Here is a 55632-nt window from a genome sequence, read left to right as displayed (position 1 = left end):
GGCCAAGGCTTCGAAAGCCTGGAACAATTCGCGGTTCTGGCCCATCTCGGTGGAGTAAGCACTCAACGCCGGCAGGCAGCCTTCGTAGGCTTCGCGCAGTTCGGCGCTGTTGCACACGGCATTGAGGTGGCTGACCGGGCTCCAGGCGGCACCCAGGCGGTCATTCAGTTCATCCATCGCCAGGACCAGCCCGGCCCACGTCGGATGTTTACCCTGGCTTTGCAGGATGCCTTCGATGGCGACACGGTTGTCGGCGAGGATCTGTTCGATGGCCGGCTGGACGTGCTCGGCACGGATCGCCGAGAACGGCGGCAGGTCGTAGGACTGCAGAAGCGGGTTGTTCGCGCTCACGGTTGGCACCTTGGCTGAAGAAATAGGTAAGAACAAAGATGGGGCCATCTTAATTACAATCAACGCCCACCGCAGCTATCAGCAGAAGAGAGAGAGGCTATCGTGACCCTTCGCACCTACCAAAACCATACGCCAACCCTGGGCGCCGGGGCTTTTGTCGATATTTCGGCGGTGGTGATCGGCGATGTCGAAATCGGCGTCGACAGCTCGGTCTGGCCGCTGACCGTGATTCGCGGCGACATGCACCGCATCCGCATCGGTGCACGCACCAGCGTGCAGGATGGCTGCGTGCTGCACATCACCCACGCGGGTCCCTTCAATCCGGATGGCTTCCCACTGCTGATCGGCGACGATGTGACCATCGCCCACAAGGTCATGCTGCATGGCTGCACTGTGGGCAATCGCATCCTGATCGGCATGGGCAGCACCGTGATGGACGGGGCGGTGGTGGAAGACGACGTGATCATCGGCGCCGGCAGCCTGGTGCCGCCCGGCAAGAAACTCGAAAGCGGCTTCTTGTATGTAGGCAGCCCGGTTAAACAAATCCGCCCGCTGACTGACAAGGAACGCGCCTTTTTCACCTACAGCGCCGCGAACTACGTGAAGCTCAAAGACCTGCACCTGGCTGAAGGATTCGACCGATGACTCTGCATTACCAAACCGTGCTGTTCGACCTGGACGGTACCCTCACTGACCCGCGCGAGGGCATTACCCGTTCGATCCAATATGCCCTCGGCAAACTGGGGATCGACGAGCCGGACTTGACCCAGCTGGAACATTTCATCGGCCCGCCGTTGCTGCAAGCGTTCATGCAGTTCTACGGTTTTGATGAAGCCAAGGCGTGGGAGGCGGTGAATTTCTACCGCGAGCGTTTCAAAGTGACCGGCCTGTATGAGAACCGCGTGTTCGAGGGCGTGATGCCGTTGCTGGAGGACTTGAGCGGCCAGGGACGCCAGCTCTACGTCGCGACGTCCAAGCCTTGGGTGTTCGCTCGCGAGATCGCCCGGCACTTCGATTTCGCCAAGCACTTCAAGGTCATCTACGGCAGCGAACTGGACGGCACGCGCACCAACAAAGTCGAACTGATCGCCCACCTGATGAGCGAGGAAGGCCTGGACCCGGCCACCACCCTGATGATTGGTGACCGCAAGCATGACCTGATCGGTGCGCACAGCAATGGGCTGGATTCGGCAGCGGTGGGGTACGGTTTTGGCAGTTTTGAAGAGTTGAATGCCGAGGCGCCAACCTGGCATTTTGAGACATTGGCCGAGATGCACCAGGCGTTTATGCAGCGTTCTTGAGATAGCTTTCGCAGGCACGCCAGCCCCTACATTTTGACCGGTGTACCCAGGACCAATGTGGGAGCTGGCTTGTCTGCGATGAGGCCCTAAAGCCCGGCACCTTCCAACTGTTTCAACGCCGCCTTGCGCTGCTCCACCGGCAACCCGCCCAGCTTCTCCACCGCCGCATAAAACCGCACCCAATCCCCACCTTCCTGCGCAAACAACGCCGCAAACGCCGGTACCCACTGGTCATACAACCCAAACGGTAACAACCGCGCATTGTTCATGGGCTGGTTTATCCAGGCGTCATAACGCTTATCCCCGCCCCATTGGTTATCACGCAGGTGTCGATAATCGGCGCGCAAACGCTCGAACTGAGCCGCCTTGGCCTGACGCATCGCATCCTTAGCCAACGGCTGGGCGTAGAGCGTTTCCAAGCGTCGACGGGTATCGAGGACCAGTTGGATAAACTGATCACGTTGCTTGGACGTCGACAGGCTATCTGGCGCCAGCCCCCGCGCAGCGCGCCATTGGCGTGCACCTTCCTGCTCAACGAAATTGGCAAACGACTCGTTGAATTCGGTGTCGTCCTTCACATAGAAACGCTGGTGCGCCAGCTCATGGAAGATCAGCGTGGCCAGGCGCTCATCGCCCCAGTTCATCATCGAATTCATGATCGGGTCATTGAACCAGCCCAAGGTGGAGTAAGCCTCAACGCCACCTATCGACACGTCCATACCCCGCTGCTTCAACAACGCTGCCTCGCCACGCGCCGCGCCCTGGTTGTAGTAGCCGCGATAGGCCACACAACCGGCAATGGGGAAGCAATGGGTTTCGGGGGACAGGGAAAATTCCTGCGTGGCGAAGACATTCCAGACCACATAGGGCCGGCCGATATCGGCGTACAACTTGTAACTCTGGTTGTCGGGCAGGTGCAGATGTTCACTGGCGAACGTGCGCGCCCGCTGAGATTGCACCAGGTGCTCGCGCAATAACGCAGGGCGTGTGGGGTCGGCAATCACCTGCGCCACCGGCTCACGAGCCCGCAGCAATTGCCACTGACCGCTGGCCAACTGACCGTAATAACTGACACTGGAGCAGCCGCTGAGCAGCACAACCAACAACCCTGGAAGAAAACGCCTGACCATGCCCCGACCGCTCCTGGGTAATTTGCTCGCCAGACTATCGCGCCTGTGTGGAATTTTTCCATGGCATGACGTGTTTATACTCATAGGGAGTCTGTTGCCGTCGGCGCCAGGCTCAATACTTCCTTCCCATTGAGTGCCTGCCATGCGCCAGCTCTTGCTTCCCGTCGCCGCCCTGTTTCTCGGTGCCTGCACCACAACGCCCGTACCACCGGTGGACCCGCAGCAAGCCTGGGTCGATTTCACCACGCCGACACCGGGCTCCAAGCTGGTCATGGCGCAGCGTCTGGACGGCAAGAACCTGGCTGACGGACGTTTCTTCCAATTCCCGCCCGGCCATCACGAACTGATGGTGCGTTTCGACTTTGAAGTCCCGGCAGGCGGCGGGCTGGGTGGGCTGAGCCAGATGATGTACCGCACTTGCTTCATGACCCTGGAATACGATCACTTCCAGGCCGGCCAGCGCTATGTGCTGGAAGGCCGCTCGCTGGCCTTCACGCCGAATATCCGGCTGTACGACTCGGCGCGTCAGTTGCTCGCGGAAGAACGCAGCGTCAACTGCATCTGATCAGTCGTTGTTCTTCTGGTAGACGATGGCCTTGGTGCCGTTCTCACAGCTGCCGACGACCATGGCGCTGTCGTGTTTGTCGGCTTCTTCCTTGCTGACGATTTCCAGGGTGTACGAAGGAACCGCATTCGCCTGGATCTTGACCTCGATCTCTTTCCTGAGCTCTTCACAATCTTTTGGAGCGGCCACGGCCGAAGTGGCCAATACACCGCAGATGATCGCCAAGGCAAAACGTTTCATGTGTGAAGCTCCCTGAATGCACTGCGCACGGATGTGCGCCTAGACTGCATAGGCTATAGGACCACATCGGTGAAATACGAGTTCTGATTTAACGCATAACTAAATGTCTGAACACACCTCTGTGGGAGCAGGACTTGCCCGCGGTGCGTCGCCTCGGTTTCGCAATGACGTCGAGGTGATGCGTTCGCAGGCAAGCCAGCTCCGACAAAAGCCGGCGCCTATCGCTACAGGGGCGTCAGTTTACGAGCGTGGCATCCAGGCTGATTTTCGCATTCAGTACCTTGGACACCGGGCACCCTTCCTTGGCTTTCTTGCTCAACTCGTCGAACTGCGCCTGGCTCGCGCCAGGGATCTTGGCCTTGAGGATCAGGTGCACGGCGGTGATCGCGAAGCCACCGTCGACCTGGTCGAGGGTTACTTCGGCCTGGGTGTCGATGCTGTCAGCCTTGAGCCCGGCATCGCCAAGAATCATGGAAAAGGCCATGGAGAAACAGCCCGCGTGGGCTGCACCGATCAGTTCTTCCGGGTTGGTGCCTTTGCCACCCTCGAAACGCGCCTTGAAGCCGTAAGGCGCTTCACGTAGCACACCGGTTTCCGTGGAAATAGAACCCAAGCCCGTCTTCAGGTCACCTTCCCAATGCGCGGATGCTTTTTTAACGATACTCATAGCGGTCTCCTCGAACGGTGGTTTTGCGTCAGTAAGGGTTCTGAGGATAGACGGCGTGGCAAAGTTCATCTTGTCGGAGAAACCGAGTGATTCAGTAGGAAATTTCCAGTCCCACTATTGAATCTCGGGTATATGCCCTCATTGCATGGGTATGCACATGAAGCGGCAGGTTTTGGTTCGTCTAAAAAGCCTGCGGCCCCCTTGGAGAAGCAGGCTTATGAAATCGCTGTCCGACGTAAAGTTCTCGACCCTCGACCTGGTGCCCGTGCGGGCCAACGGCAGTCCGGCGCAGTCGCTGCGCAATTCCCTGGACCTGGCCCAGCATGTGGAAAAGTTTGGCTACAACCGTTTCTGGGTGGCTGAACACCACAATATGGATGGCATCGCCAGTTCAGCCACCTCGGTGTTGCTCGGTTACCTGGCCGGCGGCACCTCGACGATTCGTGTCGGTTCCGGCGGCGTGATGCTGCCCAACCACGCGCCTCTGGTGATCGCCGAACAGTTCGGCACCCTGGAAAGTCTCTACCCCGGCCGCATCGACCTGGGCCTGGGCCGCGCGCCCGGCTCCGATCAGATGACCGCCCGCGCCCTGCGCCGTGAGCGCTCCGGCAGTGCCGACGATTTTCCGGAAGACGTGGCGGAGCTGATGGCCTACCTGGGCCCGCGCACGCCCGACCAACGGGTGATCGCCGTTCCCGGCACCGGCACCAACGTGCCGGTGTGGCTACTGGGCTCCAGTCTATTCAGCGCACAGTTGGCGGGCGAACGCGGTTTGCCCTACGCCTTTGCCTCGCATTTCGCACCGCGCCTGATGCATGAAGCGATTCGCGTGTACCGCAATCACTTCAAGCCTTCTGCCGTGCTGGACAAACCCTACGTGATGCTCGGTATTCCGTTGGTGGCGGCGGACACCGATGAACAGGCCGACTACCTGGCAACCTCGGTCTACCAGCGCATCCTCGCCCTCATGCGTGGACAAAGCCTGGTGCAGCGCCCGCCCGTGAAAACCATGGACGGCCTGTGGCTGCCCCACGAAAAAGACGCCGTCGGCAGCTTCCTCGGCCTGGCAATGGTGGGCAGCCCTGCGAAGATCCGCGCCAAACTGGAGGTGCTGATCGAGCAAACCGGTGCTGATGAGCTGATTTTTACCTGCGACCTGTACGAGCACGCCGACCGGATTCATTCCTACGAGTTGCTGGCGCAGTTAATGAAGGGCTAAAACCCTCAGGCAAAAAAAACCGACGCATCGCGTCGGTTTTTTATGTCCGCAACACAGGGTTAACCGCGCTTGTAGGCGATTTCCTTGGTGCCAGCTTCGCAGGTGCCGACCACTGTGTGGTCGCTCGGCGCAGCACCTTTATCCACCACTTCCAACGAATAACCCGAAGCGCCCTTGGCGTCGATTTTCGCCGCAATCTCGCTTTTGAGCTCTTCACAAGGCTTGCCCGCCGCCAGGGCCGTGCCTGCAATGCTCAACAAACCTACCGCTAACAGGAACTTCTTCATCCGTTACTTTCCTTGCGCTGATCTAAAAGAGCGTGCCGACGCTTGTGGCATCGGCACCCATTGGTTGTAGCGCAGGTTATGGCAATCGGCCAGTCAGCAAGTTCAACCGGTGCGATCAACTACTGGCAATTCGGAACCCCACCTTGAGGGTGACCTGAAAGTGCGCGGCCTTGCCGTCTTTGATGTGCCCGCGGGTTTCGGTCACCTCGAACCATTCCAAATGCTTGATGCTCTTGTTGGCCTCGGCCAGCGCATTATTGATGGCGTCTTCGATGCTGGAGGTGGACGAGCCCACCAGTTCGACTTTCTTGTAGGTGTGATGATCACTCATGGCAACTCTCCTAGGGGTCGTAAAGCAAGCGTAGCAGTCAATGTGCGTACTGCTTCTGGCGGCCGTTTCTACCTGAAAGTTCATATTTACTGCACTTTCTGAAACGGCCGCAGTCGGTATCTACACACGCCACTCAATCACTTCAGGAGAGTCCACATGGCCAACACTTCTTTACGCAAAGCGTCGCTGGAAAGCATGGAAGCCGAGATTTCGAGCCTGCTCAAGTCTCTGGAAAGTCTCAAGGACGATGCATCCGACGAGTCGCGCAAAACCTTGAAGGCGCTGAAGAGCAATGCGGAGAATGCCCTCAAGCACTCCCGCCACCTGATCAGCGACGCCTACGAAGAAAGCAAAGTCAAAATCCGCGAAACCGGTGTTGCAACCCGGGACTACGCACAAGAGCACCCATGGACAACGGCCGGCGTTGCCGTCGGTGCACTGGGTCTGCTCGCGGCTTATCTGCTGTGCAAACGCGGCGATTAAATAGGTTCGCGCTGTAGCTCAGCCTTGAGCCACTGCGCCAGTTGCCCGGCGCGCCCATCTGCGGCGCGTTTGGGCAGCCACAGCGCCAGGTGCGCCGGGGTTTCGCTGAAACCCCACGGCGCCACAAGGCGACCCGCCCGCACGTCCTCGGCCACCAGCGGCTGCGGGGCAATCGCCACGCCCAACCCTGCCACGGCCGCCTCCAGCAAGTAATACAAATGCTCAAACCCCTGGCCGTGCTTCAGCGCGCCGGGCTCAATGCCGTGCTGCGCTGCCCAACTGGGCCAGGCTTGCGGCCGTGACGTGGTGTGCAACAGCTTTTCGCCACACAAAGCCTCAGCAGGTGCATCGCGCAAGTGTGCATAGCCGGCAAAGCGCGGGCTCATCACCGGGCCGATGCGTTCACTCGCCAGCTCATACACCTGCATGTCCGCCGGCCAAGGCGGTTCAGCGAATACCAGCAGCGCGTCCAGGCCCGGGCGGCGAGGGTCCAGATCACCATCCCCCGCCGACAAATGCAGGCGCAGATCCGGCAGGTCAGCGTTCAAGCGGCCCAGGCGCGGGATCAACCAGCGCGCCAGCAGGCTGCCCGAACACCCGAGCACGAAAGGCGCATCGGCGCTGGCCTGGGTCAACTCGGCGCACACATCGCGCAGCCGCTCAAAGGCTTCGGCGCTGGCATCCCGCAGGCGAACGCCCGCATCTGTGAGTTTAAGGCCGCGCCCATCCTTGACGAACAAGCTGATCCCCAGATGCTCTTCCAGCACCTTCAACTGCCGACTGACAGCGCCGTGGGTAACATGCAATTGCTCGGCGGCCTGGCTGACGCTGTTCAAGCGCGCAGTCGCCTCAAAGGCACGCAAGGCATTGAGGGGCGGAAGGTCTCGGCTCATCTGTGAGTTTTCCTGACAGGTTACGGCGATCTTATCGGTTTTCAGCGCAGAGCGTCAGGGGTAGAGTGGCCCTCATTGCTTCCTACATCCTTTCTTTCCTGGAGCCTCCTATGACTCAGTCCCAGACCGATCTACGCCACGGCCCAGACGCCAACGGCCTCTTTGGCGCGTTCGGCGGCCGTTACGTCGCTGAAACCCTGATGCCGTTGATCCTCGACCTGGCCCGCGAATACGAAGCGGCCAAGGAAGATCCTGCATTCAAGGAAGAATTGGCCTACTTTCAGCGCGACTACGTCGGCCGCCCAAGCCCGCTGTATTTCGCCGAACGCCTGACCGAATTCTGCGGCGGCGCCAAGATCTACCTCAAGCGTGAAGAGCTGAACCATACCGGCGCGCACAAGATTAACAACTGCATCGGCCAGATCCTGCTGGCACGGCGCATGGGCAAGAAACGCATCATCGCCGAAACCGGCGCCGGCATGCACGGCGTGGCCACTGCCACCGTGGCGGCGCGCTTCGGCCTGCAATGCGTGATCTACATGGGCACCACTGACATTGAGCGTCAACAGGCCAACGTGTTCCGCATGAAGCTGCTGGGCGCTGAAGTGATCCCGGTGGTCGCCGGCACCGGCACGCTCAAAGATGCCATGAACGAAGCCCTGCGTGACTGGGTGACCAATGTCGACAGCACCTTCTATCTGATCGGCACTGTGGCCGGTCCGCACCCATACCCGGCGATGGTGCGCGACTTCCAGGCCGTGATCGGCAAGGAAACCCGCGACCAGCTGCAAGCTCAGGAAGGCCGCCTGCCAGACAGCCTGGTAGCGTGCATCGGCGGCGGTTCCAACGCCATGGGCCTGTTCCACCCGTTCCTCGATGACCAGAGCGTGGAAATCATCGGTGTTGAAGCCGCCGGCCACGGTATCGAAACCGGCAAGCACGCCGCCAGCCTCAACGGCGGCGTACCCGGCGTACTGCACGGCAATCGCACCTTCCTGTTGCAGGACGACGACGGCCAGATCATCGACGCCCACTCGATCTCCGCAGGCCTGGATTATCCCGGCATCGGCCCGGAACATGCGTGGTTGCATGATATCGGCCGCGTTCAGTACACCTCGGTGACGGACGACGAAGCCCTCGACGCCTTCCACAAATGCTGCCGCCTGGAAGGGATCATTCCTGCCCTGGAAAGCGCCCACGCCCTGGCCGAAGTGTTCAAACGCGCCCCCACCCTGCCGAAGGATCATCTGATGGTGGTCAACCTGTCGGGCCGTGGCGATAAAGACATGCAAACCGTGATGCACCACATGGAACTCTCTCTACAAGAGAAAACGCAGCAGGAGAAACACTGATGAGCCGCCTGCAAACCCGCTTCGCACAGCTTAAAGAACAAAACCGCGCCGCCCTGGTGACCTTCGTCACCGCTGGCGACCCTGGCTATGACACCTCGCTGGCCATCCTCAAGGGCTTGCCAGCCGCCGGCGCCGATGTGATCGAGTTGGGCATGCCCTTCACCGACCCAATGGCGGACGGCCCGGCGATCCAGCTGGCCAACATCCGCGCGCTGGAAGCCAAGCAGAACCTGGCAAAAACCCTGCAGATGGTCCGCGAGTTCCGCAAAGACAACAACGACACGCCGCTGGTGTTGATGGGCTACTTCAACCCGATCCACAAATACGGCGTGCCGCAGTTCATCGCCGACGCCAAGGAAGCCGGCGTGGACGGCCTGATCGTGGTCGACATGCCGCCCGAACATAACGGCGAACTGTGCGACCCGGCCCAGGCCGCTGGCATTGATTTCATCCGCCTGACCACGCCGACCACCGACGATGTGCGTCTGCCGACCGTGCTCAACGGCAGCTCCGGCTTTGTGTACTACGTGTCGGTGGCTGGCGTGACCGGTGCCGGCGCCGCGACCCTGGAGCACGTCGAAGAAGCCGTGACCCGCCTGCGTCGCCATACCGACCTGCCGATCAGCATCGGTTTTGGTATCCGCACCCCGGAACAAGCGGCGGCCATCGCGCGCTTGGCTGACGGTGTGGTGGTAGGTTCGGCACTGATTGATCACATCGCCAATGCCAAGAATGACCAGCAAGCCATCGATGGCGTGTTGACCCTGTGCGCGGCGCTGTCGGAAGGCGTGCGTAACGCTCGTAAGTAAAGGCCCCGTAAGCAGTGGGTAAAGTTCCTGATACAGAGGAATCAACCCGCCAAGGCACGGCCTAAACAGCAAGACCAAGGGATTTCGAACCTCGTTCGAGATCCCTTTTTTGTTTGCGTGCCCTGAGGAATACCCAATGAAAATGCCCTACTCCGTGATTGCCGGCCTTGGCGTGCTGGTGCTTGGCGCCAGCGCCCTGGTGCAGGCCGCGCCTTTTGACCAAGGCGGTCCTGACCGTGGCGGCCCACAGGGCCAGCACGAACAACATCGCGACGACCCACGCGGCCCGCAGGACAACCGTCGCGGCGGCCCGCCCCAGGACTTCGGCCCGGTACGGCAGATCATCCACGACAACCACGGCCAGTTCGCCCGTGGCGCACCGCCACCACCGAATGTGCGCCTGGTGCGTGGCCAGCCGCTGCCCCGTGGCTACTACGGCGAACGCCTCGACAATCGCGCCCTGGCGCGCCTGCCGGTGTATCCCGGTTATGAATGGCGCCGTTCGGGGCCGGATGTGGTGTTGATCGCCGTGGGTACGGGCATCGTCTACGAGATCCTCGACGGCGTCCTCAACTGAAACCCACCCACTGTAGGAGCCGGCTTGCCGGCGATGGCGGTAAGCCGGCTCCTAAAGGGCTGTGGTTATTTGAGTTCGATGCGTTCGACTTTGCCTACGAGCAATACGTAGGACAGCGCTCCGAGCAACGCCAGCACCGCGATATAGGTAATGGCCGGCGCAAACGAGTCGCCACTGGCCAGAAAGCCAATCACGATTGGCGTGGCAATCGCCGACAGGTTGCCGATGAAGTTGAAGACCCCACCGGTCAGCCCCAAGAGGCGCGCCGGTGCCAGGGTCGACACCAGCGACCAGGTAATCGACGCCAACCCATTACCAAAGAACGCCACCGCCAGGAACGCAATTACCCACGCCGTCGAGTCCACATAGTTGGCGCCAATGATCGCCGTGGAGATCAGCAGCCCGCCAATGATCGGCAACTTGCGCGCAAAGCCCACCGACGCGCCGCGACGAATCAGCCAGTCGGAAAAGATCCCTGAGCACAGCACGCCGACAAACGCTGCAAGGAACGGCAGTGACGCCAGCAGGCCGGACTTGATGAAGTCCATGCCGCGGTATTTCACCAGGTAAGTCGGGAACCACGTCAGGAAGAACCACAGCGTGGAGTTCAGGCAGAACTGCCCCAGGTAGATGCCCCAGAGCTTGCGCTTGCTCAACACGATGCCCAAATCGACCCAACTGAAGGGTGCCTTGGCGGCTTTTTCCTGCATGTCCACCAACCCGCCACCTTCACGGATCAGGTCGATTTCAGCGGTGTTCGCGCCTTTGAAATCCTTCGGTTCGCGGTACACCGCGTACCAGATCACCGCCCACACAATCCCCACGCCACCGGTCGCGACAAACACCATGTGCCAGCCGAATGCATGCTGCAGCCAGGCCAGTACCGGTGTGAGGAATGCCAGGCCGACAAACTGGCCGGAGGTGTAGACGCCAATCGCTGTGGCGCGCTCGCGTTCGGGAAACCAGGTGGTGACCACGCGGCTGTTGATCGGATACGCCGGGGCTTCCAGCGCACCCACCGCCATGCGCAGAACAAACAGCGCGATAAAGCTAGCGGCAAAGCCGAGCATGACGGTGGCGATGGACCACAGCAGCAACGCAGCGGTGTACAGAATGCGTGGGGGCACACGGTCCACCAGCCAGCCACCAGGGATTTGCATGGCGGCGTAGGTCCAACCGAACGCGGAGAAAATCAGCCCGACGTGCACCGGATCGATGCCCAGTTCGCTGGTCAACGCCGGGGCGGCAATCGACAGGTTGCTGCGGTCGAGGTAGTTGATCACCACGGTGATGAACAGCAGCACCATGATGAAAAAACGCTTTCTGGTAGGCGTGACTAAAGAAGCCTGCCCGGTGAAGGATTCAGGGTGCATGGGGGTGCCTCTTCTTATGCTTATTGAGGTCTGAAATGGATCTGACTGAAGCAACCGGATCAATCATGTGGGAGCGGGCTTGCTCGCGAATGCGCTAGTTCAGCCCCAGATGTGTTGATTGACACACTGCATTCGCGAGCAAGCCCGCTCCCACATTTCTGATCGCGCTCCGTCAGTCAGGAATCACCACTCGGCGAAGCTGCCATCGGCATGCCGCCAGATCGGGTTGCGCCAGCGATGGCCGATGGCCGCGCGTTCGATCACGTATTCCTCATTGATCTCGATGCCCAGGCCCGGCCCGTTGGGGATCTTCACGAAGCCTTGGTCATAGTCGAACACGCCCGGATCGCGCACATAATCGAGCAGGTCATTGCTCTCGTTATAGTGAATGCCCAGGCTTTGCTCCTGGATAAACGCGTTGTAGCAGACCGCGTCCAGTTGCAGGCACGCCGCCAGGGCAATCGGGCCCAGCGGGCAGTGCAGGGCCAGGGCCACGTCGTAGGCTTCGGCCATGTTGGCGATCTTGCGGGTCTCGGTGATGCCGCCGGCGTGGGAGGCGTCCGGCTGGATGATGTCGACGTAGCCTTCGCTGAGCACGCGCTTGAAGTCCCAGCGCGAGAACAGACGCTCGCCCAGGGCAATCGGGGTGCTGGTCAGCGGCGCCAGTTCCTTGAGCGCTTCGTAGTTTTCGCTGAGGACCGGCTCTTCGATAAACATCAGCTTGTACGGGTCCAGCTCTTTCATCAGCACTTTGGCCATGGGCTTGTGCACCCGGCCATGGAAGTCGACGCCGATGCCGACGTTCGGGCCTACCGCATCACGTACGGCGGCGACGTTGGCCAGGGCCAGGTCGACTTTTTCAAAGCTGTCGACGAACTGCAGTTCTTCGGTGCCGTTCATTTTTACGGCGGTAAAACCTCGGGCCACGGCTTCTTTGGCGGCGCGGGCAGTGTCGGCCGGGCGGTCGCCGCCGATCCACGAATACACGCGGATCTTGTCACGCACCTGACCGCCGAGCAGGTCGCTGACCGACACACCCAGGGCCTTGCCCTTGATGTCCCACAGCGCCTGGTCGATACCGGCGAGTGCGCTCATGTGCACGGCGCCGCCCCGGTAGAAGCCACCGCGATAGAGCACGGTCCAGATGTCTTCGATATTGCGTGGGTCTTTGCCGATCAGGTAGTCGGACAATTCTTCGACGGCAGCCGCCACGGTGTGGGCGCGGCCCTCGACCACGGGCTCACCCCAGCCGGTCACGCCCTGGTCGGTCTCGACCTTGAGGAAGCACCAGCGCGGCGGAACGATAAAGGTCGTCAGTTTGGTGATTTTCATCTGTTATCTCTCTTATAGATGCGGCGCCTGGGGGCGCAAGACTTGAAGTCAGTTCAGGGCTTTCCAGGCGGCGACATAAGCCTGGGCGCGGCTCGCTACCTGATCCACTGTCATACCCGGTTTGAACAACCCGGAACCCAGCCCGAAGCCTTTGGCGCCGGCGTCGATGAACACCTGCATATTGTCCGGGGTGATGCCGCCCACCGGCAGCAACAAGGTGCCGGCCGGCAACACCGCCAACCACGCCTTGATCACCGAAGGGCCCATTTGCTCGGCGGGGAACAGCTTCAGCACGTCGGCGCCTTCAGCCAGGGCGGCGAACGCTTCGGTAGGCGTGGCCACACCCGGCGACAGGAACAGGCCTGCGGCTTTCGCGGCACGCAACACCTTGGCATCGCTGTGGGGCATCACGACCACCTGACCACCAGCCGCCTTCACCTGCTCGACCTGCTCAGGCAGCAACACCGTGCCGGCACCGATCAAGCAGTCGGCGGGCAGGCTGTCGCGCAGGGTGCGGATGCTGGTGTAAGGGTCGGGGGAATTCAGCGGGACTTCGATCACACGAAACCCGGCCTGGTACAGCACCTGGCCGACAGCCTCGGCTTCGTCCGGGCGAATGCCTCGCAGGATGGCGATCAAACCGTTTTGCGCGAGTGCTTGCTTGAGCATGTCAGGCCTCCAATACAGGTTGAGTGAGCCCTGCCGCCACGGCCAGTTGCCACAGGCCGCGCTCGGCAGCTTCCTGCGCCAGGCTGACGTGGGCAAAGCCGCAGAGGGCGAGGGCGCGTTGATAACGGGCGCAGAGAGGAGCGGCGCCGACCAGGATGATCGGCTTGTGTTTGGCGCTGTCGGGCAGGCCGGCGAGCTCATGTCCGATGAGCAAGCCGGACAGGTAGTCGGGCTGCTGGTCTGGGGCGAGTTCGCCGGTGAGCCCAAGGGTGCGGGCGCTGAACAAGGTGGACAACACGCCGCGCTGACCGTCATTCGAGCGCGCCACGTGTACGCCGCGGTCGAAGGCTTCGGCCTGGAATCGCTCGCTGGGTTGCTGGGTACGCCCGAGGATGCTGTGCTTGCTCAACACCGCAAACACCTCGCCGGTCATGAAGGTATCGAAGTGCGTGATACGGCCCTCGACCACCTCGACCCACTTGGAATGGCTGCCGGGCAGGCCGATCAACATGTCGGCGCCCAGCCCTTGCAGCACACCCAGCACTTGGGTTTCTTCGCCGCGCATCACGTTGGGCAAGCCGACCTGCTCGATCACGCCCGGCACGATGTGCACGTCCACACCACGCAGGCTGCGCACCTTATGCAGCGCTTGGCCGAGGCTGGCGACATCGACGGGGGTAGGGCGGTAGGCCGCTTCGCTCCAGCCCTGGGCGCTGCCGACCATGCCACAGGCGATCACCGGCAAACCCGGCTCGGCGTCGAGCCAATCTCCGCACGCCGCATCGAACGCCAACTCGAAGCCGTTGCCGCAACGCACACCGGCGATGTCCCGGGGCTCGCTGGGCAAATGCATGATGCCCCACGCCAGCGCGCGCTGTTCCAGCACCACGCCTGCGAGGCCGAGTTTATAAGCACGAAGGGAGCTGGTCCCCCAATCGAGCGCGATCAATTGCGCCTGCATCGCTTCACCTGAGTTCTGAGCGGATGCAGCGAATATAAACCTACGCGAGCGGAAGTCTCAATATATAAATATCAATCCCATATTTAGGGACAATATTTAAGAAAAGGCTGACAGGTTCAGCTCCCGCATCGCCCCCATCCAGACGGCATAGTCAGTGTGGTCCTTTAGGTCATCACCGGTTTCGGGGTGCAAAAAAACCACCAGCCCGTTGCGATGAATCACCAACCACGGCAACACCACACCGATGTATTCAGGATCGAACGCCAGCTGGCAGCTCCAATCCGGGTGCGGTCCCACCGGCCGTTCGTGCACACGGCCCATGCGCAGCGGGAAGAGTTTGGCGGCGTCTTCACACAGGCTGCGCGCTTGGTCGATAGTGCTCGCGTCGAAGTAGATATGGGCGTGATAGCCCTTGATACGTTGCATGACGGACTCCGGATCCCCTATGCGCCAGATGCTAGACCGCAATGGACGGCAGGGCCAGCCCGGTCAGCGACTGTGCGCTGCTGGCTTGTTCCGCCACCAACCATTCGACGAAGCGCTCGACCAACTGCCCCCTGCGTTTGCGCTGGGGTTGCACCACGTAATAGCCGAAGCGCGAGATCACGGTGTCGCTCAGCGGTCGGCACAACCAACCCTGCTCCAGCAGGTTATCCACCAAGTGGCGCCAGCCGATGGCCACGCCCTGGCCGGCAATCGCGGCTTGGATCAGCAGGGTGTAGTTGTCAAAACGCAGTTGGCCCGGCGTCGGCGCACTGGCGATGCCCAGTTCGCGAAACACGCCGCTCCAGTCGAACCACTGGCTGTTGTTTTCCTGGCGCAGGTGCAACAGTGGGAAATCGTGCAAATTTTGCACAGTCAGCGGCGTGGTCTGGTCCTTGAGCCATTGTGGACTGCACACCGGGAACACCTCCTCGTTGAACAGCCACAGGCTGTCGCCCTGCTTGAAACGGCCGTCACCAAACAACACCGCCACGTCAATATCGCTACGCAGGGTGGCGTGGTTGCGCTCGCTGGTCACCAGGCTTACATCGACCTGCGGGTTGGCCTTATGAAAGCGATGCAGGCGCGGCATCAGCCAATAGGCGGCGAAGGCGAAGTCGGTGGCGACTTGCAGCACTTCATGCTGGTCCTGCTGGGTGATGAGGCTCAGGCCCTGGTTGATCCCCTGCAACCCGCCTTGCACGTGCTCGAATAGCAGGGCGCCGGCGTCGGTCAATTCGATGCCTCGGTAGATGCGGTCAAACAGGCGGATCGCCAACTGTTCTTCCAGGCGCTTGATCTGCTGGCTGATGGCCGGTTGGGTGGTGCCCAATTCCATCGCGGCGGCGGTAAAGCTGCGATGACGTGCGGCGGCTTCGAAGGCACGCAGCAAATCGAGGGACAGGTCACCGAGGGCTTCATACATAAGCTGTGCTTATCCTAGACATTGCTTCTCATGGGCTTTACCCCACTTTTCATGGGCTGCATGCTCATTCGCATAAACACCGCCTATGGAATGCCGATAGATCATGAAGCGCAAGAACATTTTTTTCATCATGGCCGATCAAATGGCCGCACCGTTGCTTCCGTTCTACGGTTCTTCGCCTATCAAATTGCCCAACCTGAGTCGCCTCGCCGAGCAAGGCGTGGTGTTCGATGCCGCCTATTGCAACAGCCCGTTGTGTGCGCCGTCGCGCTTCACCCTGGTCAGTGGCCAACTGCCGAGCAAGATCGGCGCCTACGACAATGCCGCCGATTTCCCCGCCGATGTGCCGACCTATGCCCACTACCTGCGCCGCCTGGGCTATCGCACAGCGCTGTCGGGCAAGATGCATTTCTGCGGCCCCGATCAGTTGCATGGCTATGAAGAGCGCCTGACCAGCGACATCTACCCCGCCGACTATGGCTGGGCGGTGAACTGGGATGAGCCGGACGTCCGCCCCACTTGGTATCACAACATGTCGTCGGTGCTGCAAGCCGGGCCGTGCGTGCGCACCAACCAGCTGGATTTCGACGAAGAGGTGGTGTTCAAGGCCCAGCAATACCTGTTCGACCATATCCGTGAGGACGGCGACCAGCCGTTCTGCCTGACGGTGTCGATGACTCATCCCCACGACCCGTACACCATTCCCAAACCGTTCTGGGACCTGTACGACAACGCCGATATACCTTTGCCTACAACACCTGCGCAAGGCGATCTCGATCCGCATTCCCAGCGCCTGCTCAAGGTCTACGGCCTGTGGGACAAGCCGCTGCCTGTGGACAAAATCCGCGATGCACGCCGTGCCTACTTCGGCGCCTGCAGTTACATCGACAGCAACGTCGGCAAGCTGCTGCAAACCCTGGAAGACACCGGCCTGGCCGACGACACCATCATCGTGTTCTCAGGCGACCACGGCGATATGCTCGGCGAGCGCGGCCTCTGGTACAAAATGCACTGGTTTGAAATGGCCGCCCGCGTACCGCTGCTGGTCAGCGCGCCGGGGCAATTCGCAGCAGGCCGCGTGAGCAAAGCCGTGTCCACCGCCGACCTGCTGCCAACGCTGGTGGAACTGGCCGGCGGCGAGTTGGATCCGCGCCTGCCGCTGGACGGCCGTTCACTGGTCCCGCACTTGCAGGGGCAGGGCGGCCATGACGAAGTATTTGGCGAGTACATGGCCGAAGGCACCATCAGCCCGCTGATGATGATTCGCCGGGGCGCCTACAAATTCATCTACAGCGAAGACGACCCTTGCCTACTGTTCGATGTACACAACGACCCACGGGAGCAGGAAGACCTCAGCCAGTCGCCACACCATCAGGCGCTGTTTGCAGCCTTCCTGGACGAGGCGCGGGCCAAATGGGACATCCCGGCGATCCACCAACAGGTGCTCGCCAGCCAACGCCGCCGCCGTCTGGTGTTTGAAGCACTGACCCAGGGCAAGCTGAAGAGCTGGGATCACCAGCCACTGGTGGACGCCAGTCAGCAATACATGCGCAACCATATCGACCTCGACGACCTGGAGCGCAAGGCACGTTATCCACAACCCTGCCAAAACCAATAACACTGAGGGAAGGCCATGCAAAAGTTAACTGTGATGCTGGGGCTCTTGGCGCTGGGAAGCGCCAATGTTTACGCCGACGCCAGTTGTGAAACGGTAAAGATGGCCGATCCGGGCTGGAGCGATATCGCGGCCACCAATGCCATCACCGGTTTTCTGCTGACGGGCATGGGCTACAAACCCAAAGTCGACACCCTGGCGGTGCCGATCACCTTTGGCGGGCTCAAGGACGGCCAGGTGGATGTGTTCCTGGGCAACTGGATGCCGGCGCAGCAGGGCTTCTATGACAAGTTCGTGGCCAATGGCGACGTGGTTCAACTGGCGAAAAACCTCGACGGCACCGAGTTCACCCTCGCCGTGCCCGACTACGTATGGGATGCCGGGGTGCATGACTTTGCCGACTTGAACCACTATGCCGACAAGTTCGACAAGAAGATCTACGGCATCGGCTCCGGCGCGCCGGCGAATATCTCCCTGCAGGAAATCATCAAGAAGAACGACTTCGAGCTGGGCCAGTGGAAACTGGTGGAGTCCAGTGAACAGGCGATGCTCGCCGAAGTATCGCGGGCCGTTAAGAAGCAGAAATTCGTGACCTTCCTCGGCTGGACGCCGCATCCGATGAACGTGCAGTTGAAAATGCGCTACCTCAAAGGCGGCGAGAAATATTTTGGTGACACCGGCAGCGTGTATACCTTGACCCGCAAGGGCTACGCACAGGCCTGCCCGAATGTTGGAAAACTGCTGACCAACCTGAGTTTTACCCAGGAAATGGAAAACAGCATCATGGCCGAGGTGGCCAACAACAAGGTCAGCAATGCCGATGCGGCGAAAGCTTGGATCAAAGCTAATCCGGCGGTGTTGGATAAATGGCTGGAGGGCGTGAAGACCGTGGATGGCAAGGACGCGCTGGCCGCTGTAAAAGCCAAACTCTGAACGATACACAACCCCTTGTAGGAGCCGGCTCGCTGGCGAAGCCCTCGAAAACGCCGCGTTTTTTCACACAACCCGCGTTATCGTTACCCACCTTCGCTGGCAAGCCAGCTCCTACAGTATTTAGAGCAGTCCGATGCCCTGGCCCAACCGCCATACACTTTTCCCCTTCCTCGCCTGGCTCCCGCGCCAGACCCGCGCCAGCGTCGGCCGAGATGCGATGGTGGGCCTCAGCGGCGCAGTGCTCGCCTTGCCACAGTCTATTGCCTACGCGCTGATCGCCGGCCTCCCACCCGAATACGGCCTGTACGCCGCGATCATCCCGGTGCTGATCGCCTGCCTCTGGGGTTCCTCCTGGCATTTGATCTGCGGCCCCACAGCGGCGATTTCCATTGTGCTCTATGCCAGCGTCAGCCCGCTGGCCGTGCCGGGGTCGCAGGACTACATCACCCTGATCCTGTTGCTCACCTTTCTCGCCGGTGTTTTCCAGTGGCTGCTGGGCATGCTGCGCTTTGGTGCGCTGGTGAATTTTGTCTCCCATTCAGTGGTGCTCGGGTTCACCCTGGGAGCCGCTGTGGTGATTGCGCTCGGGCAACTGCCCAATCTGCTGGGGCTGGATTTGCCGAGCCAGGCCACGGCGATCAACAACCTGCTGACACTGATCCATCACAGCGGCGAATGGGACCCTGCGTCCGTCATTCTCGGGCTCGGTACCTTGCTGGTGGGTGCGTTGCTCAAATACCTCGTACCGCGCTGGCCGACCCTGTTGATCGCCCTGACGCTGGGCAGCCTGGTCACCTGGTTGTGGCCGGCAATGTTCGGGCATGTGGCGTTGGTCAGTTCCTTTATCGGCAAGCTGCCGCCGCTCAGCCCGTTGCCAATGGACCTGGACGTGATCCTGCGTCTGCTGCCGAGCGCCGTGGCGGTGGGCATGCTGGGGCTGGTGACCAGCCTGTCGATTGCCCGTTCACTGTCAGTGCGCTCGCAGCAATTGCTCGATGCCAACCAGGAAATCCGTGCGCAGGGTTTTTCCAACATCGTGGGCGGATTTTTCTCCGGGTATCTGTCAGCCGGCTCCTTTACCCGCTCCGGCCTCAGTTATGAGGCGGGCGCCTGTTCGCCGTTGGCTGGCGTGTTTTCTGCCTTATGGGTGGCGCTGTTTGCACTGTTTGGCGCGGCGCTGATCGCCCATATTCCGATCCCGAGCATGGCGGCGAGCATCTTGCTTATCAGTTGGGGGCTGGTGGACCGTCGCGGTATTCGGGCGTTATTCCGCGTCAGTCGCGCCGAGTTTGTGGTGATGAGCCTGACCTGCGTCGCCACCTTGCTGCTGGAGCTGCAAACAGCGATTTACGCCGGGGTGCTGGCGTCACTGTTTTTCTACCTCAAGCGCACTTCGCAGCCACGTGTCCAGCAATGGCGCGATGGCGATGAGGACGTGCTGCGCGTGGGCGGTTCGATCTTTTTCGGCGCCAGCCACTACCTGCAAGTGCGCCTGCAAAGCCTGCAGGGCAAACGGGTGGTGATCGAGGCGCAGCAGATCAACTTTATCGACTATTCCGGGGTGGAGATGCTGCACCAGGAGGCGCGGCGCTTGCGTGGGTTGGGACGCAGTCTGACGCTGCGCCGGGCCAGGCCGCAGGTGGTGGAGGAGTTGAGGAAGCTGGAAGGGGCCGACAATTGCCCCATCCATTTCCAAGCATCCATTGCCAAGACTGAACACCCTTAACGCTGTGGGAGCTGGACGTGCCCACCTCAAATAGCGTCAAGCCAACTGCCGGCGCAGCTCAGCCAGCACCGGCGCAGAATCCGGACGCACACCGCGCCACAAGTAGAAGGCTTCCGCCGCCTGCTCCACCAGCATGCCCAGGCCATCCATCGCCACGGATGCGCCATGCTCAGTGGCCCAGCGGCAGAACGCGGTCGGTTCCTTGGCGTACATCATGTCGTAGCAAAACGTCTTGCCCGGTTCGATCAGGCTGCTGGCAATCGGCGGTACATCGCCTGACAGGCTGGCGGACGTGGCGTTGATGATCACATCCACCGGCTCACGCAGCCAGTCGAAACCACTGGCGGACACCGGGCCCAGATCGTCGAACAACTCGGCGAGCATTTCGGCCTTTTCCACGGTGCGGTTGGCGATGATCAGCGAAGCAGGCTGTTCGGCCAGCAACGGTTCCAATGCGCCGCGCACCGCGCCGCCGGCGCCCAGCAACAGGATGCGCTTGCCTTGCAGGTTCAGGCCGGCATTGACCGTGAGGTCGCGCACCAGGCCGGCGCCGTCAGTGTTATCGCCCAGCAGGCTGCCGTCGGCCAGCTTGCTCAGGGTGTTCACCGCACCCGCACGTTGAGCGCGTTCGGTGAGGCTGTTGGCCAGGCGGTAAGCGTCTTCCTTGAACGGCACAGTGACGTTGGCGCCACGACCCTGTTGAAAAAACTCACGAGCACAGCCGGAGAAATCCTCCAATGGCGCCAGCAGGGTGCTGTAGTCCAGTTGCTCGCCCGTCTGCTCGGCGAACATCCGGTGGATCAGCGGCGACTTGCTGTGGCCGATGGGGTTGCCGAACACGACATAGCGGTCCATCAGACAGCCGCCTTGGGCGCGGCAAGGCCCAGCCAGTCACGGTCTTGCAGGAAGTAGTCGGTGAGACGCGCTTCTTCGCTGCCGGCTTCGGCCTTCCAGTCGTAGCTCCAGCGCACTTGCGGCGGCAGCGACATCAGGATCGACTCGGTGCGCCCGCCCGATTGCAGGCCGAACAAGGTGCCACGGTCGTAGACCAGGTTGAATTCAACGTAGCGGCCGCGGCGGAATTCCTGGAATTCGCGCTGCTGCTCGGTGTACGCGGTGGACTTGCGGCGCTGCACGATCGGCAGGTAGGCGTCGATGTAGGCGTCACCGATGGCGCGGATGAAGGCGAAGCAGGTGTCAAAGTCCCACTCGTTCAGGTCATCAAAGAACAGGCCGCCAATACCGCGCGGTTCGTTGCGGTGCTTGATGTGGAAGTAGGTGTCGCACCAGGCTTTGTAGCGCGAATACACGTCCGGCCCGAACGGCGCACAGGCCTGTTCGGCCACGCGGTGCCAGTGGATGCAATCGTCTTCGTTGCCGTAGTAAGGCGTCAGGTCGAAGCCGCCGCCGAACCACCACACCGGTTCTTCGCCTTCTTTTTCAGCGATGAAAAAGCGCACGTTGGCGTGGGACGTCGGTACGTGGGGGTTGTGCGGGTGGATCACCAGCGACACACCCAGGGCCTCAAAGCCACGACCGGCCAGCTCAGGCCGATGCGCGCTGGCGGACGGTGGCAGACCGCTGCCAAACACGTGGGAAAAGTTGACGCCGCCTTTTTCGATCACCGAACCGTTTTCGATCACACGGGTGCGACCGCCGCCGCCGGCAGGCCGGGTCCAGGCGTCTTCGATAAAGCGAGTGTCCGTCTCGAAGGTTTCCAGGGCGCTGCAAATGCGGTCTTGCAGGTCAAGCAGGTAGGCCTTTACAGCCTCGGTGCGGGTAGTCATGGCATCACCTTGAATCGGGCAAAGCTACGCGAGGCCATTGGGCGTCGGCGGCAAATGGGCGCACAGGATACCACTGCACCCGGTTGCGCCGCAGTTGACGAAGATCAAGCTTAGGAGTTCGATAGGCGGCTACGCGAGTTCGACCCAAGGAGAAGGCAGATGGCAAAACGTATCCAGTTCAGCGCCCATGGCGGTCCCGAAGTGCTTGAGTATGTGGACTACACCCCAGCGGAGCCTGGCCCGCAGCAAGTGCGCGTGCGTAACGAGGCGATCGGCCTGAACTTCATCGACACCTATTTCCGCAGCGGTCTGTACGCGCCGCCAGCCCTGCCATCGGGCTTGGGCGCAGAAGGCGCCGGCGTGGTCGATGCGGTCGGCAGCGAAGTCACCCAATTCAAGGTTGGCGACCGTGTGGCCTACGGCAGTGGTCCATTGGGTGCCTACAGCCAACTGCACGTGCTGCCGGCCGCCAATCTGGTGCATCTGCCGGACGAGATCAGCTTCGAACAAGCCGCCGGCGCCATGCTCAAGGGCCTGACCGTGCAGTACCTGCTGCGCCAGACCTATGCAGTGAAGGCCGGTGAAACCATCCTGTTCCACGCCGCTGCCGGTGGTGTGGGCTCGCTGGCCTGCCAATGGGCCAAGGCCCTGGGTGTGAAGTTGATCGGTACCGTGAGCTCGCCGGAAAAAGCCGCCCTGGCCAAATCCCTCGGCGCCTGGGAAACCATCGACTACAGCAAGGAAAACGTCGCACAGCGCGTGCTGGAATTGACCGACGGTAAAAAGGTACCGGTGGTGTATGACGGCGTCGGCAAGGACACCTGGTTGACCTCGTTGGACAGCGTGGCGCCGCGTGGGCTGGTGGTAAGTTTCGGTAACGCGTCGGGCGCGGTGGATGGGGTGAACCTGGGGATTCTGTCAGCCAAGGGCTCGCTCTACGTCACTCGGCCGACCCTGGCGACCTACGCCAACAACCCACATAACCTGCAGGCGATGGCGGATGACTTGTTCTCGATGATCAAGAGCGGCAAGGTGCGCATTGATATCAACCAGCGGTATGCGCTGGCGGATGCGGCCAAAGCGCAGACCGAGTTGTCGGGGCGGCGGACTACCGGTTCGACCATTCTCCTGCCATAAGGCTATAGCTCTCCGGGGTCAGTGAGGCCTCTTCGCGAGCAAGCCCGCTCCCAGATGTTGATCGGATTCCAACTGGAGGAACTCGATCGAACGGGGGAGCGGGCTTGCTCGCGAAGGCCACGACTCGGTCTCAGGAGGGCCGCACCACCTCACCCGTCACCAGATCACGAATCAGGCTCGGGTTCTTGCGCCCACCCAGGGCGCCACCCAACACCAGGTCCACCTGGCCACGGAAGTATTGCTCCACGCGAATCCGCGAGCGCGCCGCCGGACGGCCCTGCGGGTTGGCCGATGTGGAAATCAGCGGCCCTACCAGCGAACACAGGTCCCGCACCAGCGGATGGTCAGTCACCCGCAGCGCCACGGTGTCGTGCACACCCGTGACCCATTCCGGCAACAAGTCCTGATGGGGCACCAACCAGGTATTCGGCCCTGGCCAGGTACTGGCCATGCGATCGATCCAGTCCTGTGGGAAATCTTCGAACAGAAAGTCGAACTGACGGATGTTGTCCGCCACCAGGATCAGGCCCTTGTCCACCGAACGGTTCTTGATGGCGAGCAAACGGTCCACTGCTTCTTCGTTCCACGGGTCGCAGCCCAAGCCCCAAACCGCTTCGGTTGGATAGGCAATCACCGCGCCTGCGCGAATTTCTCGTGCGGTTTCCAGCACACGCCACCGGTTGACCATTGTTCACTCTCCAGACTAAAGCTCTGCGCAGTTTACCGATCTTCTTTACAAAACCTAGCGGCGCGCAAGCCAGCGCCCGCTTTCGCAGATGACCTGGCCTTCCAGCTCAAGCTCCGTCAGGGTCGCCAGCACTTGGGACAACGGCCTTGCGCTGGCAATCGCCAGGGCTTCACTGGTGTGGGGCGCCGCGTGCAGCAGCGCCACCAGCGGGTGGACCACCGGCATCGGCGCCGGACGAGACAATGCCTGCCAGCCACGCAACCCTTCCAGGATGTGCTCGATAGTTTCCACTAGCACCGCGCCATCGCGGATCAACTGGTGACAGCCCTTGGCGCCGGGATGATGGATTGAGCCTGGAATCGCATACACCTCGCGCCCCTGCTCGGCCGCCAGTTTCGCGGTAATCAGCGAACCGCTGGCCATGCTGGCTTCCACCACCAACACCCCCAGGGACAGCCCGCTGATGATCCGATTGCGTCGGGGGAAGTTACCCGCTTGGGGCGGCGCGTCCAGGGGGAACTCGGAAACCACGGCACTGCCTTGGTCAATCATCGCCGCCGCCAGCCGCCGGTGGCGCTGTGGATAAAAATTTTCAAGCCCTGTGCCGAGCACGCCAATTGTCTGGCCGCCCACATCCAATGCCGCCTGATGGGCTGCACCGTCAATGCCCAACGCAAGGCCGCTGGTGATGACAAAACCGGCGCTCGCCAGACTGCGCGAAAACGCTGCCGCCGTGTCCATGCCGGGGCGCGATGCACGACGACTGCCGACTATCGCCAGTTGCGGTTTTTCCAGGATCGAAGGGTCACCGGCGACGAATAACAGTGGCGGCGCATCATCGATCTGGGCAAGCAGTGCGGGGTAGTCCGGCTGGTCCCACATCAGCAATTGCTGGGCCGGACGCGCCAGCCAGGCCAATGCGTCGCTCGCACCGTCGCGGATTTCATGACTGCGTCGGGCATCGGCGCTGATGCAAGGCAACCCGAGCGAACGCCAGGCACTGGCAGGCGCACTGATGGCTTTTGAGGCAGAGCCGAACGCCTCGATCAACAAGCGAAAACGCTTCGGACCCAGTTCCGGCAGCCTGTGCAAGCGTAGACGCGCTTCCAGTTCTGAGGGGGATATTTCGTGGTTTTTTATCGGATACATCTGATCATCCTTGACCGGAACAAGCTGTGGATAACTCTGTTGGTAACTTATTTAGCAGGCTATTTATTGTGTTTGATGGGCAGTCTCGAAACGGTCCATTACCGCCAGTGGCCGTGAGGCATTGAGGACCAGGCCGTAACTGAGTTTTTCGTAGGTGCGAAAGACCAGCAGGGTGCCCGCGCGTTCATCAGGGAGTTGGGTCGGCGTGCCCGTCAGACTGTCGCGTACCGTGGCGCCAGCCTTGATTACGCTGAGCAGCTGGCCTTCGACCAGGCCGTCACGACGGCCTTTATTCAGGGTTACGGCATCCAGCACGCCGATCTGGGTCACGCCCTTGGGGATATCGATGATCTGCCCTTTGATAAAGCGCGTTGCTGGCGTGACGGCAAAGGCTGCCGGGTCGACGGGTGTTTGCGCACGCAGCAAGCGGTCACCGGGACGCACCTCCTGGGTGACACGCTGCACAGCGAGGGTGGTGAGGTCGCCCGCCGTGACGAAACGGGCGGTGCCAATGTCGTCGGCGTTGATCCCCAGTAGCTCTCGGGTCTGCGGGTCGGTGTAGACCTTGCCACGTCGGAATATGCCGTAATTCGGCTGGGAAGGCGCCAGGTCGCCCCTGGCGTGGACCCGCTCGCCATTGGCGCCAAGCACGCGGCCAGCATCGGCAGCGACGATGTAGGGCGCGTTGTCCAGGTCCTGGGGTGTATCGAGAATGCGGTTATGCAGCAGGAAGCGCTGGATAGCGTGTTGTGTCGGTGGGTCCAGACGCTGGATGGGCTGGGGTAGCAGGGCCATGGAAAACGGGGCCCACAGCAGCAAGACGAGTAGCGATTTCCTCATAGGGTGAATCTCCTTTATTATGTGCGTTCGCGTGAAATGCCTGGGCCTTAGCGGCTTTTAAGGGTTTCACACCGGTCGTGTGGGTCCATCCCAACGCCGATTTGCCTCTACCTCACATGTGCAGCAATTACGCTTATGGCTATTTTGAACATCCTCGAATTCCCCGACTCGCGCCTGCGCACGATCGCCAAACCGGTGGCCGTAGTGGACGACAAGGTTCGTCAGTTGGTCGATGACATGTTTGAAACAATGTATGAAGCCCCGGGTATCGGCCTCGCCGCGACCCAGGTCAACGTGCACCTGCGCGTCGTGGTCATGGACCTGTCGGAAGATCGCAGCGAACCGAAGGTGTACATCAACCCGGAGTTCGAACCGCTGACCGACGAGATGGGCGAATACCAGGAAGGCTGCCTTTCTGTGCCGGAGTTCTACGAGAACGTCGAGCGCCCGCTGCGCGTCAAGATCAAGGCCCTGGACCGCGACGGCAAGCCGTTCGAGCTGATTGCCGAAGGCCTGCTGGCGGTGTGCATCCAGCACGAATGCGACCACCTCAATGGCAAGCTGTTTGTCGATTACCTGTCCACGCTCAAGCGCGACCGGATCAAGAAGAAGCTGGAAAAAAAGCATCGCCAGCAAGCTTGATGCCCTCCTTCCAAAGGCTTGCTGCGGCAAGCCTTTTTCTTTTGTGACTGCTTTTAACCGAGACCTCCCATGACCGAGCCACTGCGCATAGTTTTTGCCGGCACTCCTGAATTTGCCGCCGAACACCTCAAGGCCCTGCTTGCCAGCCCTTATGACATCGTCGCGGTATACACCCAGCCGGATCGCCCGGCCGGTCGTGGGCAAAAACTGATGCCGAGCCCGGTCAAACAGCTGGCGCTGGAACACGACATCCCTGTGCTGCAACCGCCGACCCTACGCAACGCCGAAGCCCAGGCAGAACTGGCGGCGCTGAAGCCGGACCTGTTGGTGGTAGTGGCCTATGGCCTGATCCTGCCGCAAGTCGTGCTGGATATCCCCCGTCTGGGCTGCATCAACAGCCACGCCTCGCTGCTGCCTCGCTGGCGCGGTGCGGCGCCGATCCAGCGCGCCGTGGAAGCCGGCGACAGCGAAAGCGGCGTGACCGTGATGCGCATGGAAGCAGGCCTGGACACCGGCCCGATGCTGCTGAAAGTCACCACCCCGATTACCGCCCAAGACACCGGCGGCAGCCTGCACGACCGCCTTGCCGAGCTGGGCCCACCGGCTGTAATCCAGGCCATCGCCGGTCTGGCTGCTGGCACCCTGCAAGGCGACGTGCAGGACGACAGCCTGGCCACCTACGCCCACAAACTGAACAAAGACGAAGCGCGCATCGACTGGCGCCGCCCGGCCGTGGAGCTTGAACGCCTGGTGCGCGCCTTCAACCCATGGCCGATCTGCCACAGCACGCTCAACGGCGAAGCCTTGAAAGTGCTGGCCGCGACCCTGGCCGAAGGCAAAGGCGCGCCCGGTGAAATCATCGGCGCCAGCAAGGACGGCCTAGTGGTCGCCTGCGGTGAACAGGCGTTGTGTCTGACCCGTCTGCAATTACCCGGTGGCAAGGCGCTCAATTTCAGCGATTTGTTCAACAGCCGCCGTGAGAAATTTGCCTTGGGCACGGTCCTTGGGGTGGTAGCCCAATGAACCCACGTCTGGCCGCCGCCAAGGCTCTCGCCGCCGTCCTCAGCGGCAAGGCGTCGTTGAACAGTTCGTTGCCCACCCAACTTGACAAGGTCGAAGACCGCGATCGCGGTTTTACCCAGGACCTGGCCTTTGGCACAGCGCGCTGGCAACCACGCTTGTCGGCGCTGGCAGCCACGTTGCTGCAGAAGCCGTTCAAGGCGGCCGACGCGGATGTCGAGGCGCTGCTGCTGGTCGGCCTCTATCAACTGCTCTACACCCGCGTGCCCGCCCACGCCGCTATCGGCGAAACGGTCGGTTGCGCCGACAAGCTGAAAAAACCCTGGGCCAAGGCCCTGCTCAACGCCGTGCTGCGCCGCGCCCAGCGCGAAAGCGAAGCACTGCTGGCTGAACTGGAGCACGACCCGGTGGTGCGCACCGCCCACCCGCGCTGGCTGCAAAAGTCCCTGAAGGCGTTCTGGCCGGAGCAATGGGAAGCCATTTGCGCAGCGAACAATGCGCACCCGCCGATGATCCTGCGGGTCAACCGTCGTCATCACAGCCGTGACGCCTACCTGCAATTGCTCACCGACGCAGGTATCGGCGCCACGCCGTGCGTGTACAGCGTCGACGGCATCGTGCTCGAAGCCGCCACTGATGTGCGCAGCCTGCCGGGATTTGCCGAGGGCTGGATCAGCGTGCAGGACGAAGCCGCGCAACTGGCTGCCGACCTGCTCGACCTTGCACCGGGCCAACGCGTACTCGACGCCTGTTGCGCGCCGGGCGGTAAGACGTGTCACATCCTGGAAGTCGAAAAAGACCTGGTCGGTGTAGTTGCCGTCGACCTGGAAGCCAAGCGCCTGGTGCGCGTGCGCGAGAACCTGGCTCGCCTGGGCCTCAGCGCCGAGCTGATCGCGGCCGACGGTCGTGACACCGCCACGTGGTGGGACGGCAAACCGTTCCAGCGCATCCTGCTCGATGCGCCGTGCTCCGCCACAGGCGTGATCCGCCGCCACCCGGACATCAAGCTCACCCGCCAACCCGACGACATCGCCGCCTTGGCCGTGCTGCAGGGCGAGTTGCTCGACGCCCTGTGGCCCACCCTGGAAGTCGGCGGCATCCTGCTCTACGCCACCTGTTCGACCTTGCCGACAGAGAACACCGAGGTGATCGAAGCCTTCCTCGCCCGCACCAGCGGCGCGCGGGAGCTGGACCTCGCCACCACGGCCGGCATCAGGCAGCCCCACGGCCGCCAATTGCTTGCGCAAGAAGGCGGACACGATGGCTTCTACTACGCCAAACTGATCAAGATCGCCGCCGCGCGCGGCTGAATGATTTAAGGGAGTGACCGGATGAAAATCATCATCCTTGGGGCAGGGCAGGTCGGCGGCACGCTGGCTGAACATTTGGCCAGCGAAGCCAACGACATCACCGTGGTCGACACTGACAGCGAGCGTCTGCGCAACCTTGGCGACCGCCTCGACATCCGCACCGTACAAGGCCGCGCATCGTTCCCGACAGTGCTGCGCCAGGCCGGTGCCGACGACGCAGACATGCTGGTGGCCGTGACCAACAGCGACGAAACCAACATGGTCGCCTGCCAGGTTGCCCATACTCTGTTCCACACCCCGACCAAAATCGCCCGTGTGCGCGAAGCGGCCTACCTGACCCGCGCCGGGCTGTTCGACAACGACGCGATTCCCGTCGACGTGCTGATCAGCCCGGAACAAGTGGTCACCCACTACATCAAGCGCTTGATCGAAATTCCGGGCGCCCTGCAGGTGATCGACTTCGCCGGCGGCAAGGCGCAGCTGGTCGCGGTGAAGGCCTATTACGGCGGCCCGCTGGTGGGCCAGCAGCTGCGCCAGTTGCGTGAGCACATGCCGAATGTGGAAACCCGCGTAGCGGCGATTTTCCGGCGTGACCGTCCGATCCTGCCCCAGGGCGATACGGTGATCGAGGCCGACGACGAAGTGTTTTTCATCGCTGCCAAAGCGAATATTCGTGCAGTCATGAGCGAAATGCGCCGCCTCGACGAGACCTATAAACGCATCGTCATCGCCGGCGGCGGGCAAATCGGCGAGCGTTTGGCCGAAGCCATCGAAAGCCGCTACCAGGTGAAGATCATCGAGATGAGCCCGGCACGCTGCCGGCATTTGTCCGACACCCTCGACAGCACGGTCGTACTCCAGGGCAGTGCCTCGGACCGCGACCTGCTGATGGAAGAGAATATCGCCGACGCCGATATCTTCCTGGCCCTCACCAACGATGACGAAGCCAACATTATGTCTTCCCTGCTGGCCAAGCGGCTGGGGGCGAAGAAGGTGATGACCATCATCAACAACCCGGCTTATGTGGACCTGATCCAGGGCGGCGATATCGACATCGCCATCAGCCCCCAGTTGGCCACCATCGGCACCTTGCTGGCCCACGTGCGCCGTGGCGATATCGTCAGCGTGCACTCCCTGCGCCGGGGTGCGGCGGAAGCCATCGAGGCGATTGCCCATGGTGACTCAAAGTCGAGCAAAGTGATCGGCAAGGCCATCCGCGATATCGGCTTGCCGCCGGGCACCACCATTGGCGCGATCATTCGTGACGAAGAAGTGATCATTGCCCACGACGATACAGTGATCGAAACCGGGGACCATGTGATCCTGTTCCTGGTGGACAAGAAACATATCCGCGATGTGGAGAAACTGTTCCACGTGGGCCTGAGCTTTTTCTGATCGAACGGAGAGAACCGATGCTGGAGTCCCTGGAAAAAATGCTCGCCAAAGGTGCGGATAATTCCCTGCTGCGCTTTGGTTTGGGCAAGGGTTATCTGGACCTGAAAGACAACGCCAAGGCAGCGGAGCATCTGCACAAGTGCGTCGAGTTCGACCCGAAGTATTCAGCGGCGTGGAAGCTGCTGGGCAAGGCGCATCAGGGACTGGGGGATAGTGCTGCGGCGCGGCTGGCGTGGCAGAAGGGCATAGAAGCCGCCCAGGCCCATGGCGACAAACAGGCCGAAAAAGAGATGACCGTGTTCCTGAAAAAACTCGACCGCCAGGGGTGAATGGCGATCAACAATGGGGGAGCGGGCTTGCTCGCGAAAGCGGTGTATCAGCGTCACATTCAGTGACTGACATACCGCTTTCGCGAGCAAGCCCGCTCCCACATGGGTTTCGCGGCGAACCGGAGTCAGTATGGAATCAATACCACCGCGCCTCACCCGGCGGGCGTTTCTTGAAGCGCTTCATGCTCCACATGTACTGGCTCGGATAAGCGCCGACATAACGCTCCACCACCTTGCTCATCGCGGCGCAGGACGTGGCGGTGTCGGTGCTGTACATGTCTTCCGGCGCCGCTTCCAAAATCACTTTGTAACCCGAACCGTCCGGCAGCCGCAGCGCATGCAGGAACACGCCCACCGCCTTGTGGCCGGCGAGCATGTTCGGCACGAACTTGCTGGTCAGCGCCTGGGTGGCGAAGAACGGCACGAAGATCCCCGCGGATTCCGCCGGCTCGGGATCGGCCGGGATTCCCACCTGGCCGCCTTTGCGCACTTCCTTGATCACACTGAGGATGCCTTCCTTGGTCGACGCGGCCACGCGGTTGCCCAACTGCACGCGCTGTTTTCGCAGTAACTCATCCACCGCCTTGAGCTTGGGTGGGCGGTAGAAAATGATCGGTTTGCACTGGCTGCAATAGAAGTGGTTCAGCACTTCCCAGTTACCCAGGTGGCTGGTGATGCCAACCACGCCTTTGCCTGAGGCGAGGGCTTCGTGCAGCACTTCCAGGCCTTCGACTTCACGCACCAGGTCGATGGAACGCTGGGCCGGCCAGATCCAGGCGCAGGCGCTTTCGGTCAGGGACTTGCCGATGTCCATCAGGCTGCGGCCGACCAGCGCTTCGCGCTCCGCGGGGTCCATGTCCGGGAAGCACTTGGACAGGTTGATCCGCACCGTGTCACGGGAACGGTTGGGGGTTTTCCACATGATCCAGCCAATCGCGGTGCCGACGGCCTGAACGGCGCGCCAGGGCAGCAGGGCAAATAACCGGAGAGCGCCTACCAGCAAGGCGCCTTTCAACTTTTCCACAGGTCACTCCTGATCGTGTGTGGTGCGCAAAGCCGGCATTCTAACCGGCGTTGGCCAGGTCCGCGTAACGGTCGCAGTCCTGAGTGTGGTCCATGACCATGCCCGAGGCCTGCATGAACGCGTAGCAAATGGTCGGGCCGACGAAGGTGAAACCGGCTTTTTTCAGGGCTTTGCTCATGGCTTCAGCTTCCTGTGTAATCGCCGGTACTTCGCTGCGGTCCTTGAAGTGATTGACCTTGGGTTTGCCGCCGACGAAGGACCAGAGCAACCCCACCGGGTCCTCCAGCGCCAGCCAGGCGGCGGCATTGCGGCGGGTGGCATTGAGTTTAAGGCGGTTACGCACGATACCCGGATCGAGCATCAGCGCTTCGATCTCGGCGTCGCTCAGTTGGGCCAGACGCTGCGCATCAAAACCGAACAAGACCTTTCGATAATGCTCGCGTTTGCGTAAAACGGTGATCCAGGAAAGGCCCGCCTGGAACCCTTCGAGCAAAAGCAACTCGAACAAACCCTGCGCATCGCGCAGCGGCGTTCCCCACTCCTGATCGTGATAAGCCATGTACAGCGGATCTTCAGAACACCAAAAGCAGCGTGGCATAAGGCTCCAGGGAGTGGTGGCAGGGCCGAATCGGGTATACTCCCGCTCTTTAAATCGCAGCCCAAGTAACAGGTGAATTTTGTGAGCCAGCCTACGCCAGCCGTGCGTACCTTCCAAGACTTGATCCTCGCCCTCCAGCAATACTGGGCCGAGCAAGGTTGTGTGGTACTTCAGCCCTACGATATGGAAGTAGGCGCCGGCACTTTCCACACCGCAACATTCCTGCGGGCCATTGGCCCGGAAACCTGGAACGCCGCTTATGTGCAGCCCAGTCGTCGCCCGACTGACGGCCGCTACGGCGAAAACCCGAACCGTCTGCAGCACTACTACCAGTTCCAGGTGGTACTGAAGCCGAACCCGGACAATTTCCAGGAACTGTACCTGGGCTCGCTCAAGCACGTGGGCCTGGACCCACTGGTCCACGACATCCGTTTCGTCGAAGACAACTGGGAGTCGCCGACCCTGGGCGCCTGGGGCTTGGGCTGGGAAGTCTGGCTCAATGGCATGGAAGTGACGCAGTTCACGTACTTCCAGCAAGCGGGCGGCATCGAGTGCTACCCGGTGACCGGCGAAATCACTTACGGTCTTGAGCGCCTGGCCATGTACCTGCAAGGCGTGGACTCGGTCTACGACCTGGTGTGGGCTGACGGCCCGTTCGGCAAAGTCACCTACGGCGACGTGTTCCACCAGAACGAGGTGGAGCAGTCCACCTATAACTTCGAACACGCCAACGTCGACAAGCTGTTCGAACTGTTCGACTTCTATGAAAGCGAAGCCAAGCGCCTGATCGAACTCGACCAGCCGCTGCCATTGCCGAGCTATGAAATGGTGTTGAAGGCCTCCCATACCTTCAACCTGCTGGACGCCCGCCGTGCCATCTCGGTAACCGCGCGCCAGCAATACATCCTGCGTGTACGCACCCTGGCGCGTTCCGTCGCCCAAGCCTATCTGCTGGCTCGCGCCAAGCTGGGCTTCCCGATGGCAACCCCGGACCTGCGTGATGAAGTGTTGGCTAAGCTGGAGGCTGCACAATGAGTGCTCAAGATTTCCTGGTTGAACTGGGCACCGAAGAGCTGCCACCCAAGGCACTGAACACCTTGGCCGACGCCTTCCTGGCCGGTATCGAAAAAGGCCTGCAGACCGCTGGCCTGAAGTTCGAAACGAAGAAAGTCTACGCCGCACCGCGTCGCCTCGCGGTGTTGCTGACCGCGCTGGAAACCCAGCAGCCGGACCGCAGCATCAACCTCGACGGCCCGCCGCGCCAGGCGGCTTTCGATGCCGAAGGCAACCCGACCCAGGCCGCCCTTGGTTTTGCCAAGAAGTGTGGCGTCGAGCTGAGCGAGATCGACCAGAGCGGACCGAAACTGCGTTTCAGCCAGGTCATCACCGGCAAGCCGACCGCCAGCCTGTTGCCGACCATCGTTGAAGACTCGTTGAACGACCTGCCGATCCCGAAGCGCATGCGCTGGGGTGCTCGCAAGGAAGAATTCGTACGTCCGACCCAGTGGCTGGTGATGCTGCTCGGTGACCAAGTCATCGACTGCACCCTCCTCGCCCAGAAAGCCGGTCGTGATTCCCGTGGCCACCGCTTCCATCACCCTGAAGCCGTACGCATCACCTCGCCGGCCAACTACGCCGCCGACCTGCGTGCTGCCTACGTGCTGGCTGACGCCAACGAGCGTCGCGAGTTGATCAGCAAGCGTACCGAAGAGCTGGCCCGTCTGCAGGAAGGCACCGCCATCGTGCCGCCAAACCTGCTCGACGAAGTGACGGCGTTGGTTGAATGGCCGGTGCCGCTGGTGTGCTCGTTCGAGGAACGTTTCCTCGACGTACCGCAGGAAGCGTTGATCACCACCATGCAGGACAACCAGAAGTACTTCTGCCTGCTGGACGTGGACGGTAAGTTGCTGCCGCGTTTCATCACCGTGGCCAACATCGAAAGCAAGGATCCGCAGCAGATCATCGCCGGTAACGAGAAAGTCGTTCGCCCGCGCCTGACCGACGCCGAGTTCTTCTTCAAGCAAGACAAGAAGCAGAAGCTGGAAGACTTCAACCAGCGCCTGCAAAACGTGGTGTTCCAGGAAAAACTCGGTAGCGTCTACGACAAGGCCGTACGGGTTTCCAAGCTGGCCGCCTACATTGCGCCACGCATTGGCGGTGATTCCGCCTGGGCTGCGCGCGCAGGCCTGCTGTCCAAATGCGACCTGGCCACTGAGATGGTCGGCGAGTTCCCGGAGATGCAAGGCGTTGCCGGCTACTACTACGCCCTCAACGACGGCGAGCCGGACGATGTGGCCCTGGCGCTGAACGAGCAGTACATGCCGCGCGGTGCCGGCGCTGAACTGCCGACCACCCTGACCGGTGCAGCCGTGGCGATCGCCGACAAGCTGGACACCCTCGTGGGTATCTTCGGTATCGGCATGTTGCCAACCGGCAGCAAAGACCCCTATGCCTTGCGTCGTGCGGCCCTGGGCGTACTCCGCATCCTGATCGACAAGAAGCTGGACCTCGACCTGACCCAGGCCGTGGTGTTTGCCGTCGGCCAGTTCGGCGCCAAGGTCAAGCAGGCCGGCCTGGCCGAGCAAGTGCTGGAGTTCGTGTTCGACCGCCTGCGTGCGCGTTATGAAGACGAAGGCGTGGACGTGTCGGTGTACCTGTCGGTGCGTGCCCTGCAGCCGGGTTCGGCGCTGGACTTCGACCAGCGCGTACAAGCCGTGCAGGCCTTCCGCAAACTGCCGGAAGCCGATGCCCTGGCCGCCGTGAACAAGCGTGTGTCGAACCTGCTGAGCAAGGCCGAAGGCCTGGGCAATGCCGACGTCGACCCTGGCCTGTTCGCGGATGCCAAGGAGTTCTCGCTGAACTCGGCCATCGCCAAGGCTGAAAACGCCGTGAAGCCGCTGATCGCTGAACGCAACTACGCCGAAGCATTGGCTCGCCTGGCGACCTTGCGTGAGCCAGTGGATGCGTTCTTTGAGGCGGTGATGATCAATGCCGAAGATGCCGGCGTGCGGAAAAACCGCTACGCCATGCTGGCGCGTCTGCGTGGCTTGTTCGTCAACATCGCTGACATTTCGACGCTGAGCTGACCATGTTGAAACTGCTGATTCTCGATCGGGACGGGGTGATCAACTACGACTCCGACGCTTACATCAAGTCGGTGGCGGAGTGGATTCCTTTGCCTGGCTCGATCGAGGCCATTGCGCAGTTGAGCAAAGCCGGCTGGACGGTGGCGATCGCCACCAACCAGTCGGGCATCGCCCGTGGCTACTACGACATCGCCACCCTGGACGCCATGCACACGCGCTTGCGCACGTTGGTGGCGGAGCAGGGCGGTGAGGTGGGGCTGGTGGTGTACTGCCCCCACGGGCCGGATGAGGGCTGCGATTGCCGCAAACCCAAGCCTGGCATGTTGAAAACCATTGCAGAACATTACAACGTGCCGTTAGCTGGGATATGGTTCGTCGGGGACAGCCTCGGTGACCTGGAGGCGGCTAAAGCCGTCGACTCTCAGCCAGTTTTGGTTAAGACCGGGAAAGGCGACAAGACCCAGGCGAAAAACCTGCCGGTAGGCACCTTGATTTTTGACGATCTGGCGGCCGTTGCCGCAGAACTTATCAACAACTAGCCGCCCTCGACTTCCTGACCAAGGAGTGTTCGGGAGTGCGCTTTTAGCAGGCGGGCCGTGTCCCGCAACGGTAAATGCCGCCATGTCGATTTTGCAGGCCATCAGAACCTTTTTCTTTTACCTGCTGCTGGGCACCAGTTCGTTTCTCTGGTGCACCCTGAGCTTTTTTATTGCGCCCTTTTTGCCGTTCAAGGCGCGCTATCGCTTTATCAACGTTTATTGGTGCCGCTGCGCGTTGTGGCTGACCAAGGTGTTCCTGAACATTCGTTTTGAGGTCAAGGGTGCGGAAAACGTTCCGGACCAGCCCTGTGTGATTCTGTCGAACCACCAGAGCACCTGGGAGACGTTCTTTCTCTCGGCGTACTTCTCGCCGTTGAGCCAAGTGCTCAAGCGTGAATTGCTGTATGTGCCGTTCTTCGGCTGGGCCATGGCCATGTTGCGTCCGATCGCCATCGACCGTGACAACCCCAAGGCTGCGCTCAAGCATGTGGCCAAGAAGGGCGACGAGTTGCTCAAGGATGGTGTTTGGGTGCTGATATTCCCGGAAGGCACGCGTGTGCCCTTCGGCACGGTAGGCAAGTTCTCACGCGGTGGTACGGCATTGGCGGTCAATGCGCATCTGCCAGTGCTACCGATTGCGCATAACGCCGGTAAGTTCTGGCCGAAGATGGGCTGGGCCAAGCGCGAAGGCACCATCACGGTGGTCATCGGTAAACCGATGTACGCCGAAGGTGAAGGACCCCGCGCCATTGCAGCGCTGAATGACCGTGCCCAGGCCTGGAATGAAGCACAGCAGAGGGCCATGGGTTCGCTGCCGCCGGAGCCGGTTGTAGTCGACACGCCCGTTATCTAAGTATCTGTGGATAACCTGTGCACGGTTTGTTGGCGAATCGCCTTTTTCGTCTTGTAAGAATCTGATTTTATTACATATTTCCCAACATAATAAAATCACGAAAAAGGTGCATAAGTTTTTTCCGCATAAAAAAACCGGTCCTTGCGACCGGTTTTTTATGCACAACTGAAAAGTACGTTTTTCAGTCGTCCAGCAGCGGCAGTCGAAGGCTGAATGTGGTGCCTTTCCCCACCTCACTTTCGCAGCTGATGCGTCCACCGTGGCGCTCTACCACGGCCTTGACCATCGTCAGCCCCAAGCCCAGTCCTTCACTGCCTTGGGACGAATCGAAACGACGGTATTGGTTGAACAACTCCGGCAGGTCCTCTGCAGCAATCCCCGGGCCCTGGTCGCTGATACGGCATTCCAACCAACCCTGCTCGCTACTGTGCCTCAACCTCACGGTCGTCCCGGAAGGCGAATACTTGATGGCATTCTCCAGCACGTTGAACAACGCCCGTGTGAGCAGTGACTGGTCGGCAGAGACCATGCCTTCATCGGCCTCATCCAAATCGTGGACCAGGTGAATACCTTTAAGTTGGGCGATCAGCGCTACTTGATCAAAGGCATCCATGACCAACATAGCGAACAACGTCGGTTGGAACTGATAACCGTCAGCCTCGGCCTTCGCCAGTTGCACGAAGGATTCGGTGAGGCCCAAGGCGCGGCGAACCTGCTGTTCGATCTGGGCAAAGACCGGGGATTCACCGTTATGCACATCCAGCAACGCGAGGATCGCCGAATGGGGCGCGCGCAGGTCGTGAGAGAGGAACCGCAACATGGTCTCGCGGTGTTGCTGGGCGTCGCGCTCCTTACTCAAATCCGTCAGGCTCAGCAGCCAACCGAGGGCGACATCGCCTTCAGCCGGCAGCAAGGGCGCAAGCTCCATGCGCAGGCTGCGTTGGTGGATGTCCCGGAACTCTACAAGCTCCAGCGCTGATAGGGCAGGGCGCACGCCATTGTGCAGCGGCGGGTAGCCCAAGTCGGCCAGCTGCTCCAGCAGGTTCTGCGTGACCAGCTCATTACCGAACACCTCGCGGGCAATGCGGTTGGCCAGCAGGATATTGCCCATGGGATCGGTAATCAGCGTCGCCACCGGCAGGCATTCCAGGCCATCGGCCATAAAGCGTCGTGTGTCACGCGTACGGCTGACGGCTTGCTCCAGGGCGAAGATACGCGCCTGCAGTACATCGCCTTTGCTGGCGGGTGCACGGCGCCGTTCGGGTAGGACTTTGGGTTCATTGTCCAGGCGTGCCAGCTCCCAACCGAAATAGGCGAGGATCACGCTGAGGCGGCGCCAGTTCCAGATCAGATAACTGAGCAGCAAACCAATCAGGCAGGCCGCAGGCGACCACCAGTGGCCCAGGCGCAACAAGGCCAAGGACACGAGCAAAGCGACAACCATGCAGCCCAGGGTCATCCACAGCGCATAGCGCGGCCGGTAGAGCAGCAACCCCAGCAGTAACGCCACCCATGCGGTAGCGATCAATGCGGCGAGCCAGCCCGGTAGATCAACGATGCTGCGGCCTTGGAGCAAACCATTGAGCACGTTGGCCTGTATCTCCAAACCCGCTGTGGTGCCCACCGTGGAGGAAAGAGGCGTGACGAAACGATCGCCCATGCCGGAAGCCGTCGAGCCGACGAGGATCAGGCGGTTACGTAGTCGCTCAGGCGCGACTTCACCGTGTAGGACGCTGACGTAGGACACACTGGGAAAGCGCGTATGAGGTGCGATGAAGGGGATACGGATGGCATGTTCGCGATGCCATTGCTGGGTGACCGACTGCTGAGGCTCGCCCGGCATCTCAGACAGCTCGCCACTCATCTCATAGGCCAACCAGGCCAATTGCGGCGCCTTGGCATCAGGCGGGCCTTCACGCAGATAGAGGCTGCGGACCACGCCATCGCTGTCTGCTTCAACATTGATGTGGCCCACGCCTTTGGCACATTTGAGCAGCGGCATCATCTGTGCGTCCGGTTGGCTGTAGTTCGCAGCACCTTCACGCACCAGAGGCAGCAAGACATTGCCAGCGTTGCAGACCGACTCGGCCAGGCGTTTGTCATTGGCGGGGTCACCGGGCTCACTGAAGATCACATCGAACAAAATGCCCGCCGGTTGCGCGGCGCTCAAGCGATCGATCAGGTCGGCGTGCAAGCCGCGTGGCCAAGGCCATCGGCCAAGCTTTTTCAAACTGGCGTCATCGATCGTCACCAGCAGGATGCGTGGGTCGACCGGCAGCGGGCTGAGGCGACGCAAACTGTCGTATAACGGATTGTTCAAGGCCAAGCCGGGGCTCAACGACAGGTAGGCGGTGATAGGCAACAGCAATAAACCAATCCACAACCACTCACGCACCAGGCCGTGGAACAGCCGCTGAGCATGGGTAGGTTGACGTTTTTCGGCCTTGCCCCAGAGCATCATCGGTCAACGCACCTGAACAGTGGGTGGGTAATAGAAGATGTCATAGACCCCGGTTTCTCCCTCAAGGCCGTGTTCGTCGTAAGCCGACAAGCGCACGTGATAGAACGAGGCTTTGAGCCCAGTGAAGCTCATTTTCGGCATGCTGGAGAAGTTTTCCTGCTTGATATTCATAAAGGCTTTGTCGGTGGCGACCTGGGCACGGTATCGCTGGGCGCCGGGCAACGGGCGAAGGTACAAACTCCAGACTGGCGCGTCACCTTTCTGGCCGTCTTGGCCGATAAGCTTCGGCGCCGCAAGCAGCTCCACAGGATTGAGGTCGCCCAGTTTCCTGAAGAGCAGACCTTGGCGAGCGGCCACTTTGATCTCGCTTGTGCGATCGCGATTGACGGCGACCTGGCCGTCCAACACTTCCACAAGCGATCGCTCAGCGTCATTGCGCACCCGAAAATGCGTGCCCCGCACGCCCAGCACACCGACCGGCGTCACGATCTGGAAGCGATCATGATCGCTGGCGCGCTTGATCACGTACGCCTCGGCCTGGCCTTGTTCGAGCACCACCTGGGGAATCGACAGTTTCTTCTCCAAGCGCAACCGCACCTGGGAGTCAGAAGGCAACACCACGCGGGATCCATCACCGAGCAACAGACTGACAAACGCCGAGGCCGAAGTCTTCACACCTTCCTGTTCATCAACAGTCATGCCTTCCAGCAAAGGCGTCGCCTTGCCCTTGGTATCGAGTTTCCAGGCCTCTCCAGTGAGATGCTGGACCACCGCAGGCAGAGGCTGGACCCGGCACAGAAACTCATCGTCGATGTAAGGCGCTCGAACCTTTGTGGCAGCGCCCGCCGAACCCACCACCATGATCAACAGAGAGGGAAGGGCGCGGCGCAAGTAATTGAGAAGAACAAACATGGCGCTCATCAAGGTCGGGGGTTCCAGAAGGCATCTGACATCAGACACAGGAGTTTACGGCAGCGCATGCGTCGGCTGATCCTTTTCCTTATGGTCAGGAGCCGGTATCTTTCCCACATTGGTATCGAGGACTTTCAATGGGTTAACCGCCCATTGTTCCCAGCGTATAGAGAGATCCGAGGGCTCGATGAATCTGCGCACAATTCTTCAGATTCAAAGACCGGCCGGACGGCTGCCGCACTCTTCAAATGAAAGGACCCACCCATGCGTGTCGCAATACTGGATGACGAACCCGCGGAACTGCGCCGGGTGGAACAGACACTGCGACAAATCCCCAGCACCGCCGAACAGCCCTGGACGCTGCATTGCTTCGAACGTGGTGAAGACCTGCTTCGTCAATTGCGCCGGGAAACCTTCGACCTGTTGATACTCGACTGGCAACTGCCGGATATCACCGGCATCGCATTGCTCCGCTGGACCCGCGAACACATGGAATCCCCGCCTGCTGTCATCATGCTCACCAGCCGTGATGCCGAGAGCGACATCGTCACCGCGCTCAACAGTGGCGCGGATGATTACGTCAGCAAACCGTTTCGCCCCAATGAACTGAAAGCACGGGTTACGGCGGTGCTGCGTCGGCATGGCCTGCAGAAGTCTGCTAGCCATGAAGTGCAAAGCTTCAACGACTTGACCTTTGACGATGCCGAATTGACGGTGACCCGAGCGGGAAAACCCATCAACCTCACAGAACGGGAGTATCGCTTGGCTAGCTGTCTGTTTGCCAACCTGGCGCGACCGCTGTCTCGCGAGTACCTCTACGAGCGATTCTGGACCCATGAAGAAATGGTGTCTTCACGGCCGCTGGATACACATATCTACCGGTTAAGAAACAAACTTGGGCTGACGGCGGACCGAGGTTGGCAGTTACTGACCATCTATGGGTATGGTTATCGATTGGAGAGTGTGGCGGCCGCTTCTCAAAGTTAGTGTGCTGATGTTCCACGTGGAGCATTTTAAAAATCAACGTGTTTTACCCAATAAAAAAGGCCAACGTTTAAGCGTTGGCCATTTTAGTTTGACGGGCTTACCGGGATCAGAAGTCCAGGTTGGAAACCGCCAGGGCATTGCTCTCGATGAAGTCACGACGAGGCTCGACCGCATCACCCATGAGGGTGTTGAAGATCTGGTCTGCGCCAATGGCGTCTTCGATGGTCACACGCAACATGCGACGCTGAGCAGGGTCCATGGTGGTTTCCCACAGCTGATCCGGGTTCATTTCACCCAGACCTTTGTATCGCTGAATGGTGTGACGTTTGGTGCTTTCCGCCATCAGCCAGTCGAGGGCTTCCTTGAATTCCTTGACCTGCTTCTTGCGTTCGCCACGCTGAATATAAGCGCCGTCGTCCAACAGGGTGCTCAGTTGAGCGCCCAGCGTTACCACGGTCTTATAGTCATTGCTGCCGAAGAAGTCACGGTTGAACGTGACGTAGTTCGACAGACCGTGGGAGATCAGTTCGACCTCAGGCAGCCACACGTTACGTTCACGGTCTTCTCGCAGGCTGGCCTTGTACACCAGACCAGACTTCTCGACGGTACGCAGGCGCACCTCGTACTGAGCCAGCCAATCTTGCATCGCTGCGTGATCGCCCAATTGCTCAAGGCTGACAGCCGGCAGGTAGATGAAGTGCTCGGTCAATTCCTGAGGGTACAGACGCGACAGGCGCTTGAGGGTCTTCATCACCATGCGGAAGTCGTTTACCAGACGTTCCAGCGACTCACCGGAAATGCCCGGCGCTTCGTCGTTCAAGTGCAGGCTGGCATCTTCCAGAGCCGACTGCGTCATGTACTCTTCCATGGCGTCGTCGTCTTTGATGTATTGCTCTTGCTTGCCTTTTTTCACTTTGTACAACGGCGGCTGAGCGATGTAGATGTAGCCACGCTCGATCAACTCCGGCAACTGACGGAAGAAGAACGTCAGCAGCAGCGTACGAATGTGCGAACCGTCGACGTCAGCATCGGTCATGATGATGATGTTGTGATAGCGCAACTTGTCGATGTTGTACTCGTCGCGGCCGATACCGCAGCCCAACGCCGTGATCAAGGTGCCGACTTCCTGGGAGGAAATCATCTTGTCGAAGCGAGCCTTCTCGACGTTGAGGATCTTGCCTTTCAACGGCAGGATGGCTTGGGTGCGACGGTTACGACCCTGCTTGGCGGAACCGCCAGCAGAGTCACCTTCCACCAGGTACAGTTCGGAGAGGGCAGGGTCCTTCTCTTGGCAGTCAGCCAGTTTGCCTGGCAAGCCTGCGATATCCAGCGCGCCTTTGCGACGAGTCATCTCACGGGCTTTACGCGCCGCTTCACGAGCACGCGCGGCGTCGATCATCTTGCCGACAACCAGCTTGGCTTCGTTCGGGTTCTCCAGCAGGAAGTCGGAGAAGTACTTGCCCATCTCCTGTTCCACCGCAGTCTTCACTTCGGAAGACACCAGCTTGTCTTTGGTCTGAGAGCTGAACTTCGGATCAGGTACTTTTACCGAGATAATCGCGGTCAGGCCTTCACGGGCATCGTCACCGGTGGTGGCGACTTTGTGCTTTTTGGCCAGGCCTTCGGCTTCAATGTAGGTGTTCAGGTTACGCGTCAGTGCGGAACGGAAACCCACCAGGTGAGTACCACCGTCGCGCTGAGGAATGTTGTTGGTGAAGCACAACAGGTTCTCGTTGAAGCTGTCGTTCCACTGCAGAGCGATTTCCACGCCGATGCCGTCTTCACGCTGAATGTTGAAGTGGAACACCTGGTTGACCGCGGTCTTGTTGGTGTTCAGGTATTCAACGAATGCGCGCAGGCCACCTTCATACTTGAACAGCTCTTCCTTACCGCTGCGCTCATCCTTGAGGACGATACCCACACCGGAGTTCAGGAAGGACAGTTCACGAATACGCTTGGCCAGGATGTCCCAGCTAAAGTGGATATTCTTGAAGGTCTCAGCCGATGGCTTGAAGTGGATCTGCGTACCGGTGGTTTCACTGTCACCGACGATTTTCATCGGTTCTTTTGGAACACCGTGAACGTAGGTCTGTTCCCAGATCTTGCCACTGCGGCGAACAGTCAGGATCAACTCTTCAGAAAGAGCGTTCACTACCGAAACGCCCACACCGTGCAGACCGCCGGAAACTTTATAGGAGTTGTCGTCGAACTTACCGCCGGCGTGGAGCACGGTCATGATGACCTCTGCTGCCGAAACGCCTTCTTCTTTGTGTACGTCTACCGGAATGCCGCGACCATTGTCGCGCACGGTAATAGACTCATCCGGGTGGATGATGATGCTGATGTCGTCGCAGTGACCGGCCAGAGCTTCGTCGATGGAGTTGTCGACCACCTCGAACACCATGTGGTGCAGACCGCTACCGTCATCAGTGTCGCCAATGTACATACCGGGACGTTTGCGTACGGCATCCAAACCTTTCAGCACTTTAATGCTGGTCGAGTCGTACGTGTTTTCTTCGCTCATGCCTTCACTCCCGATGGTCGTGGGTCTGGGTGATACGGCCTTGTTCCACGTGGAACAAAGCGACTGGCGTTTCCGTCTGCCAGCCTTCCCTCAATAATTCGTGGTCTACACAGGTGATAAACACCTGGCAGCGTAATTCTTCCAACAAGCGGCATAACGCGCGGCGGTGTTGCTCATCGAGCTCCGACGGCAAGTCATCCACCAGATAAATACACTGACCGCGCCGGGCCTGGCTAACCAGATGGCCCTGGGCGATGCGCAATGCACACACCACCAACTTCTGCTGACCACGGGACAAAATATCCGCGGCATTGTGAGCGCCTAGTCTAAGACGCAAATCAGCCCGTTGGGGTCCGGCCTGGGTATGGCCAATTTGCTGATCCCGCTGCAAGGACGTCGCGAGCACTGCACTCAGCTCACGTTCTTTGTCCCAGCCACGGTAGTAACTCAGCGTCAGCCCTTCGAGTTCCAGCAACTCACTCAAGGTCTGCTCAAAGACTGGTTTCAAGGCTTTGATATAAGCACGGCGGTATTCATCTATTTCGTCGCTGGCCAGGCACAGTTCCCGGTCCCAGGCCGCTTGCGAAGCGGCGTCAAGTGTACCATGCCGCAGCCATGAGTTCCGCTGCCGCAGGGCCTTCTGCAGGCGCTGCCAAGTGGCCATGAAACGCGGTTCCACGTGGAACACTCCCCAATCGAGGAACTGCCTGCGGATTTTTGGCGCGCCTTCCAATAGGCGGAAACTGTCGGGGTTGATCAATTGCAGCGGCAGGATCTCTGCCAGCTGCGCAGCACTGCGCGCGTTTTGCCCGTCAATGCGAATCTGGAACTCTCCGCCGCGATCACGGGATATCCCCAGGCTGCTATGCCCACCTTCAGCGAGTTCGACTTGGCCAAACACTGTGCACGCCAACTGCTCGTACTGGATAACCGGTAACAAGCGAGCGCTGCGGAAGGAACGAGCAAGCCCCAGCAGGTGAATGGCTTCCAGCACGCTGGTTTTGCCACTGCCGTTGGCGCCGTGGAGGATATTGATGCGGGGAGAGGGGGAGAAGGTCACCGGGTGCAGATTGCGCACCGCGGTGACCGAGACGCGACTGAGGGACATCTAGCTTCTGCTGAGCATGATTACAGGCGCATCGGCATGACAACATACGCCGAGTCGTCATTGTCGGATTCCTGTACCAGCGCGCTGCTGTTGGAGTCCGACAGAATCAGGCGAACCTGTTCGGTGGTCATCACACCCAGTACGTCCAGCAGGTAGCTCACGTTGAAGCCGATTTCCAGGGAACCGCCGTTGTAGTCGACGCCCACTTCTTCTTCCGCTTCTTCCTGCTCCGGGTTGTTCGCCTGGATTTTCAGCTGACCGTTGGCCAGTTGCAGACGGATACCCCGGTACTTCTCGTTGGACAGAATCGCGGTACGGCTGAACGCTTCACGCAGCGCTTGACGATCCCCCAGCACCAACTTGTCGCCACCTTTGGGCAGCACACGCTCGTAATCCGGGAACTTGCCATCAACCAGCTTGGAGGTGAAGGTGAACTCGCCGGTGGTCGCACGAATGTGGTGTTGACCCAACACAATGCTGACGTTGCCTTCCGGCTCGGTAAGCAGGCGCGCCAGCTCAAGAATACCTTTGCGCGGCACGATCACCTGGTGACGGTCCGGCTGACCGATATCGGCGCGCATAGAGCACATAGCCAGACGGTGACCGTCGGTTGCCACGGCGCGAATGATGCCTTCCGAGACTTCCAGCAGCATGCCGTTGAGGTAGTAACGCACGTCTTGCTGAGCCATGGCGAAGCTTGTGCGCTCGATCAAACGACGCAGCTTGCTCTGCTCCAGGCTGCAGGTCAGCGAGCCTGGGCCTTCTTCCACTGTCGGGAAATCATTGGCCGGCAGGGTGGACAGGGTGAAGCGGCTGCGACCCGCCTTGACCACCAACTTCGCCTCATCAACCTTGATGTCGATCAGCGCGTCGTTAGGCAGGCTTTTGCAGATGTCCATCAGCTTGCGCGCGGGTACGGTGATCTCGCCCGGTTCGGCGGGCTCTTCCAGCTGCACACGACCCACCAGCTCGACTTCCAGGTCAGTACCGGTCAAGGACAATTGCTGGCCTTCGACTACCAGCAATACGTTGGAAAGCACCGGCAAGGTCTGTCGGCGCTCGACGACGCCTGCGACCAGTTGCAGGGGTTTCAACAGGGCTTCGCGTTGAATGGTGAAATGCATGGTCTAGTCCCTTGCCTTAATAAGCTGCGCTGGTGTCATCACGTTGTCAGTGTACGCAGCAGGTTCTTGTAGTCCTCGCGAATATCCGCGTCGGATTCCTTAAGTTCATTGATCTTGCGGCACGCGTGCAAGACCGTGGTGTGGTCGCGTCCGCCAAACACATCACCGATTTCCGGCAGGCTGTGGTTGGTCAACTCCTTGGAGAGGGCCATGGCCACCTGACGGGGGCGTGCCACCGAGCGCGAGCGGCGCTTGGACAGCAGGTCGGAAATCTTGATCTTGTAGTACTCGGCCACGGTGCGCTGGATGTTATCCACACTCACCAGTTTGTCCTGCAGTGCCAGCAAGTCCTTCAGGGATTCGCGAATCAGCTCGATGGTGATATCGCGGCCCATGAAGTGAGAGTGAGCGATGACCCGCTTGAGTGCACCTTCCAGCTCACGCACGTTGGAGCGAATGCGTTGAGCGATGAAGAACGCCGCATCGTGGGGCAGGTCGACCTTGGCCTGGTCGGCTTTTTTCATCAGGATCGCGACGCGGGTTTCCAGCTCCGGCGGCTCTACCGCAACGGTCAAGCCCCAGCCGAAGCGCGATTTCAAGCGTTCTTCCAGGCCTTCGATTTCTTTTGGATAACGGTCACTGGTCAAGATGACCTGCTGGCCACCTTCGAGCAGGGCGTTGAAGGTGTGGAAGAACTCTTCCTGGGAGCGCTCTTTGCGGGCAAAAAATTGAATGTCGTCGATCAGCAACGCATCAACCGAGCGGTAGAACCGCTTGAACTCGTTGATTGCGTTGAGCTGCAACGCCTTGACCATGTCAGCCACGAAGCGCTCCGAATGCAGGTACACGACCTTGGCATTCGGATTCTTCTTTAATAGGTGGTTACCCACAGCGTGCATCAAGTGGGTCTTACCCAAGCCAACGCCACCATAAAGGAAGAGTGGGTTGTAACCATGCTTGGGGTTATCGGCTACCTGCCAGGCGGCAGCACGGGCCAGCTGGTTGGATTTACCTTCGACGAAGTTCTCAAAGGTAAAGGTGCGGTTCAGGTAGCTGGTGTGCTTGAGCGCGCCTTCGACCTGCACGGTGCGCTGTTCGGCGCGTACCGGAGCTTGCTGGGAGGCCGCGCCTGCCATCGGATCAAAGCTGTCGCGGGACGGCTCTTCATTCTCTGGTGCATTTTTTTGCGCAGACGACTTGGAGGGCGCAGGAGCAGGAGACGGCGCACTGACAGCCGGTGCCGCTGCCGCCTGGGCTTGCGACGCAGCCGCCGCCAGAGGCGCATTCGGCGCAGCACGAGGCGCCGAGCTACGTTTGCTGCCTATTAATAAGGAGAGCACGGGCGCGAGGCCGTTGCCATGTTCATCGAGCAATTCGAGAACGCGGCTCAGGTACTTCTCGTTGACCCAGTCAAGAACAAACCGATTGGGCGCGTAGACACGCAACTCGTCGCCTTCGGCTTCGACCTGTAGCGGACGGATCCAGGTGTTGAATTGCTGGGCAGGCAGCTCTTCGCGCAAAAGCTCCACGCACTGCTGCCAAAGTTCCACTGACACGGATATCCCCTAAGTTGAAAGCCGGTGAGGCAAAAACAGCCGCCATTGTAGCGGCGAGCCGCCCACTTATCCACATGTAGGTTGATCACAGGCCAGCCAAAATCAACGTCTTAACAGCAATAAAGGCGACCAATGGTCTGTGCATAAGCTCTGTGGATAAGCGCCCTTGAGGTCGTTGTACAAGTGGGGTCAAAAGTCTGTGGGTAACTGGCCTGTGGATAACTCGCCATTCCACACACAGCTTATCCGACAGCGCAGCACAGGCAGAGCACCGTTTCTCCCCCGTGTTGTCATTCTCTGTACATCAGGTGGAACAAGGCCTCAATGCAGTTATCCACAGATGATTGCCTGCCTAGCTTTTATAAGCTTTACAGAAAAGCTTTAAATAACTTCCTTCTTTATTTTTATATCTATGCCACGAGCCAAGAAAGCCAAGCGGACAGAAAAAGGTAAATGACCGGTAGATATCTAATTAAAGGAAAAGCTGGTTGGAAATTGACCTAGAGGCTTGCTTTCTCTAGAATCGCCGGTCTCTTAAAACGGGGGCCATTCCGGCCCGTTGTGGACGAACCAGGTAACAACGCCATGAAACGTACTTTCCAACCAAGCACCATCAAACGCGCCCGTACCCACGGCTTCCGTGCTCGCATGGCCACCAAGAACGGCCGTGCTGTCCTGTCGCGTCGCCGCGCCAAAGGTCGTGCGCGTCTGGCAGTTTGATAATCCGGTACTGGTGGTGAGTCAGGACTTCAGTCGGGAAAAGCGTCTGCTAACCCCCCGGCATTTCAAGGCAGTCTTTGACTCCCCCACCGGCAAGGTTCCGGGGAAAAATCTCCTGCTCCTTGCGCGTAACAACGATCTTGATCACCCCCGTCTCGGGTTGGTGATCGGCAAGAAGAGCGTAAAGCTCTCCGTTGAGCGCAATCGCCTCAAGCGTCTGATGCGCGAATCGTTTCGCCTCCACCAGGACACTCTGGTTGGTTGGGATATTGTTATCGTCGCGCGCAAAGGCTTGGGTGATGTAGAAAACCCCGAATTGATTCAGCATTTCGGCAAGCTCTGGAAACGTCTGGCGCGTACCAACAAACCAGCTCCAGCGGCCAACGCCGAAACTGTAGGGGTAGACAGCACTGATGCGTAAACTGGCCCTCGTTCCGATCCAGTTTTATCGCTATGCCATTAGTCCTCTGATGGCCAGCCACTGTCGTTTCTACCCCAGTTGTTCCTGCTACGCGTTAGAGGCCATAGAAAATCATGGTCTTCTGCGCGGTGGCTGGCTGACCTTTCGTCGTTTAGGTCGCTGTCATCCGTGGAATCCCGGTGGTTATGACCCGGTTCCGCCTATCCCTACCTCCCGTTCTTCTTCGATGGCCGAGTAATCATGGATATTAAACGCACGATCCTGATCGTCGCCCTGGCAATCGTGTCCTACGTCATGGTTCTTAAGTGGAACCAGGACTACGGCCAAGCTGCCCTGCCGACTCAGAATGTTGCTACCAATCAGGCTGCGCCGGCTATTCCGGACACCCCGCTGGGTAACAATGCGTCCGCGAGTGCCGATGTTCCCAGCGCGAATGGCGAGACAAGCGCCCCTTTAGAGACGCCAGTGGTCACCAATAAAGACCTCATCCACGTCAAAACGGATGTGCTCGACCTGGCTATCGACCCACAAGGTGGTGATATCGCGCAGTTGAAACTGCCGCTGTATCCACGTCGCCAAGACCATCCGGATGTTCCGTTCCAACTGTTCGATAACGGTGGTGAACGTACTTATCTGGCGCAAAGCGGCCTGACCGGCACCAACGGTCCGGATGCTCGTGCTACCGGTCGTCCGGTTTATTCGACCGAACAGAAGACTTATCAACTGGCTGATGGCCAGAACCAGTTGAACGTCGACCTGAAATTCAGCCTCGACGGCGTCAACTACATCAAGCGCTTCAGCTTTACCCGTGGTCTGTACGACTTGAAGGTCACTTACCTGATCGACAACGAAAGCGACAAGCCATGGAGCGGCAACCTGTTTGCCCAGCTCAAGCGTGATGCCAGCTCCGATCCTTCTTCCAGCACTGCCACCGGCACCGCGACTTACCTGGGCGCCGCCCTGTGGACAAGTAGCGAGCCGTACAAAAAAGTGTCGATGAAAGATATCGACAAGGGCTCGCTGAAAGAAACTGTCCAAGGTGGTTGGGTAGCTTGGCTGCAACACTACTTCGTGACTGCCTGGATCCCGAGCAAAGGTGAAGCCAACCTGGTTCAAACCCGCAAGGACAGCCAAGGTAACTACATCATTGGTTTTACTGGCCCGGCGTTGACCGTCGCGCCAGGTGCCAAGGCTGAAACCAGTGCCACTCTGTACGCCGGCCCGAAAAGCCAGGCCGTACTGAAAGAGTTGTCCCCAGGTCTGGAACTGACTGTGGATTACGGCTTCCTGTGGTTCATTGCTCAGCCGATTTTCTGGTTGCTGCAACATATCCACAGCATTGTGGGTAACTGGGGCTTCTCGATCATCTTCCTCACCATGCTGATCAAGGGGATCTTCTTCCCTCTATCGGCAGCCAGCTACAAGTCGATGGCGCGCATGCGTGCCGTGGCTCCGAAACTGGCGGCGCTGAAAGAACAACATGGCGACGACCGGCAGAAAATGTCGCAGGCCATGATGGAGCTGTACAAGAAAGAGAAGATCAACCCGCTGGGTGGATGCTTGCCGATTCTGGTGCAGATGCCGGTATTCCTGTCGCTGTACTGGGTACTCCTGGAAAGCGTGGAAATGCGTCAGGCACCGTTCATGCTGTGGATAACTGACCTGTCGATCAAAGACCCGTTCTTTATCCTGCCGATCATCATGGGCGCGACCATGTTTATCCAGCAGCGTCTGAACCCGACTCCGCCGGATCCGATGCAGGCCAAGGTAATGAAAATGATGCCAATCATCTTCACCTTCTTCTTCCTGTGGTTCCCTGCTGGTCTGGTGCTGTACTGGGTGGTCAACAACGTGTTGTCGATCTCTCAACAGTGGTACATCACACGTAAAATCGAAGCGGCTACCGCGAAAGCCTCTGCGTAATTTACTCTGTGGATAACCACTCAAGACGCCCCCTAGTGGGGCGTTTTGCTTTCCGTCACTTTAATTCTGGAACCTGCTGATGAGCGCTCCCCGTGAAACCATCGCTGCTGTCGCTACCGCTCAGGGTCGCGGCGGTGTCGGTATCGTTCGTATCTCTGGACCGCTTGCGAGTGTGGCAGCCAAGGCCATCAGTGGCCGTGAGCTGAAGCCGCGCTACGCCCATTACGGCCAGTTCCTGGATGCTGAGGACAGTGTGCTGGATGAAGGCCTGGCTATCTATTTCCCGGGGCCGAACTCATTCACAGGCGAAGATGTCCTGGAATTACAGGGGCACGGCGGCCCGGTTGTACTGGATATGCTGTTGCAGCGCTGCCTGCAATTGGGCTGCCGCTTGGCGCGTCCAGGGGAATTCAGTGAGCGCGCCTTCCTGAACGACAAACTCGACCTGGCCCAGGCCGAAGCCATCGCTGATTTGATCGAAGCCAGTTCGGCACAGGCGGCACGCAATGCACTGCGCTCGCTGCAGGGCGCTTTTTCCCTGCGTGTGCATAACTTGACCGAGCAGTTGATCAGCCTGCGCATCTACGTCGAGGCAGCGATTGATTTCCCGGAGGAGGAAATCGACTTTCTCGCCGATGGCCACGTGTTGGCGATGCTGGATAAAGTGCGCGAAGAGTTATCCACAGTGCTGCGCGAAGCTGGGCAGGGCGCACTGCTACGTGACGGCATGACGGTGGTGATCGCTGGGCGACCTAACGCCGGCAAATCCAGCTTGCTCAATGCGCTGGCGGGGCGTGAAGCCGCTATCGTTACCGAGATTGCCGGCACCACTCGGGATATCCTGCGTGAACATATCCACATCGACGGCATGCCACTGCACGTGGTCGATACCGCCGGCTTGCGCGATACCGAAGACCAGGTGGAAAAGATCGGGGTGGAACGTGCGCTCAAAGCCATCGGCGAAGCGGACAGGGTGCTGCTGGTGGTCGATGCCACGGCGCCCGAAGCGGTGGATCCTTTTGCATTGTGGCCGGAATTCCTCGAGCAACGTCCGGACCCGGCCAAAGTCACCTTGATTCGCAACAAAGCCGACCTGACGGGCGAAGCCATTGCGATGGAAACCAGCGCGGATGGCCATGTCACCATCAGCCTCAGCGCCAAGGCGGCGGGAGAAGGCCTGGAATTGCTGCGCGAGCACCTCAAGGCCTGCATGGGCTACGAGCAAACCTCGGAAAGCAGCTTCAGCGCGCGCCGCAGGCACCTGGAGGCGTTGCGCCATGCGAGCGCGGCGTTGGAGCACGGCCGGGCCCAGCTGACCCTGGCGGGGGCAGGGGAGCTGCTGGCTGAGGATCTGCGTCAGGCACAGCAGCTGTTGGGCGAAATCACCGGTGCGTTCAGCTCCGATGATTTGTTAGGGCGGATCTTTTCCAGCTTTTGCATCGGCAAATAGCCAAGTTATCCACAGTCTCTGTGGGCACTGGCGGCCTGAAGAACATCTGGATTCTTCAGGCCGTTATCCATTACCAGTTGTACGAAACCGTCCCAAGCAGCGTACGGCTGTCGCCCCAATAGCAGCGGCCCGCATCGTTGCAACCAGATACATATTCCTTGTCGAACAGGTTCTTGGCGTTCACGCCCACAGACCAGTGTTTGTCGATCTGATAACCAACGGCTGCGTCCACCAGGGTGACGCTCCCTGCGTCCAGCTTCCCGTAAAGCGTTGGCGCCGTGTAGGAAAACGTGCTGTCGAAATACCGCACGCCGCCGCCCAGGGACAAGCCTTTGAGCTGACCGTCGAGGAAACGGTATTTGCCCCACACTGAGGCCTGGTTGCGTGGAACCCCCGTCATTTGGCGCCCCTCGACCAGCGATGTCGCCGAATCCTTGGTAATCCGAGCGTCAGTGTAGGTGTAGGCCGCTGTCACATTCAGGTTGGGTGTGATGTTGCTGTTCACCTCGACTTCCGCACCTTTGGCGCGGCTCTCGCCCACCTGGCGGTAGCTGTTGGTGGTGGCGTCCAGGTAGGTGTCGTCTTCCTTGCGCAAGTCATACACCGACAGGGTCATCGCCGTATCCCAGCCGATCGGTTCGTATTTCACACCCACTTCGTACTGGCTGCTGGTAATCGGCTTTAACGGTGAACCCGCGTTGGAGATCTGCTGCACAGGCACGAATGCGGTGGAGTAGCTGACATACGGCGTGAGGCCATTGTCGAACTGGTACATCACCCCGCCCTGGTAAGTGAACTTGCGGTCTTCCGAGCGGGTGTTGCTGGCTTTGTTGACCTTGTCGCGGAAATCGCTGTCGACCCAATCCTGACGGCCACCCAGCAGGAACAACCAATGGTCATACTTGCTTTGGACCTGTGCATAAACGCCCTTCATTTGCTGTTCGAGCAAGGTGTTTTGCACGGCCACTGGGGTAAGCGGATCGCGCAGGTACACGGGGTTATACACATTGATGGTGCCGGCGAAGCCTGCGTCCCAATCCTGGTTGAAAGAGGTGCGGTCGTAACTGGCACCGAACAGCACGGTATTTTCCAGGCCACCGACCTGGAATTTGCCTTCCAACTGGTTATCCAGGGAATAGACCATCGACTTGTTATAGCGGTCGTAGGCGGTCATGTTCAGTTGAGTACCGAAACCGCGGTTGTTCAGCGTGCTGGGCCAGGTCTCATGGCGGTTGATGCGCGACTGCATATAGCGCGAGTTCTGACGGAACTGCCAATCATCGTTGAAGCTGTGGCTGAATTCGTAGCCGGTGCTCCAGGCTTCACGTTCGAACGTATTCCAATCCGGATCGCCGAGCATGGTGTGCTTGGACAGCTTGCCATTGGGATTTGTAAGCAAGGTGCCAGCGGCCGGTAGGCCAAGTTCGAGGTTGGTGTGGTCCTTCTGGTAATTGGCCAACAGCGTGAGGGTGTCGTAATCGTCGAAATTCAGGGTCAGTGAGGGGGCGATATACAGGCGATCATCGGGCACATGGTCAGTCTGCGTGTCGGACTTACGCCCGAGCATTACAACGCGACCAAGAATGTTGTCGCTGTCGTTGAGCGGCCCCGAGATATCCACACCCAATTGACGGCGATTATTCGAGCCATAACCCAGCTGCACTTCACCTTGCGGCGTCGCAGTAGGGTGTTTGCTCACCAGGTTCACCAAACCACCAGGCGCGTTTTCGCCGTAGAGCAGGGAAGAAGGGCCACGGAAGATTTCGACCCGTTCCAGGCCATAGGGCTCACTGGTGGTGTCGTACCGATTGCCTTGTACGCGCAGGCCATCTCGCAGCAGACCGTAGCCGTAATCCGTGGCATTGAAACCGCGAATGAAGAATAAATCACCCGCCAGACCATCGCCGGCAGCAAAAGGTGGCGCGAAGATACCTGGCACGTAACCCAATACTTCGGTCAGGGTCTGCGACTTCTGGTCCTTGATGCGCTGGCCGGTCACGACCGATACCGAACGCGGTGTTTCCGACAGAGGTGTGCTGGTCTTGGTACCAATACGGCTATTTTGCGCCTTGTAGCCCACATCCCCGGCAATCTCTTGATTGAAACCCGCCTGTTGATAAGTGCTGACGGTGGTAGGCGCGAGCGTGAGTTGCCCTGCGGGAATAGCCTGCAGGACATAACTGCCAGGCGCCTGGGTGACGGCTTGCAACCCCGTGTTCTGCAACAACAGGGCAAAGCCTTGCTCCACCGAATAGTCACCTTCCAGCCCAGTCGTGTTCAAACGCGCGGTTTGCTGGGGCGAGAACGACAAGATCACATTCGCCCTGGCGGCAAACTGGCTCAAGGCATTGTCCAGGGGACCCGCGGCAATGATGTAATGCTGCACCGCGCTGGCGGCCATGGCATCAGTAGAGAGCACAACCCCAGCGGTGGCTGCCGTGCCGAGCAGGAGGCTGCAGGTCATACCGTGGTAGGAAAGTCGCTGGCGGAGCTTGGGAGGAAGGCGCATAGGTGGATAAGCCCTGAAGGTGGCGTCGTGATTACCTGTAGGGCCGTTCCAGGTAAAAAAAAGATAACCCCTTGTGCGATTTTTTTTGCGATCAACCGATTCGTTTCACCGAAACCCAATAACGAGTGAAGTACTTCACCTGGATCGGCAGGGTTGCCTGCAGGTTGGCCAGTACTGCGTCGGTAGAATCCAGGCGGAAGGTCCCGGAAACACGTAGACGTGCCGAAGCCAAGTCGCATTGCAGGACACCCGTACGGTAGCGGGCGAGGTCTTCGATCACATCTCCGAGGCGAGCGTCCAAGACGATCAGTTGGCCATCAACCCAGGCCGCCTGTGACCCGCTATACACACGGTCCAGCCCCACGTTTTGGCGATCAAAGTCAGCGCTTTCCCCGGCCCCAAGCAGTCGTGCGTGGTTAGGTTGGTCCCGTGGCGACACGCTCACCCGATCCTCCAGGACGCCGACGCGCGTGGCGTCTGGCAACTGGCGCACAGTGAACGTGGTGCCCAACGCTTGGACTCGGCCTTGGCGGGTCTCGACATAAAACGGTGTCTGCCCACCCAATTTCCCAGTGTGGATAAGTACTTCACCTTCGCGCAGGCGCACCAATCGCTGGCGCCCGTCGAACACCACGTCAATCGCTGTGCGGGTATTAAGATCAATCCGCGTGCCATCGGCCAGTTCGATGCGCCGGCGTTCCCCCACAGACGTACGGTAGTCAGCCCACACATTGCCCAGGGGCGTGTGCTGCTGGAGATTCCAGCCGAGGTACCCAGTACCGCCGAGCACCAGCATCCACTTCAGTACCTGGCGACGTTGCTGGGAGGTCGACAATGCGCGGCGGGTGAAGTCCTGCGGCAGTGCGCCAAGGCTGCGCTGCAGTTGTTCCATCTGGTTCCACGCGGCCTGATGGGACGGATCGCCGTTGAGCCATTGTTGCCAGGCCAGGCGTTCGGCAGCGGTAGGCACTTGGGATTGAAACTGTACATACCAAGTGGCAGCGGCCTCAAAGGTCTTGCGATCGGGGTTCGCCATTACAGGCTGGCCATGATCAGTGAGCATTCAGTCAATGCACGGATCATGTGCTTCTTCACCGTGGTCAATGACACCTGCAGTTCATCCGCGATCTGTTGATAAGTCAGGCCCTCGACCTGCGACAGCATGAAGATCCGCCGAGCTCGCTCGCCGAGCCCGGCCAAGGCTTTATCAACGGCCACCAGTGTCTCGATGATGATGGCTTTGTCTTCTTCACTGATGGCCGTGGCGTCAGGCCGTTCGGCCAAGGTTTGCTTGTAGGCCTGCTCGATGGCATGCCGA

56 protein-coding genes (2 of these 56 cut by a window edge) are annotated in these 55632 nt (G+C 60.0%); 27 read left to right on the top strand and 29 right to left on the bottom strand.

The window, feature by feature from the left end:
• On the bottom strand, positions 1-399 hold the 5' end (the start) of the coding sequence (gene prlC / locus BMZ57_RS13265; RefSeq protein ID WP_175439657.1) for an oligopeptidase A. It extends 1701 nt beyond the left edge of the window; only the first 399 of its 2100 coding nucleotides appear in the window; it begins with the start codon at positions 397-399; the stop codon falls past the left edge of the window.
• Between the two features lie 54 nt (positions 400-453).
• Between prlC and BMZ57_RS13260 the strand changes: the two genes are divergently transcribed.
• Positions 454-996: a gamma carbonic anhydrase family protein gene (locus tag BMZ57_RS13260; protein WP_042571114.1), complete on the top strand. Its 543-nt coding sequence runs from the start codon at positions 454-456 to the stop codon at positions 994-996.
• The gene (locus BMZ57_RS13255) at positions 993-1652 is read left to right on the top strand and encodes an HAD family hydrolase (RefSeq protein WP_010207772.1); all 660 of its coding nucleotides are present in this window, start codon (positions 993-995) and stop codon (positions 1650-1652) included. Before BMZ57_RS13260 ends, BMZ57_RS13255 begins: the two co-directional genes overlap by 4 nt.
• Before the next feature lie 86 nt (positions 1653-1738).
• Here the strand turns inward: BMZ57_RS13255 and BMZ57_RS13250 are convergent, their stop codons facing one another.
• Positions 1739-2782 carry an aminopeptidase gene (locus tag BMZ57_RS13250; RefSeq protein WP_069672982.1) on the bottom strand — a complete coding sequence of 348 codons (1044 nt, stop codon included), beginning with the start codon at positions 2780-2782 and terminating at the stop codon, positions 1739-1741.
• A gap of 142 nt (positions 2783-2924) precedes the next feature.
• On the opposite strand from BMZ57_RS13250, the gene BMZ57_RS13245 reads away from it, so the two are divergent.
• A complete protein-coding gene (locus BMZ57_RS13245) occupies positions 2925-3347 on the top strand; it encodes a PA0061/PA0062 family lipoprotein (RefSeq protein WP_010207770.1) in 423 nt (140 codons plus the stop codon).
• On the opposite strand, the gene BMZ57_RS13240 is transcribed toward BMZ57_RS13245, so the two are convergent.
• Positions 3348-3587, bottom strand: coding sequence for a DUF1161 domain-containing protein (locus BMZ57_RS13240; protein WP_010207769.1), 240 nt, complete (start codon positions 3585-3587; stop codon positions 3348-3350).
• A 235-nt stretch (positions 3588-3822) separates the two neighbouring features.
• Entirely contained in the window at positions 3823-4254 is a 432-nt protein-coding gene (locus BMZ57_RS13235; protein WP_010207768.1) for an OsmC family protein, read from the bottom strand.
• 217 nt (positions 4255-4471) lie between these two features.
• Between BMZ57_RS13235 and BMZ57_RS13230 the strand changes: the two genes are divergently transcribed.
• Positions 4472-5473, top strand: a complete 1002-nt coding sequence (locus BMZ57_RS13230) for an LLM class flavin-dependent oxidoreductase (protein ID WP_021491416.1) — start codon at positions 4472-4474, stop codon at positions 5471-5473.
• A gap of 59 nt (positions 5474-5532) precedes the next feature.
• Here BMZ57_RS13230 and BMZ57_RS13225 read toward each other — a convergent pair whose 3' ends face one another.
• Both BMZ57_RS13225 and BMZ57_RS13220 read right to left on the bottom strand, forming a co-directional pair.
• Positions 5533-5760, bottom strand: coding sequence for a DUF1161 domain-containing protein (locus BMZ57_RS13225; RefSeq protein WP_010207766.1), 228 nt, complete (start codon positions 5758-5760; stop codon positions 5533-5535).
• A gap of 115 nt (positions 5761-5875) precedes the next feature.
• A complete protein-coding gene (locus tag BMZ57_RS13220) occupies positions 5876-6091 on the bottom strand; it encodes a dodecin (RefSeq protein ID WP_007953919.1) in 216 nt (71 codons plus the stop codon).
• A gap of 156 nt (positions 6092-6247) precedes the next feature.
• On the opposite strand from BMZ57_RS13220, the gene BMZ57_RS13215 reads away from it, so the two are divergent.
• A complete protein-coding gene (locus tag BMZ57_RS13215; RefSeq protein WP_003170746.1) occupies positions 6248-6574 on the top strand; it encodes an ElaB/YgaM/YqjD family protein in 327 nt (108 codons plus the stop codon).
• On the opposite strand, the gene BMZ57_RS13210 is transcribed toward BMZ57_RS13215, so the two are convergent.
• On the bottom strand, positions 6571-7467 hold the full coding sequence (locus BMZ57_RS13210) for a LysR family transcriptional regulator (RefSeq protein ID WP_044286393.1): 897 nt from the start codon (positions 7465-7467) through the stop codon (positions 6571-6573). The two genes, BMZ57_RS13215 and BMZ57_RS13210, sit on opposite strands and share 4 nt — an antisense overlap.
• Before the next feature lie 110 nt (positions 7468-7577).
• Between BMZ57_RS13210 and trpB the strand changes: the two genes are divergently transcribed.
• The 3 genes from trpB (at position 7578) to BMZ57_RS13195 (ending at position 10205) form a co-directional block, all read left to right on the top strand.
• On the top strand, positions 7578-8819 hold the full coding sequence (gene trpB / locus BMZ57_RS13205; RefSeq protein WP_010207764.1) for a tryptophan synthase subunit beta: 1242 nt from the start codon (positions 7578-7580) through the stop codon (positions 8817-8819).
• On the top strand, positions 8819-9628 hold the full coding sequence (gene trpA / locus BMZ57_RS13200) for a tryptophan synthase subunit alpha (RefSeq protein WP_010207762.1): 810 nt from the start codon (positions 8819-8821) through the stop codon (positions 9626-9628). Before trpB ends, trpA begins: the two co-directional genes overlap by 1 nt.
• Before the next feature lie 136 nt (positions 9629-9764).
• Positions 9765-10205: an anti-virulence regulator CigR family protein gene (locus tag BMZ57_RS13195; protein ID WP_010207760.1), complete on the top strand. Its 441-nt coding sequence runs from the start codon at positions 9765-9767 to the stop codon at positions 10203-10205.
• A gap of 65 nt (positions 10206-10270) precedes the next feature.
• Here the strand turns inward: BMZ57_RS13195 and BMZ57_RS13190 are convergent, their stop codons facing one another.
• The 6 genes from BMZ57_RS13190 to BMZ57_RS13165 all read right to left on the bottom strand — a co-directional run bounded on the left by BMZ57_RS13190 (position 10271) and on the right by BMZ57_RS13165 (position 15948).
• On the bottom strand, positions 10271-11578 hold the full coding sequence (locus tag BMZ57_RS13190) for an MFS transporter (RefSeq protein ID WP_045791468.1): 1308 nt from the start codon (positions 11576-11578) through the stop codon (positions 10271-10273).
• 183 nt (positions 11579-11761) lie between these two features.
• Positions 11762-12910, bottom strand: a complete 1149-nt coding sequence (dgoD, locus tag BMZ57_RS13185; RefSeq protein WP_003170741.1) for a galactonate dehydratase — start codon at positions 12908-12910, stop codon at positions 11762-11764.
• 48 nt (positions 12911-12958) lie between these two features.
• On the bottom strand, positions 12959-13579 hold the full coding sequence (locus BMZ57_RS13180) for a 2-dehydro-3-deoxy-6-phosphogalactonate aldolase (protein ID WP_010207755.1): 621 nt from the start codon (positions 13577-13579) through the stop codon (positions 12959-12961).
• Between the two features lies 1 nt (position 13580).
• Positions 13581-14540: a 2-dehydro-3-deoxygalactonokinase gene (locus tag BMZ57_RS13175; RefSeq protein ID WP_010207753.1), complete on the bottom strand. Its 960-nt coding sequence runs from the start codon at positions 14538-14540 to the stop codon at positions 13581-13583.
• 96 nt (positions 14541-14636) lie between these two features.
• A complete protein-coding gene (locus BMZ57_RS13170) occupies positions 14637-14966 on the bottom strand; it encodes a DOPA 4,5-dioxygenase family protein (protein WP_010207752.1) in 330 nt (109 codons plus the stop codon).
• 31 nt (positions 14967-14997) lie between these two features.
• Entirely contained in the window at positions 14998-15948 is a 951-nt protein-coding gene (locus BMZ57_RS13165; RefSeq protein ID WP_010207751.1) for a choline sulfate utilization transcriptional regulator, read from the bottom strand.
• 103 nt (positions 15949-16051) lie between these two features.
• On the opposite strand from BMZ57_RS13165, the gene betC reads away from it, so the two are divergent.
• From betC to BMZ57_RS13150, 3 genes are all read left to right on the top strand, one after another.
• Positions 16052-17566, top strand: a complete 1515-nt coding sequence (gene betC / locus BMZ57_RS13160; protein ID WP_069672981.1) for a choline-sulfatase — start codon at positions 16052-16054, stop codon at positions 17564-17566.
• A 15-nt stretch (positions 17567-17581) separates the two neighbouring features.
• Positions 17582-18496, top strand: coding sequence for a choline ABC transporter substrate-binding protein (gene choX, locus BMZ57_RS13155; protein ID WP_010207749.1), 915 nt, complete (start codon positions 17582-17584; stop codon positions 18494-18496).
• Positions 18497-18629: 133 nt separating this feature from the next.
• On the top strand, positions 18630-20222 hold the full coding sequence (locus BMZ57_RS13150) for a SulP family inorganic anion transporter (protein WP_010207748.1): 1593 nt from the start codon (positions 18630-18632) through the stop codon (positions 20220-20222).
• 36 nt (positions 20223-20258) lie between these two features.
• Here the strand turns inward: BMZ57_RS13150 and aroE are convergent, their stop codons facing one another.
• On the bottom strand, positions 20259-21077 hold the full coding sequence (aroE, locus tag BMZ57_RS13145; RefSeq protein WP_010207747.1) for a shikimate dehydrogenase: 819 nt from the start codon (positions 21075-21077) through the stop codon (positions 20259-20261).
• On the bottom strand, positions 21077-22009 hold the full coding sequence (hemF, locus tag BMZ57_RS13140; RefSeq protein WP_010207746.1) for an oxygen-dependent coproporphyrinogen oxidase: 933 nt from the start codon (positions 22007-22009) through the stop codon (positions 21077-21079). The genes aroE and hemF overlap by 1 nt, the downstream gene beginning before the upstream one ends.
• 159 nt (positions 22010-22168) lie before the next feature.
• Between hemF and BMZ57_RS13135 the strand changes: the two genes are divergently transcribed.
• Complete coding sequence (locus BMZ57_RS13135) at positions 22169-23146, top strand: quinone oxidoreductase family protein (RefSeq protein WP_010207743.1); 978 nt, start codon at positions 22169-22171, stop codon at positions 23144-23146.
• Between the two features lie 130 nt (positions 23147-23276).
• Here BMZ57_RS13135 and tsaC read toward each other — a convergent pair whose 3' ends face one another.
• From tsaC to BMZ57_RS13120, 3 genes are all read right to left on the bottom strand, one after another.
• Complete coding sequence (gene tsaC / locus BMZ57_RS13130) at positions 23277-23834, bottom strand: L-threonylcarbamoyladenylate synthase type 1 TsaC (RefSeq protein ID WP_010207742.1); 558 nt, start codon at positions 23832-23834, stop codon at positions 23277-23279.
• 54 nt (positions 23835-23888) lie between these two features.
• Complete coding sequence (gene dprA, locus BMZ57_RS13125) at positions 23889-24983, bottom strand: DNA-processing protein DprA (protein ID WP_010207741.1); 1095 nt, start codon at positions 24981-24983, stop codon at positions 23889-23891.
• Between the two features lie 63 nt (positions 24984-25046).
• Positions 25047-25823 carry a hypothetical protein gene (locus tag BMZ57_RS13120; RefSeq protein WP_044286388.1) on the bottom strand — a complete coding sequence of 259 codons (777 nt, stop codon included), beginning with the start codon at positions 25821-25823 and terminating at the stop codon, positions 25047-25049.
• A gap of 135 nt (positions 25824-25958) precedes the next feature.
• Between BMZ57_RS13120 and def the strand changes: the two genes are divergently transcribed.
• From def to BMZ57_RS13095, 5 genes are all read left to right on the top strand, one after another.
• Positions 25959-26465 (top strand): peptide deformylase, encoded by a 507-nt coding sequence (gene def, locus BMZ57_RS13115; RefSeq protein WP_010207739.1) that lies wholly within the window; start codon positions 25959-25961, stop codon positions 26463-26465.
• A 69-nt stretch (positions 26466-26534) separates the two neighbouring features.
• Positions 26535-27488 (top strand): methionyl-tRNA formyltransferase, encoded by a 954-nt coding sequence (gene fmt / locus BMZ57_RS13110; RefSeq protein ID WP_010207737.1) that lies wholly within the window; start codon positions 26535-26537, stop codon positions 27486-27488.
• Positions 27485-28795, top strand: coding sequence for a 16S rRNA (cytosine(967)-C(5))-methyltransferase RsmB (gene rsmB, locus BMZ57_RS13105; RefSeq protein ID WP_010207736.1), 1311 nt, complete (start codon positions 27485-27487; stop codon positions 28793-28795). Before fmt ends, rsmB begins: the two co-directional genes overlap by 4 nt.
• 21 nt (positions 28796-28816) lie before the next feature.
• Positions 28817-30190, top strand: coding sequence for a Trk system potassium transporter TrkA (gene trkA, locus BMZ57_RS13100; protein WP_010207735.1), 1374 nt, complete (start codon positions 28817-28819; stop codon positions 30188-30190).
• A 17-nt stretch (positions 30191-30207) separates the two neighbouring features.
• Entirely contained in the window at positions 30208-30519 is a 312-nt protein-coding gene (locus tag BMZ57_RS13095) for a hypothetical protein (protein ID WP_010207734.1), read from the top strand.
• A gap of 136 nt (positions 30520-30655) precedes the next feature.
• Here BMZ57_RS13095 and BMZ57_RS13085 read toward each other — a convergent pair whose 3' ends face one another.
• Both BMZ57_RS13085 and BMZ57_RS13080 read right to left on the bottom strand, forming a co-directional pair.
• Positions 30656-31543, bottom strand: coding sequence for a lysophospholipid acyltransferase (locus BMZ57_RS13085; RefSeq protein ID WP_010207733.1), 888 nt, complete (start codon positions 31541-31543; stop codon positions 30656-30658).
• Positions 31544-31583: 40 nt separating this feature from the next.
• On the bottom strand, positions 31584-32141 hold the full coding sequence (locus BMZ57_RS13080; RefSeq protein ID WP_010207732.1) for a DNA-3-methyladenine glycosylase I: 558 nt from the start codon (positions 32139-32141) through the stop codon (positions 31584-31586).
• 81 nt (positions 32142-32222) lie between these two features.
• On the opposite strand from BMZ57_RS13080, the gene glyQ reads away from it, so the two are divergent.
• The 4 genes from glyQ (at position 32223) to BMZ57_RS13060 (ending at position 36619) form a co-directional block, all read left to right on the top strand.
• Positions 32223-33176 (top strand): glycine--tRNA ligase subunit alpha, encoded by a 954-nt coding sequence (gene glyQ / locus BMZ57_RS13075; RefSeq protein WP_003187265.1) that lies wholly within the window; start codon positions 32223-32225, stop codon positions 33174-33176.
• A complete protein-coding gene (gene glyS / locus BMZ57_RS13070; RefSeq protein ID WP_010207731.1) occupies positions 33173-35227 on the top strand; it encodes a glycine--tRNA ligase subunit beta in 2055 nt (684 codons plus the stop codon). The genes glyQ and glyS overlap by 4 nt, the downstream gene beginning before the upstream one ends.
• A gap of 2 nt (positions 35228-35229) precedes the next feature.
• Positions 35230-35766, top strand: a complete 537-nt coding sequence (gene gmhB / locus BMZ57_RS13065; protein WP_021491428.1) for a D-glycero-beta-D-manno-heptose 1,7-bisphosphate 7-phosphatase — start codon at positions 35230-35232, stop codon at positions 35764-35766.
• A gap of 82 nt (positions 35767-35848) precedes the next feature.
• A complete protein-coding gene (locus BMZ57_RS13060; RefSeq protein WP_021491429.1) occupies positions 35849-36619 on the top strand; it encodes a lysophospholipid acyltransferase family protein in 771 nt (256 codons plus the stop codon).
• 181 nt (positions 36620-36800) lie between these two features.
• Here BMZ57_RS13060 and BMZ57_RS13055 read toward each other — a convergent pair whose 3' ends face one another.
• A complete protein-coding gene (locus BMZ57_RS13055) occupies positions 36801-39080 on the bottom strand; it encodes a CHASE2 domain-containing protein (protein ID WP_069672980.1) in 2280 nt (759 codons plus the stop codon).
• Between the two features lie 3 nt (positions 39081-39083).
• Complete coding sequence (locus BMZ57_RS13050; protein ID WP_226994566.1) at positions 39084-39941, bottom strand: FecR family protein; 858 nt, start codon at positions 39939-39941, stop codon at positions 39084-39086.
• Between the two features lie 315 nt (positions 39942-40256).
• On the opposite strand from BMZ57_RS13050, the gene BMZ57_RS13040 reads away from it, so the two are divergent.
• A complete protein-coding gene (locus BMZ57_RS13040) occupies positions 40257-40979 on the top strand; it encodes a response regulator transcription factor (protein WP_010207724.1) in 723 nt (240 codons plus the stop codon).
• Between the two features lie 106 nt (positions 40980-41085).
• Here the strand turns inward: BMZ57_RS13040 and gyrB are convergent, their stop codons facing one another.
• From gyrB to dnaA, 4 genes are read right to left on the bottom strand one after another with little or no spacing between them, the layout of a single operon-like run.
• Complete coding sequence (gene gyrB / locus BMZ57_RS13035; protein WP_010207722.1) at positions 41086-43503, bottom strand: DNA topoisomerase (ATP-hydrolyzing) subunit B; 2418 nt, start codon at positions 43501-43503, stop codon at positions 41086-41088.
• A 4-nt stretch (positions 43504-43507) separates the two neighbouring features.
• Entirely contained in the window at positions 43508-44611 is a 1104-nt protein-coding gene (gene recF / locus BMZ57_RS13030; protein WP_021491432.1) for a DNA replication/repair protein RecF, read from the bottom strand.
• 20 nt (positions 44612-44631) lie between these two features.
• Positions 44632-45735 carry a DNA polymerase III subunit beta gene (gene dnaN, locus BMZ57_RS13025; RefSeq protein WP_010207719.1) on the bottom strand — a complete coding sequence of 368 codons (1104 nt, stop codon included), beginning with the start codon at positions 45733-45735 and terminating at the stop codon, positions 44632-44634.
• 38 nt (positions 45736-45773) lie between these two features.
• Positions 45774-47291, bottom strand: a complete 1518-nt coding sequence (gene dnaA, locus BMZ57_RS13020) for a chromosomal replication initiator protein DnaA (RefSeq protein ID WP_010207718.1) — start codon at positions 47289-47291, stop codon at positions 45774-45776.
• A 585-nt stretch (positions 47292-47876) separates the two neighbouring features.
• On the opposite strand from dnaA, the gene rpmH reads away from it, so the two are divergent.
• The 5 genes from rpmH (at position 47877) to mnmE (ending at position 51805) form a co-directional block, all read left to right on the top strand.
• A complete protein-coding gene (gene rpmH, locus BMZ57_RS13015; RefSeq protein WP_003213577.1) occupies positions 47877-48011 on the top strand; it encodes a 50S ribosomal protein L34 in 135 nt (44 codons plus the stop codon).
• Positions 48012-48027: 16 nt separating this feature from the next.
• Entirely contained in the window at positions 48028-48432 is a 405-nt protein-coding gene (gene rnpA, locus BMZ57_RS13010) for a ribonuclease P protein component (protein WP_029529038.1), read from the top strand.
• Positions 48425-48670 carry a membrane protein insertion efficiency factor YidD gene (gene yidD, locus BMZ57_RS13005; RefSeq protein ID WP_010207715.1) on the top strand — a complete coding sequence of 82 codons (246 nt, stop codon included), beginning with the start codon at positions 48425-48427 and terminating at the stop codon, positions 48668-48670. Before rnpA ends, yidD begins: the two co-directional genes overlap by 8 nt.
• Before the next feature lie 2 nt (positions 48671-48672).
• Entirely contained in the window at positions 48673-50355 is a 1683-nt protein-coding gene (gene yidC, locus BMZ57_RS13000) for a membrane protein insertase YidC (RefSeq protein WP_021491434.1), read from the top strand.
• A 79-nt stretch (positions 50356-50434) separates the two neighbouring features.
• Positions 50435-51805 carry a tRNA uridine-5-carboxymethylaminomethyl(34) synthesis GTPase MnmE gene (gene mnmE, locus BMZ57_RS12995; RefSeq protein ID WP_069672979.1) on the top strand — a complete coding sequence of 457 codons (1371 nt, stop codon included), beginning with the start codon at positions 50435-50437 and terminating at the stop codon, positions 51803-51805.
• Between the two features lie 70 nt (positions 51806-51875).
• On the opposite strand, the gene BMZ57_RS12990 is transcribed toward mnmE, so the two are convergent.
• The 3 genes from BMZ57_RS12990 to BMZ57_RS12980 all read right to left on the bottom strand — a co-directional run.
• The gene (locus BMZ57_RS12990) at positions 51876-54314 is read right to left on the bottom strand and encodes a TonB-dependent siderophore receptor (RefSeq protein WP_069672978.1); all 2439 of its coding nucleotides are present in this window, start codon (positions 54312-54314) and stop codon (positions 51876-51878) included.
• A gap of 91 nt (positions 54315-54405) precedes the next feature.
• Entirely contained in the window at positions 54406-55350 is a 945-nt protein-coding gene (locus BMZ57_RS12985; protein WP_069672977.1) for a FecR domain-containing protein, read from the bottom strand.
• Positions 55350-55632, bottom strand: the 3' portion of a protein-coding gene (locus BMZ57_RS12980) for a sigma-70 family RNA polymerase sigma factor (protein ID WP_029529036.1). The gene runs 224 nt beyond the window's last position; the window shows 283 of its 507 coding nt (coding positions 225-507); the start codon falls outside the window, past its right edge; it ends in the stop codon at positions 55350-55352. Before BMZ57_RS12980 ends, BMZ57_RS12985 begins: the two co-directional genes overlap by 1 nt.

This window comes from Pseudomonas simiae (assembly GCF_900111895.1).
Taxonomy (GTDB): Bacteria; Pseudomonadota; Gammaproteobacteria; order Pseudomonadales; family Pseudomonadaceae; genus Aquipseudomonas; species Aquipseudomonas simiae.
The sequence above is the reverse complement of the archived record's forward strand: the minus strand, read 5'-3'. Positions and strand labels throughout refer to the sequence as shown.

Coding starts and splice junctions, on each gene's coding strand:
- BMZ57_RS13255 (WP_010207772.1), top strand. CDS start 993: ATGACTCTGCATTACCAAACCGTGCTGTTCGACCTGGACGGTACCCTC.
- BMZ57_RS13250 (WP_069672982.1), bottom strand. CDS start 2,782: ATGGTCAGGCGTTTTCTTCCAGGGTTGTTGGTTGTGCTGCTCAGCGGC.
- BMZ57_RS13245 (WP_010207770.1), top strand. CDS start 2,925: ATGCGCCAGCTCTTGCTTCCCGTCGCCGCCCTGTTTCTCGGTGCCTGC.
- BMZ57_RS13240 (WP_010207769.1), bottom strand. CDS start 3,587: ATGAAACGTTTTGCCTTGGCGATCATCTGCGGTGTATTGGCCACTTCG.
- BMZ57_RS13235 (WP_010207768.1), bottom strand. CDS start 4,254: ATGAGTATCGTTAAAAAAGCATCCGCGCATTGGGAAGGTGACCTGAAG.
- BMZ57_RS13230 (WP_021491416.1), top strand. CDS start 4,472: ATGAAATCGCTGTCCGACGTAAAGTTCTCGACCCTCGACCTGGTGCCC.
- BMZ57_RS13225 (WP_010207766.1), bottom strand. CDS start 5,760: ATGAAGAAGTTCCTGTTAGCGGTAGGTTTGTTGAGCATTGCAGGCACG.
- BMZ57_RS13220 (WP_007953919.1), bottom strand. CDS start 6,091: ATGAGTGATCATCACACCTACAAGAAAGTCGAACTGGTGGGCTCGTCC.
- BMZ57_RS13215 (WP_003170746.1), top strand. CDS start 6,248: ATGGCCAACACTTCTTTACGCAAAGCGTCGCTGGAAAGCATGGAAGCC.
- BMZ57_RS13210 (WP_044286393.1), bottom strand. CDS start 7,467: ATGAGCCGAGACCTTCCGCCCCTCAATGCCTTGCGTGCCTTTGAGGCG.
- trpB (WP_010207764.1), top strand. CDS start 7,578: ATGACTCAGTCCCAGACCGATCTACGCCACGGCCCAGACGCCAACGGC.
- trpA (WP_010207762.1), top strand. CDS start 8,819: ATGAGCCGCCTGCAAACCCGCTTCGCACAGCTTAAAGAACAAAACCGC.
- BMZ57_RS13195 (WP_010207760.1), top strand. CDS start 9,765: ATGAAAATGCCCTACTCCGTGATTGCCGGCCTTGGCGTGCTGGTGCTT.
- BMZ57_RS13190 (WP_045791468.1), bottom strand. CDS start 11,578: ATGCACCCTGAATCCTTCACCGGGCAGGCTTCTTTAGTCACGCCTACC.
- dgoD (WP_003170741.1), bottom strand. CDS start 12,910: ATGAAAATCACCAAACTGACGACCTTTATCGTTCCGCCGCGCTGGTGC.
- BMZ57_RS13180 (WP_010207755.1), bottom strand. CDS start 13,579: ATGCTCAAGCAAGCACTCGCGCAAAACGGTTTGATCGCCATCCTGCGA.
- BMZ57_RS13175 (WP_010207753.1), bottom strand. CDS start 14,540: ATGCAGGCGCAATTGATCGCGCTCGATTGGGGGACCAGCTCCCTTCGT.
- BMZ57_RS13170 (WP_010207752.1), bottom strand. CDS start 14,966: ATGCAACGTATCAAGGGCTATCACGCCCATATCTACTTCGACGCGAGC.
- BMZ57_RS13165 (WP_010207751.1), bottom strand. CDS start 15,948: ATGTATGAAGCCCTCGGTGACCTGTCCCTCGATTTGCTGCGTGCCTTC.
- betC (WP_069672981.1), top strand. CDS start 16,052: ATGAAGCGCAAGAACATTTTTTTCATCATGGCCGATCAAATGGCCGCA.
- choX (WP_010207749.1), top strand. CDS start 17,582: ATGCAAAAGTTAACTGTGATGCTGGGGCTCTTGGCGCTGGGAAGCGCC.
- BMZ57_RS13150 (WP_010207748.1), top strand. CDS start 18,630: ATGCCCTGGCCCAACCGCCATACACTTTTCCCCTTCCTCGCCTGGCTC.
- aroE (WP_010207747.1), bottom strand. CDS start 21,077: ATGGACCGCTATGTCGTGTTCGGCAACCCCATCGGCCACAGCAAGTCG.
- hemF (WP_010207746.1), bottom strand. CDS start 22,009: ATGACTACCCGCACCGAGGCTGTAAAGGCCTACCTGCTTGACCTGCAA.
- BMZ57_RS13135 (WP_010207743.1), top strand. CDS start 22,169: ATGGCAAAACGTATCCAGTTCAGCGCCCATGGCGGTCCCGAAGTGCTT.
- tsaC (WP_010207742.1), bottom strand. CDS start 23,834: ATGGTCAACCGGTGGCGTGTGCTGGAAACCGCACGAGAAATTCGCGCA.
- dprA (WP_010207741.1), bottom strand. CDS start 24,983: ATGTATCCGATAAAAAACCACGAAATATCCCCCTCAGAACTGGAAGCG.
- BMZ57_RS13120 (WP_044286388.1), bottom strand. CDS start 25,823: ATGAGGAAATCGCTACTCGTCTTGCTGCTGTGGGCCCCGTTTTCCATG.
- def (WP_010207739.1), top strand. CDS start 25,959: ATGGCTATTTTGAACATCCTCGAATTCCCCGACTCGCGCCTGCGCACG.
- fmt (WP_010207737.1), top strand. CDS start 26,535: ATGACCGAGCCACTGCGCATAGTTTTTGCCGGCACTCCTGAATTTGCC.
- rsmB (WP_010207736.1), top strand. CDS start 27,485: ATGAACCCACGTCTGGCCGCCGCCAAGGCTCTCGCCGCCGTCCTCAGC.
- trkA (WP_010207735.1), top strand. CDS start 28,817: ATGAAAATCATCATCCTTGGGGCAGGGCAGGTCGGCGGCACGCTGGCT.
- BMZ57_RS13095 (WP_010207734.1), top strand. CDS start 30,208: ATGCTGGAGTCCCTGGAAAAAATGCTCGCCAAAGGTGCGGATAATTCC.
- BMZ57_RS13080 (WP_010207732.1), bottom strand. CDS start 32,141: ATGCCACGCTGCTTTTGGTGTTCTGAAGATCCGCTGTACATGGCTTAT.
- glyS (WP_010207731.1), top strand. CDS start 33,173: ATGAGTGCTCAAGATTTCCTGGTTGAACTGGGCACCGAAGAGCTGCCA.
- gmhB (WP_021491428.1), top strand. CDS start 35,230: ATGTTGAAACTGCTGATTCTCGATCGGGACGGGGTGATCAACTACGAC.
- BMZ57_RS13060 (WP_021491429.1), top strand. CDS start 35,849: ATGTCGATTTTGCAGGCCATCAGAACCTTTTTCTTTTACCTGCTGCTG.
- BMZ57_RS13055 (WP_069672980.1), bottom strand. CDS start 39,080: ATGATGCTCTGGGGCAAGGCCGAAAAACGTCAACCTACCCATGCTCAG.
- BMZ57_RS13050 (WP_226994566.1), bottom strand. CDS start 39,941: ATGGTGGTGGGTTCGGCGGGCGCTGCCACAAAGGTTCGAGCGCCTTAC.
- BMZ57_RS13040 (WP_010207724.1), top strand. CDS start 40,257: ATGCGTGTCGCAATACTGGATGACGAACCCGCGGAACTGCGCCGGGTG.
- gyrB (WP_010207722.1), bottom strand. CDS start 43,503: ATGAGCGAAGAAAACACGTACGACTCGACCAGCATTAAAGTGCTGAAA.
- recF (WP_021491432.1), bottom strand. CDS start 44,611: ATGTCCCTCAGTCGCGTCTCGGTCACCGCGGTGCGCAATCTGCACCCG.
- dnaN (WP_010207719.1), bottom strand. CDS start 45,735: ATGCATTTCACCATTCAACGCGAAGCCCTGTTGAAACCCCTGCAACTG.
- rpmH (WP_003213577.1), top strand. CDS start 47,877: ATGAAACGTACTTTCCAACCAAGCACCATCAAACGCGCCCGTACCCAC.
- yidD (WP_010207715.1), top strand. CDS start 48,425: ATGCGTAAACTGGCCCTCGTTCCGATCCAGTTTTATCGCTATGCCATT.
- yidC (WP_021491434.1), top strand. CDS start 48,673: ATGGATATTAAACGCACGATCCTGATCGTCGCCCTGGCAATCGTGTCC.
- mnmE (WP_069672979.1), top strand. CDS start 50,435: ATGAGCGCTCCCCGTGAAACCATCGCTGCTGTCGCTACCGCTCAGGGT.
- BMZ57_RS12990 (WP_069672978.1), bottom strand. CDS start 54,314: ATGCGCCTTCCTCCCAAGCTCCGCCAGCGACTTTCCTACCACGGTATG.
- BMZ57_RS12985 (WP_069672977.1), bottom strand. CDS start 55,350: ATGGCGAACCCCGATCGCAAGACCTTTGAGGCCGCTGCCACTTGGTAT.